The sequence below is a fragment of the Vibrio sp. 10N.261.46.E11 genome, from assembly GCF_041472735.1.
Classification (GTDB): domain Bacteria; phylum Pseudomonadota; class Gammaproteobacteria; order Enterobacterales; family Vibrionaceae; genus Vibrio.
In genome coordinates this window covers 115,344-157,983 of sequence record NZ_JBFRQW010000020.1, presented here as the reverse complement: position 1 = coordinate 157,983, position 42,640 = coordinate 115,344, and the positions used below count along the sequence as shown (strand labels likewise).

The window sequence follows — 42,640 nt, the reverse complement described above, 5'->3', positions numbered from 1 at the left end:
TCAGCACTTCCGATTTCTCTGCGGGTCGCTCTTGCAAGCTATGCCTAATTTCCGCTATCGCTTTTACCCGTACCGCATTAGCTAAAAAGCCATAGTAGCGTATTCGCATCAGCCCTTTAGGCAACACATGTAAAAGTAAGCGTCGAAGTAACTCGCCCGTATTACAACACATTCTTTGCGTCCCATTGGTTCGGTAGTCTTTGTAACTCATCGTGATACGGCCATCCACGTTATAACTTAATTGGTTGGGATTTAACCCAATACGATTGCAATACCGAGATAAATAACCCACTACCGCTGTGGGATCCTGAAGTACAGGTTTACTGTACACAACCCATCTCTTACTAGCGGCTTCCTCTAATAAATTACTGTGCGTCGCTATCAACTCGCTTACTCGACATAACACATCCAACAGCACTACAAAAACACATTAAGGTAGCTAGCAAAAAAGCCGACATTGAGAAAGACATCTCCTGCCATACTTTAAGGCATTCATTTGCTACGCACCTTCTTCAAAGCGGTGCTGATATTAGAACAGTTCAAGAACAACTTGGACACGCCGATCTAAAAACAACGCAAATATATACCCACATCATAGATAGAGGTGCCAACGGCGTAATTAGTCCACTGTCAAAAATATTCGTTAAGTAATTGTCAGGGAATCTCCGGTCCCGAGGTTTCGTAAACTTAGCGGAGAATACCTCACTTACATACCTTTACTTACAGAATCATAAAACTTGTTAAATTACATGCTTACTTTTACTTATCGCTCTAGCCGTAACTTCAGTATTGTTACGCGCCATCAATGATATACATAAGGAAATGAAAATGAAGCGAATTGAGCAACTACCAATGCCACCCACTTCTGGTGTTTTAGGACATGTGAGCTATTTAAAAAAGTCCAATGTTCATCAGCAAATGTTGTGTTGGATTAAAGAGTATGGTGCTCATTTTCGTTTAAAACTAGGCATGAAAGATGTACTTGTATTGTCTGATGCAGCTCAAATCAAGTCAGTGTTGAAATCGAGACCAGATGAGTTTCGCCGCTTAAAAAGCATCGAAAGTGTATTCGATGAAGCTGGTCTTAATGGCATATTCTCTGCTGAAGAAGAACGTTGGAAGCATCAACGAAAATTAACAGAACCTATGTTTCAGCCGAGTCACCTTAAACATTTTCACCCTCAGTTAAGCGTGATTACAGAGCGCCTAGGAAAGCACTTTGAAATGCTAGCGGAATCAGGAGAAGTGGTTGAATTAGTTGCTGAATTTAAAAAATACACGGTTGATGTGACTTCTCTGCTAGCGTTCGGGGAAGACTTTAACTCGATCGAACAAACGACTACGCCGTTAGGTAAAAGCTTACAAGACGTTTTTCCGGTCATAAACCAACGTTGTAAGTCTCCAATTCCATTATGGCGTTTTTTCAAAACAAGAAAAGACAAGCAGTTTGATGCCAGCTTGGAAGAGATTGGGCGTTTTGTTTCTGGATGTATTGAAAAACAACGAGCTCGGCTGATTAGCGAACCAAACCTTAAAGACTCACCAGAGAACATGCTGCAAATCATGTTATTGGAACAGGAGCAAGATTCCTCGTTAACTGACCAAGATATTATGGCTAATGCTATTACCCTTCTATTAGCGGGTGAGGATACCACAGCGAATACACTGGCATGGATGGCGTTCTTAGTCAGCGGCAATCGCAGTAGTGAGTTGGCCTTACAAGATGAACTTGACGCCCTTGGTAATAGAAAGGTCTTAGAATGGCCGCTTCCTCGAACACCTTATATGACAGCTGTGATGTATGAAGCGATGCGATTAAAGCCGGTAGCACCACAACTTTATTTGGAACCCACACGAGACACTAAGATTGGTGACATCGAAGTAAAAAAAGGCACGCCTGTTTTTGTAATGCTACACGCGAATGGTTTTGACCCTGACTTATTTGAAGATCCAAGAACGTTTAACCCGAATCGTTGGGTAGAAAAAGATGGCGCTTCGTTCTCTAACCTTCAGCCGTTTGGTGGAGGAGCAAGGCTATGTCCTGGGCGCTCATTGGCCATGATGGAAATAAAACTCGCCTTTCATACATTGTTTAAAGAATTCAGCATTGAGCCACAACAAGCCCCTGAAACTGTGGTTGAACAGTTTGCGTTCACGATGTCTCCCGTTGGGTTTAATGTAAAAATAACCAAGCGAAGCTAGCTTACAAATAAAGGTATCTAGAACCAATAAGAGAGAGCCGATATTTCGGCCCTCTCGTCTATTAGGGCAAATATAAGTGAGACCCAAATGAGGAATTCAAAATAATCAGAAAGCGAGGCGAGCGTAGATTCAGCATGCCAAGTGTCGTCTACTCGTATATTTTTCCATTATGCTTCAGCCAGTCATGAGCATGGTGACTCCGAGAGTCTTTGTGAGTCCAGTGCATCACGCCACCTGTCTTTTCCATACAGGGATATCCATTGAAGCTACAAATCTACGTAAGTATCAATTTAACGATGCTTATACTGAGTTGGGCAATAACCTCTAGATACATCTGAACTACGAAGTTTTACGTGCTTGGTAGAGCGACCAGAAACGCGAGTACGCCACAACTTGAAACTGCCAAGCTTCAAACGACTGCGCATCAAGCGAATCACCTCTGATTCATTTAAACCAAATTGCAATTCTATTGCTTCAAACGGCGTTCTGTCTTCCCACGCCATTTCAATAATTCTTGATTCAGTCTCTTTAGATAACATCATTACCTGCTCATCTTCAATTAAACGAACAGAAATACGTTCCTTCTTGCTCATTAGATCAAAGACTTATCGCTTAAATTGCAAAAACCCAACATCCAAAAAGCAACGGCAGAATTACTAATCCATCAAGTCATCAAGTCATCAAGTCATCAAGTCAGTTTATGGCTAAAGATTAAAACAGGATGCCGAAGATGCGACATCGCAATAACCTGAACCAATACAAAGTAATTTCGAAAAAACGTAAAACCACAAACCACAAACCACACTAGTTCGATTTGTAACCACTAATTACATTGAATTTTTTAAATAAATTTCTATCCAAATATTATACTGAACGGTGGTCACATTACGCCATAATAATCATAGGTAACATGACCACACCTTCTCTTATCCATTGCTTTGGGGAATGCCAAAATCATTCAATTGAACATATCAACACAGCTTCTCAATTAAGCAATTGATCTCATAACATAGAGCCTGTACGCTTACATTATGCACACGGTTACTTAATGGAGATGACAATGAACGAACTACTGACAAGCGCCATGGAACAGAAACAACGAACAACAGTGACAAGTTTATTCGCAAGGAATGGATTCAAGATCGCAGCCACTGATTTTGATGATGTGACTTTTGAACGCGAAAGTGTGTTGGTCAATGTACGATTCGATGCATCTTCCAACGTCGAATCGATTTCGGTTCTTAACGACTAACGAGAGACTCGATGACAAGCAGGTCGCTAAAATGATTGAATGTCCAATATTCAAGTCATTTTTGCGTATCTTGCTTGCTGTCCTTTGCGACTTAATCCCCCCCCTCTTCTTTTCCAAAAGCCACCGAGCGACAATTAGGCGAATAACTCGCAATTCCATGAGCTTGGCTTATATTTATCAATACCCTTTGAAAAAATTCGAAATGATGCCTATGTTCCTAACTCGGTTAATTTATGTCAGCACACTTTCCGAATGTTGTGATTCCAAAGCACAGCCTTAAAACCTATCGTCAGGTTAGAGGTGTTTATCTCGCCTCTAACACAAATTCATCGTACGTGTCGGAATGTTTTTTAGAAGAAAGCAGCCCGTCGTTATATTATTGCAGCGGGATAGCATCACTATGATCACTTTTCTACAATATTACGTATCGATAACTCTAAAAGAATAACCTCCCAAAAAACAATGGATAATAACGTATGTCTTTACGATTAATCACAGCAACGATAGTGCTTATTGGTGCAAGTTTTACCGCTTAGGCCAGTTCAGAATGTGAGGTATCGATTGATGCCAGTGATCAAATGAAGTTTTCGATCGATATATTGAGTGTCCCTGCCAGTTGCAAGGAAGTAAAAGTGACGCTAAACCACACAGGTTCCCTTCCTGCACAATCCATGGGACACAATATTGTGATAACAGATACTGCGTTATTCCAAGCCGTTGGGATCGATGGCATGTCAGCAGGCATTGACAACAACTATGTTAAGCCTAATGACAAACGTGTTTATGCATTTACACGAATTATCGGCGGAGGTGAATCCACCTCTGTTACCTTCAGCACCGAAAAGATGAAAGCGGGCGGCGATTACTCCTATATTTGTTCTTTCCCTGGTCACTGGGCAATCATGAGGGGTAAATTTGAATTCAAATAAATTTCACGCTTTTTGAATATTTGATATTTGAAGAACAAACATAAAAAAGCCCCAACCTAAGTTGGGGCTTCGTTTTATCTATCTATCTATCTATTTAACTAACTATCTAACTATCTAACTATCTAACTATCTAACTATAATTACAGCTTAAAACGGCTGATTTCATTTTCTAGTTCATTTGACAGTTCAGAAAGCTGAGCAGCTTGTTCTGCAGCTTGGTGCGCTTCATCTGCTAGCTCGTTAGATACGTCACGGATTCCTTCAGTGTTACGAGTAATCTCAGACGTTACTGACGCTTGCTCTTCTGCAGCAGAAGCGATTTGAGTCGCCATATCACTGATGCGTTCAACTGCTGAGTGAATTTGCGTTAAGCTTGCAGCCGCTGAGTTTGAGTCATCAACACTGGTTTCAGCAAGCGCTCGGCTATCGTTCATGATGCTCACCGCTTTGCCGGTCGTACCTTGTAGCAACTCGATAGTTTGTTGAATTTCTTGCGTTGAGCCGTGTGTACGTTGGCTCAGAACACGAACTTCATCAGCAACAACCGCGAAGCCACGACCTTGTTCACCAGCACGTGCCGCTTCAATCGCGGCGTTAAGTGCAAGTAAGTTAGTTTGTTCCGCAATGCCTTGAATATTAGACAAGATAGCGTTGATGCTATTGCCATGCTCTTCAAGCTCTAGAATCACGTTTGTTGCGATTTGAACTTCTTGTGCAAGATTTTGAATTGAGCTTTGAGTTTGTGTCACTTGACCCGTGCCGTGCTCACATGCGCCAACTGCTTCAGATGAATTCTGTGCAGTTTGATCAGCGTTACCCGCAATCTCTTGTGTAGCTGCTGCCATTTCATTTACGGCGGTTGCTACCATATTGATTTCGTCTTGTTGCATCTGAATGCGAGCGCTACGCTCTTCAGCTTGAGAAGCCGTTTGACGAGCTTGGTTACCCAACGCAGCAGACACTTCACTTAGCTTGAGTACCATGGTGTGCATGTTGCTCACAAAATGGTTGAAATTAGCCGCAAGTTTACCAATTTCGTCATCACTTTTAAGCTCAAGACGTTGAGTTAAGTCACCTTCGCCTGAAGCAATTTCTTCAAGTGCCGCTGATACGCGGTTTAAGTCACGGAATAGGAAACTAACCAACATAGAAACCAACACGATAACGATCAGAGTAATCACAACCGCTGTAGTAATGAGTTGCGTAAGAAGTATTGAGTGATTCGCTTCTTCTGTTGCTTTGTCCATCTGAACCGCAAAAATCCAGTTAGTGTTCGGTACATTAGTAAAGTAAAGAAGCTTCTCTGCACCGCGCTCTTTAATCATCTCAATACGACCCGTACTAACTGCATTCTCTATAATAGGCATAGAGATATCGCTTGAAAGTTGGCTCACAGGCTTCAGGCTCAGTGCTGAGTCTGGGTGTGCTAGAAATGTGCCGTCTGACGCATCTATTAGCATTGCGTAAGCATTGTCACCAACATCTAAGCTGATAACATCGTTGACGAGTTGATCGATAAGTACATCTGCACCAACAACACCAACAAGCTTACCGTTATGACGAACAGGTTCAGCAATCGTAACTAGAAGCGCTTGGGTAATAGCATCTTGATAAGCGGTTGTAATAATTTGCTTACCGGCTGCGTTTGCTTCCTGATACCAAGGGCGTTGACGAGGATCGTAATCTGCACGATTACGTTCAGGATGTGAACGGTACATTCCGCCTTCTGGAGTACCTAAAAAGATATCGTCAAAGCCACCCGCTACACGAGCTTGTTTAAGGAAGGGAACAACATCACTTTCTCTAGAGAAATCATTGAACGCAGATGCGATATCGGTTCGAATCTCAATCCAGTTTTTAATCCCTTCAGATGCTGCTTCAGATACGCTTTCTGCTCGTTGGTATACGCCATTACGAGTCTCTTCAAATAATTGGTTTGCTGATAACCAAGTCAAGGCCGTTGCCATGAGGATAACAGCAGATAGGCTAGCACCTATCAATTTCTGCTTAAGTGTTAATTTCATTAGTAAGTTTCACGAGTGTTGGAAAATCTAGCGAATACTACTCAATTTAAGTAAACGATTCGAGCTATTTCACAGTTTGACATCACATTATATTTGCAATAAAACCAAAAATTTATCTTTCGCCAATTGCTTGACTCTTCGCCAAATTCAAGGCGTAATTTCAACGTCAACTTCTACGACATATACAGTTTTACAGGCTGTAAAATAGATACAAAAAGGCAGGAGAGTTTCCTCTTCTGCCTTTTGTTTTACTTTGTAGCCGAATCAAAAAATCGAATAGTAGGTAGTCTATCTTTTCTCTGTTCGCATACCCATTAGCAAGCTTACACACATCAACAATAGAATGATGGTGAATGGCAATGCTGTTGAGATTGCACCCGCTTGCAGAGCTTGAACGGCTTCAGTACCGCCAACCCATAATAGAGCTACTGCAATCGCACCTTCAAGGAACGCCCAGAATACGCGTTGAGGCACTGGCGTATCAACTTTACCACCCGCGGTAATACTGTCGATGACTAAAGAGCCCGAGTCAGACGATGTAATAAAGAATACGAGAACCAATACAACCGCGATAATTGATAGCAGCGTACCAAGTGGCAATACATCAAACATTTGGAACATTGCTAGTGATACATCGGTTAGACCTTCTTTACCAAGAGTACCTACGTTATTCACTATTTGATCAATCGCCATGCCACCAAATACTGACATCCAAATGATAGTCACTGTCGTTGGAACAATCAGAACCGCTGTAATGAACTCACGAACCGTACGGCCTTTAGAAACACGCGCGATAAACATACCTACGAATGGTGACCATGAAATCCACCAAGCCCAGTAGAATACAGTCCAACCGTGTAACCAAGCTTCATCTTCACGACCGTGAGGGTTACTCAATGGAATGATGTTATCGATGTATGCCATCAATGTTGTAGGGATTGAACCTAGAGTCACTGCGTAGCCGATTAGCGCGACTAAGATCAGCAGTAAGAAAGCAACCAACATATTGATGTTACTGATAACTTTAACGCCACCATCAATGCCACGAAGTACGGATACGACCGCTAGCAAAGTTACTACTGTAATAACAATGACTTGTAACCCTAAGCCTGCCTCAATTCCGAATACATGTTGAATACCACTTGCTGCTTGTTGTGCACCAAGGCCAAGCGATGTCGCCAAACCAAACAGGGTTGCAAGTACAGCAAGAATATCAACGATGTGACCAGCCCAGCCCCACGCTCTATCACCCAAGATTGGGTAGAAGATAGAACGAATTGAAAGCGGTAGTCCCTTGTTGTAAGAGAAGAAAGCCAGTGAAAGCGCTACAACACCATAAATTGCCCAAGGGTGTAAACCCCAGTGATACATGGTTGCACCTAGCGCTAACTTAGCAGCTTCTGGTGTATTCGGTTCTACACCCAGTGGCGTTTCATACCAACCTGTGTAGTAAGCCGCTGGCTCTGCCACACTCCAGAACATTAGACCGATACCCATACCGGCTGCAAACAGCATCGATAGCCAAGACATGAATGAGTAATCTGCCGTTGCATCAACACCACCAAGGCGTATTTTACCAAACGGAGAAACAATCAAGCCCAAGCAAAAAATTACGAAAATATTACCAGACCAAATGAACAGCCAATCAAAAGAGTTGATAATTTGCCATTTAACACCATCCAGTGCCGCCTTGGCTGAAGCTGTATCTGTAAGCAGCACACCGATCAAAAACAAAGTGATCAGTCCTGCACTAATTCCAAATACTGGGTTATGTACGTCAAAACCCCATTTTTGGACGTTATCTTGACCAACAGTGTAATCTGTACTGTCGATACTGTATTTATCTATACCTTTAGTCATTATTCCTCTCTACGGAATACTTATAAGGTCTGTTGACCTCATATCCCTTACTTTCCTGTGACTGAATCACAAACTCGAACACACGATCCAAGCAGTACAAGCTGTTGTCACAATAATTCAAATACTTGGATGTCTGAAGTTTAGCAGGTTAACTTATTGTTTTCAGTAAACCAGAATCGGTTCGATTAACTTTCAAACAAAATAGACGTTATTATTCGAATTTATGACGAAAAAAAGGCCGACCAAGTCGACCTTTCCTTAATAAATACTTTTAACTCAAAGCATTTTGATGCTTGACCAATTGATTTTCAGTACGTAGACCTAACAATAAACTTAGGCACATAAGCAATAATATGAAAGCAAATGGTAGTGCCATTGAGACCGTTCCAGCTTGTAATGCTTGGATAGATTCAGTACCGCCTACCCACAGTAAAACCGCCGCAATCGCGCCGCCTATTAACGCCCAAAATACACGTTGTGGCACTGGCGCATCAACTTTACCGCCAGAAGTAATGCTATCGATAACCAACGAACCAGAATCTGAAGAGGTAATAAAGAACACCATAATCAAACCAATCGATACCACAGAAAGCACAGAACTCATTGGCAGCGCATCATAAGTATGGAAAAGAGAAAGTGTAATATCTTGTAGACCATTTATACCAATCTCACCCACTTTATTCGCCACCTGATCAATTGCAATGCCACCGAAAATAGCCATCCAAATGATAATCACTGATGTCGGGATAAATAATACTGCAACGATGAATTCACGAATTGTACGACCTTTGGAGATCCGAGCGATGAACATGCCTACGAATGGTGACCATGAAATCCACCACGCCCAGTAAAATACCGTCCAACCTTGCATCCATGTTTCATCATCACGCCCATGCGGATTGCTAAGAGGAATAAAGTTTTCGATATAGCCCATTAGAGCCGTTGGAATGGCTTTAATGCCCGCCATACCACCAGCGATAGTTACGAAGATAAGCAGACCCAAAGCAACCAACATATTGACGTTACTCAGAACCTTTACACCACCATTAATACCACGCACCACTGACATTGTTGCTAAGAAAGTGACCACTGCAATAACAATCAGCTGCATACCAATACCGCCATCGGTACCAAATACATGGTTAATACCGCTTGCTGCCTGTTGTGCGCCTAAGCCAAGTGATGTTGCAAGGCCAAACAATGTTGCTAGTACTGCGACAATATCAACGATATGACCAAACCAACCCCAAGTTCTGTCACCGAGCAGCGGGTAAAAGATTGAGCGAATAGAAAGCGGTAAACCTTTATTGAAAGTAAAGAAGGCAAGCGACAAAGCGACCACAGCGTAAATTGCCCAACCGTGTAAGCCCCAGTTATAAATAGTCGCACCCAACGCCAACTTGGCAGCTTCCGGAGAATACGCATCGACATTTAATGGTGTTTCATACCAACCGGTGAAGTAGGCAACGGGTTCTGCAACCCCCCAAAACATGAGGCCAATACCCATTCCTGCGGCGAATAACATCGACATCCAAGATAGGTTGGAGTGCTCTGCTTTGGCATCATTGCCACCAATACGTATCTTGCCATACGGGGAGACAATGAGGGCAAAACAGAAAATAACAAAGATGTTGGCTGCCCACATGAAGAAACCATCGAAGTTACCGATGACTTTCCATTTTATTCCATCAAGCGCCGCTTTTGCGGTTTCCGGATCTGCGACTAGAAGTGCAATCAGGAAGATAATGATCGCCCCTGCACTGATTCCAAATACTGGGTTATGAACATCAAAACCCCATTTCTGAACGTTATCTTGTCCTACTGTATAATCGGTATTTTCAATACTATACCTATCTTTTACAGGCTCCATGCTTCCTCTCTAATTTGCAGCGCACAGTTTGCAACATTGCATTCTGCGCTTAAATTTCGAAAAGAAGAATATCAACCTGTCGCAAAAATACTAAAAAAACCTCCATAAAGGAGGCCTAAACTACACATTTAGTAATTAAATTACACATTTAATGTAATTTAGCGTAAGATCAGTCCACAAGCCCGGAGCTGACCGCGTACTTAGCAAGCTCAGCTGTAGAGTGAATGTCGAGCTTATGCTTGATATTTTGCCTATGAGTTTCTACCGTTCGATAGCTGATATTCAGTGCCTTCGCGACCTCTTTGCTACTCTCTCCTTTCGCGACTAATTTCAACACCGCTTCTTCACGTCTGCTCAATGGATTCTTCACAGATTGCGTCGGAGTAATTGGCTGAGTAAACAAATTCTGCGTCACTTTTTCACAGAAATAGGTCGAGCCTTGATTGACCGTTTTGATTGCTTGCACCATTTTTTCAGCCGAAATCTCTTTCAACATATAGCCGACTGCACCCGACTGCATCACCTTCATGATGTATTCACGGTTGTTATGCATGGTCAGCATCAGTACTTTTGCTTCTGGGTCTTCTTCTTTAATCAGGTGGGTCGCGTCAATGCCATTCATGATAGGCATACTGATATCCATCAACACCACATCAGGGCGCAGCGTTTTCACTATCTCGACGGCTTCTAGCCCATTACTGGCCGTGCCGATCACGCTAATATCTGGCTCAAGTTCCAATCTCGCCATAAAGCCATCCATTACCACTTGGTGATCATCAGCGATCACAACTCGAATAACTTCACTCATTCACTAATCCTTCTAGTGTCAGTAACACTGTAATTTCTGTTCCGAAGCCAATTTCACTCATTAGTTCAAAGTCACCACCAATGAACTCCACTCGCTCTCTCATATTGCGCAGACCGATCCCTCGTTTTTCCATCGCTTTATAGGTATTGAAACCGACACCGTTATCTTGAATCAGTAACTGCAGTACATTACCAATTTGCTGCGCAATGACAGTTACTTTGGTCGCTTGTGCGTGTTTCTCTATGTTATTCAGTGATTCTTGTACCACTCGATAAAGGGTCGTCGCCGCTTCTGATTTCAACTTGCCCGGTTGCGTAGCAAACATGGTCTCGACTTCTATGCCCGAGTGCGCCTGAAAATCTAACAACAATGAAGACAACGCCGCTTCTAAACCAATATCATCCAATGAACTTGGGCGAAGTTGGTGTGAGATATGCCTCACCTCTTCGATGGCTCGCATCAGTGAATGCTGTGATTTATTCAGATGCGCTTTTAAGTCTTCACTCTGTAACTTATTACCAAGTAGCTCCAAGTGGCAACGACTCGACACTAATAATTGATTAATACCATCATGTAACTCACGCGCTAGGTGTTTCTTCTCGTCTTCTTGAAACATCACCGTCTTATGTGCAAGTTCTTTGAGATTGTTATCGGCAATGCGATGTTCATGCATGTTAATGGCTAAGGTCAGCACGATAATAACCGCGACAGTCACGCTCAGAATTACCACAATAGAAAAGAACGTGGTTTCGATATTCTTGTTAATTTCAGCCTGCATCGAGGCCACTTCTTGATGCACATCTTCGATATACAAACCGGTGCCAATCATCCAGTCCCAACGCTCTAACCAAGCGGCGTAACTCAACTTAGACACGACCTCACCCGTCGACGGCTTTTGCCATAAATACTGGTGAAATCCTCCGCCCGATTGTGCTTCTCTTAACAGGGCTTCTATCAGAAAGTCGCCATCTTCGTCTTGCAGTTCAAGTAGGTTTTGACCAATCAATTCAGGCTGGATTGGGTGAACTAAATTGGTGCCGTGGCGATCGTAGGCAAAGAAGTAACCATCAGACCCATACCTAAGTTTAGACAGTATGCTTCGAACTTCTGTTTTAGCTTGGGCTTCTTGGATATCAGGGTCGTTGTAGATGTGCTCAATGGCATCGAATGCGAGGTCTACTGTGTCCTTGAGTGCGTTTTCACGCGACTTGATTAAGCTGTCTCGGAAGATCTCGACCTCTTTCGCACCCAAAGTTTTGGTTTGGTGTAACGAGATCCAACTAATGCTCGCCGTTACCAGCAGCAACGGGAGTAGCGTCAGCAAAATCAGCTTAGCTTTTAGAGGCATTCCTTTTCCTCACTAAAAACGGCCTATTGAACATCAATAAGCCGTTTTATTTTAGCAATTTATAGATAGCCGTTGAAACATATCATTCACATTCTTGGCGTCACTCACATTCCATAGAAGGCAGGGAAAGCGAGAAGTGATCCAAGTACGAGGATCTGAATCAGAATGAATGGCATCACACCGCGGTAGATATCTTTCGTGGTGACGCCTTTTGGTGCCACGCCTTTTAGATAAAACAGGCTAAAACCAAATGGCGGCGTCAGGAATGAGGTTTGCAGGTTCATCGCAATCAGGATAGCGAACCATGTCATGTTGATACCCATTAGCTCAGCAACCGGCGCAATGATCGGTACGATGATGAAACAGATCTCTACGAAATCGATGAAGAAACCCAGAATCAAAATCACTAACATGGTGATAATCAGGAAGCCCCACTTCTCACCCGGAAGCTGTAGCATCCACTCTTCAACCAGATAATCACCACCGGTATAAGTGAACGCCATCGAGAACGCAGTCGCACCCAGCAAGATAGCAAATACCATCGCCGTTACTTTCACCGTCTCTTTCGATGCGTCATACACCATCGACCAACTAAATTGACCGTACAGCAGTGCCAATACCATCGCACCCGCGCCACCTAATGCAGCAGACTCTGTTGGCGTTGCCACACCCGCAAAGATAGAGCCCAGTACGACTATGATTAACGCGAGAGGGGGAAGAATCGCTTTAAGTGCATCTAATACTTCTTGCTTGCGGCTGATTGAATCGTCTCGCTCAATAGGTTGAGCTGCTTCAGGGTGTAGCTTGGCGTATATCAAGATGTAAAGAATGTACGCGCCGACTAACATCACGCCCGGCCAAATCGCCGCTTGAAATAAGTCCCCAACTGGCACACCTAGTACATCACCTAACAAGATCAATACGATGGATGGCGGAATGATTTGCCCTAACGTACCAGACGCACAAATGGTGCCGCACGCTAGGCCTTTGTCGTAATTGTACTTGAGCATCACTGGCAACGAGATAAGTCCCATTGCAACAACAGAAGCACCAACCACACCAGTAGAAGCCGCAAGCAGTGAACCTACTAATACGGTTGAAATCGCGATACCGCCACGAACGCCACCAAACAGTCGCCCCATAGACTCAAGCAACTGCTCAGCAAGCTTGGTCTTTTGTAGAACAAGCCCCATGAAAACAAACAATGGAACGGCCATCAGCACCGTATTTTCCATAATTGATTGAATTCGATATGGCATAAAGGCAAACATTTCGATGCCCTCAGCCCAAACGCCAAAGATTAACGCGATACCACCAAAGGTGAACGCAACCGGGAAGCCAAGTAAAAGTGCAAACAAGGCTACGAAAAACATTACTATTCCAATCATGTTCAGCCTCTACTTGTTCTTTGTATGAATATTGTTTGCATGGATAAGGTGCGGATTAAAAATCTTGTTCAGTGAATGCAGGATCAAACCTACGCCACTGAGTGCCATTAAGAAGAATGACAACGGGATCATGGCTTTGATGATCCAGCGATACGGCAGGCCACCCGGATCGCCTGAGGTTTCACCAAGTTCATAGCTCTCTTTGGCCACATCAATACCAAACCAAGCTACCAACAAACAAAACGGCAGTAGGAAGATAAGCGTACCTAACAGATCAATAATGGCTTGCGCTTTAAAGCTCAACTGCTCATAGAAGACGTCGACTCGAACATGACCACCCGCTTTGATGGCATATGGCACACCTAATAGGAAAACGGCAGAGAACAGATGCCATTCCATCTCTTGGAAGGCGATAGAGACATCGTTGAAGGCATATCTCATGACAACGTCATACACGACGTTGGCGATCAGTAAAATAAACAACATACTGGAAAGCCATCCCAGTGCATCACCGATACGATTAAACAGGCGTTCAATATAAATTAGACTTCGCATTCCCGACTCCATGGAATTTGAAAAGACATCGCGCTGTACAGCTAACCCAACTAAAAACGATTCAGTTTATAGCTAGCAATAGGCACGACGTAGAAAGGGTTCTTGGGCGTATTACAGGATTTATCCCGCTTAATTATTATGGTTAAAATGAACCCGCCGCTTAGTCACTCTTAGTTACCTAACAAGAATAGCTTTGGGTTCATTTAGCTTCAGTTCAAAAACTGTCGATTATTTCGCTTGGCTATTTAAATAAGCTCTATGTGAAATATCTGTCCATGAACGAACTTGCTCTAGGTAGCTTGCTTGTGAAGCTTGAATCTCTTTTGCCAAGGCATCTTTTTCAGCGTGCTTAGCAAGTAGGCGATCGTTCGCTTCTTTCAGTGCAGACATAACCTCTGGCGGGAAATCTTTCACTTGTACATCTGGGTATTCTGTTTTCATTGAAACCCAGTTCTTGCCACTTTCGTGCGTAGCTTGTGTGTACATGTCATAAGCCGCTGTACGCATTGCAACACGTAAGATTTCTTGTAGGTCTTCAGGCAGCTTGTTCCACGTGCGTTTGTTCACTAGGAATTGAAGCTCTGAACCCGGCTCGTGCCAACCTGTGTAGTAGTAAGGCGCGATTTTGTGGAAGCCCATTCGTAAATCCAGTGATGGACCTACCCACTCGAGTGCATCAATCGTGCGACGCTCCAGAGACGTATAAAGTTCACCTGGGGCAATGTTGGTCGGTTTAGCGCCTAGCTCAGCCAGAATCTCACCAGCAAAGCCTGGGATTCGCATTTTCAGACCTTGCAGATCTTCAACGCTGTTGATCTCTTTTTGAAACCAACCGCCCATCTGGATATCCGTATTACCACCTGGGAACGACATCAAGTTGTGTGGAGAGTAAACCTGCTCCATCAACTCCATACCGCCACCATGATAGAACCACGCGTATTGTTCTGCTGGCGTCATACCGAAAGGCATAGAAGTGAAGTAAAGCGTGTTTGGAACTTTACCTTTCCAGTAGTAAGAGCCTGAGTGACCCATGTCGTATTGACCAGACTTAACCATGTCAAAAACGCCAAGCGGTGCTTTGTGTTTGTTAGCTGAATCGATTCTGATTTGAAGTCGACCATTCGACATCTTCTCAGCCATCGCCGCCATGTTCTTCGTAGCATCACCGAAAACTGGGAAGTTTGGTCCCCACGTTTCTGCAAGCTTTAAACGGTAAACCTTATCAGCGGCTGTAGCACCAGTAGCGACCAAAGCTAAACAAGCCGCAGCGGTTACTGCAACGTTTTTAAAAACTCGTGTGAGGGAGTTAGAAATGAGACTCATGTTCACGTCCTTTGTTGGGTTAACACTCTTTCTATGAGCATTTTTTATGATTCAACATAAGAGTGCACCGTGATAAGGCAACAAGATATCAGGGAGAGCACGCACGCATGGCGTGAGCAAAGTTACGTATTAGACCAAAGGATTAAGTAGAACTACGTAGGAGATAATTGAATAATGTCGATTTTAAAGGAGTTTGGATATTCACCAAGAGAATGCGTATTGATAAATACTTAAGTAGTTATAATGAACCGCGATTAACAATTGATTCCCATTTCGTGATGAAGCTCTATCCATTGCTGCATTTTAGGGAAAGTCACCCGCGCTTTTTAGTAAGGCGCTCTACTTTAGGGCTTGCTGATGAGAAGCAAAGCTAGAAGTTAAAGTGAACAAGTTAAACGGTAGATTGGAATGGGAATAACCGGTAGATGAGAATAAGCGATAAATGAAGTTTATGACAAATACAAAAAAGCCTCGATAATCGAGGCTTAAAAACTTAACGAAGCGAATGTAATCCCACAGGATTAGATAGCTTTGTAGATAACCTTGTTACCTGCTAGCTGCTCTTTCGCTACTAGGTTTTCTTCAAGAAGTTTTTTCAATGCGCCTGTTGCCCATGAAGCTGCTTTCGCGTCTTCTTGACCAGCTGCTAGGCCGATACCTTTAGGGTTAATGCCTTCAGCATTGCTAACAACGATGTCTAGAACTTGTTGTTGCTTAGGAGTCAGTGCTACTGCAACTTCTTTAGTTGCTGCTACTGTTTTCTCTACCGCTGGTTTTGCTGCTACAGTTTTTTCTGCTACAACTTTCTCTGCGACAGGCTTCGCTTTTTTCGGCGTTGCCACTGCTTTAACTACAGCCGCTTTAGTGCGTTTCTGCAGTTTAGCCTGCACCTTACGCTTATGAGCAAGTCTCATTGAATATTTCTCCAGTTCACTGCTCTTTTCGCAGTGGTGAAAATTTGAAGCGCGATTTATACCAAAAAACGGGAGCTATTTGTAGAGTGAAGCGTCGAAAGTCGACGAAAAATACCGATATTGTCTACTACCGTCTATTATTTAAACATAGACTTATCAATTTAGGGTCATATACACTGGTTATCCATCCAGACAAAAATATGAAAACTTGGTGTTGCCTATGGACACTCGTCACCTTACAAATTTCTCTTTGCCTGCATTTACGCAATCATATCGAATTATCGCCATCATTTTAGGATTCGCTTGCCTAATCATGGCGTTATACATTGATAACCCAAAATTACTGATCGTGGGTGCATTTTGCATTAGCACGCTTTTGGGCACAGGCTATTATTTGATGCTTCGTAGCAGAGTGATGTTCACCCTCACCCCCACTCACTTTCAACAGCATTTTTATAAAGGTGGATGGGTTTTAAAGTGGAGCAATATTGAAAAGATTGGCATGTGTACCTACGAACAAGAAGGGTGGCATCAACCTCTCCCTTGGGTCGGCATTAAAATGAAAGATTACTCGCCCTACCTAGACTCTATTTGCCCAAAGATAACCTGCGAATTATTGCTGAGCCAACGTGCGCTTTTGTACTTGGGAGCTAAACAAGCGGGTAAAGAATCAAACTTTGAAGATATGGTTTTAGACTCATCGCACTACCACACTCGTTGTACCGAAAACGGGTGTGTGGAATTAAGCCAATATAAAGAATCAAAGAATACCGACGAAGTGAGTTTCAGCGCTCAACAAACGCAAATGGATGCGGATTCATCCGATAAAGCAAATAATCACAACGCGGTGATTAAAGACTATTCTGGATTACAGGCGATGCTTGCCAACAGAATGAAATATCAAAGAGGCTTCCACGGGTATGACATTTTCATATCAACCCATGATCTGAATATCAGTGGGGAGGAGTTTGTTGGACTGGCTCGACGCTACTTGGCGGCAGCCGAACGTCTTTCTGATTAAAATTAAACTGGTTTAAAAGTAAAACCGCACACAATAAAAAAGCTTAGCTTCCATAACAAAAGCTAAGCTTCATTTTCAATCGTTCTTATATTAAATCAAAGATTTAATTAATAAAGAGGCATCTCGTCGGCAACGAATGGATTTGATGCGCGCTCACGGCCAAATGTTGACTCAGGACCATGACCCGGTACGAATGTTACATCACTGCCTAGCGGCCAAAGCTTAGTCTTGATTGAAGCGATAAGTGTATTGAAATCACCTTGTGGGAAATCCGTACGACCAATAGCACCGTTAAATAAAACGTCACCAACAAACGCCATGCGCGCTTGCTCGCTGAATAGCACGACGTGACCCGGCGTATGGCCCGGTGTATGGATAACATCAATCACTTGGTTACCAAAAGTCACTTTGTCGCCCTCTTTTAACCAAGTGTTTGGTTCAAAGGCTTTGCACAGTGGGAAACCAAACATCTGGCTTTGATTCTCTAGGCCTTGAAGCCAAAAGTTATCGGCTTTATGTGGGCCAACAATGTTCACGTTCAAGATTTCAGCAAGCGGTACTGTTCCGCCCACATGGTCTAGGTGACCGTGAGTCAATACCAAATTCACCACTTTAACACCTAACTCTTCGATGATAGCAGCCAGTTGCTGAACATCACCGCCCGGATCGACAACGATGCCTTCCATTGTCTCATCACACCACACAATTGAGCAGTTTTGAGAGAACGAGGTAACAGGGACAACTTGATACTTAAGAGACATATACAAACCTTAGAGGGCAAACTGAAATTTGGGCAAACTATGACATTGGATGTCTACTTTGACAAGTACCTAGCATTCGCTCGTAAATTCAGCTTAACGCTACCAACTGCGTGCTGGACCTGTATCAATATGGATAAAGTTGCTACGTGCATAATAACCGACACCACCCGCATTCAGGCTTTTGGCTACGTCTCTTAACTCTTTCAGATCGACACCATCGATACGAAAATCGATCGCTTTGCCTAACATGTGGTAGCTCTTCTTAGCTACGCCACTCGACTTAGAACGCAATGCTTCATTGGTCGCTGGAGAACGGTAACCAGAGATGATTTGAACTTCTTTTTGAATACCTAAGATATTCTGAATCTGAGTAATCTGATCGAACAGGTTCTTATCCATAGGGTGAATCTCATTACGACGGAAGTCACGGCACAATTTGCTTAGACGAGCCATTTCATCACCAACATAGTTAGTACCATCGAAATAACAGGTCTCTAATCGTTCACCTGTGTGAAGATTGTTCATGCTAATCGTTCTTGGTTGATCAGGGTATGAAGCAAAAGCTATAGAAGGAGTAATTGAGGCGACAACAGCAGTACCACCAGCGTAAGTCAGAAACTGACGGCGTGAAAATAAACTTTGAGACATACAGTAAAAAAACCAATTAGATCGAACGAAAAATGCACGATACATAATGGAAATTGCTGCGTCAACGTACAAAAACCGCCCAAAAGGTTAGTATTTGTAACCTTTGCACGGTTAGTTATTGATCCACATTATAATTTCATCAATAGAAGCTTGGTTGTCATTTTTTGGTCAAGATCACCCTTATTGGCTTCACTGATAATTAACCACCCTCTTTATCATACTGATAGATGTCACCACGATACTGAATGCCCCCTTCTTCAAACAGCACGGTTTGATAGATGATGTGCACTGGAATTCGCTTCTTAAGGCGAACCTTAGTATTCGGAGCAAGATCGTCATTTTGATTCGGTACTTTTCTTACCTTGGTAGCAAACAATAATTCAGCCAATTCCTCTGCATGCTCGACACGTATGCAACCTGAGCTATAAGCGCGGAAGTCATCATTAAACAGGCCTTTACTTGGCGTATCGTGCAGGTAGATGGCTCGCTTATTCGGGGTATTGAACTTGTACAAACCTAATGCATTACGCGAGCCTGCCTGCTGACGCATTCGATATGGGAAAGAATTGAAATTAATGGTCTGCCAATCGATCTCCGTGGTGTCAACCGTCTCCATAGTGCGCCAACCGTCAATCACTTGGAAGTTGTGTTTTTCTAGGTAGCTTTCGTCCGCTTTTACCTTAGGCAGGATGTCTTTGACCATGATTTTCCATGGCACATTCCAAGTCGGGTTTAGGATGACCGAATCCAGATTTATCTCTAAAAGCGGTGTTTTTCGCGACTTTCTTCCTACAACAACTTTGGACTCAAACACTTCTTCACCATCTTCCCAATACTTCATATCAAAACTAGGGACATTGACGACGATGAGGGAGTCTCTGTCTCGTGGCCACAAACGCACACGTTCCGCATTCAGAGCTAATGAAGTCAATCTGTCATCAAAGCTCATGTTGATCCATTTGATCGTGTCTGGCCCAACGATCCCATCGTCTGTAAGGCCGTGCATACGCTGAAATGATTTAATCGCTGTTTGCAGATCTCGATCGAACTCGGGAAAGTCGACTGCGATCATCGAGGTATCAACGCCAACCAAAGCAATACGCTCAACAAGGGTGGCTTTGTCTGAAAGTTGGTCAGCCAAGCGTTTCAATCCTTTCTGTTTGTATCGCTCGATATTGAGTTCAGAGGCGGTTTCTAACACCGAATAGGTTGCTTTGAATTGGTCAAAATCCCCAACAGGAGGCGCGTAAGACAATACCATTTCTAATAAGTAATCGTTGGTGACACTGCTTTTCAGTCTCATAAGAATATGCGGAGAAGGCGCAGGCAATTTGGAATGCAGCTTGCCCGAGAAATACCACTCTTTACCGGCAAGTGGCGCATTTTCGACGTAGCTTAGGTAATAGATAAAGGTATCGGTAAGTATGATGTCTAATTCTTGCCATTGGGCATTGGATTGATAGTGGCGGATTTGCTTGAGTTGTCGCTCGAAGAGTGGTGCCATTTGAGCTTGTTCGAGAAGCGACAATTGAAATTCAAACGCTTTAACAAGTTCAGGGGAATCCCACAGAATAGGCAGAGAAGAGTCTTGATAAATACTCTGGGTGAGCTCTGGATAAATCAGCATAAAAGAGAGTTCTGAATCAGCCGGAATAAATCGGCTCTCGTCAGAACTCGTATAGCTCCATGCATGCACAGACACTAACACCAATAATCCACAGAAGTATTTCGCTAACATGCTTAACCCCATCACTAATCATCTCATAAGTATGGCAAAGAAATAGGAGTAAGCATGTTATTTTTTAAGGAGTTTTATGAACTAGATTGCACTCCAGTGATTATCCCACTGGACCGATGATTGCTGGCTAGATTTCTCATAAGGCTTACGTTGGCTCACCACACTGCCCGCTCCGGAGCTGAGTCGAAACTCACCATCAAGCAGCACGGCGCCGGAAGCATCAGACAACGCAGACAGTTCCACTAACTCTTTGGTCTCTTTAGACCAAATACCGTAGCAGTTGCCTCTTGGCGAAGTCGCAATAATCCAATTATCTGATGCTGCGATACTCGCAATATAGTGATTGAACCTTGCCCATTGCTCTGGCTCCGCGTTCAGTGATTCAAATTGCCTACCTTTAGTATGCATCGCTAAAAGCGAAGGATACTCGTCTGGCTCGCCACGATATTGCTGACCACAAAGTACCGTTTCAGCACCATCATGGGCTAAGTGTCGAATGCTCAGCTTCTTGTCTAGCAATTCAACCTGATCAAGCAGCGCACCTTCAGGTGAAACATAGCTCAAGCTCGGTTGCATTGAATCCAAGTTTTTCGGGGTTCTTCCATCAGTATGAACGCCACCAACGCCGATCGCGAGATTACCATCGGGCATGATGATCACTTCATGGGGACCAATTCCAAAGCCGGTGAACTCTTCTACCTTGCGGTAGCCTTGTTCGACATCGTACACACCGATCACACCTTGGCTGCTGTCCGTTTTACCTTCAGTGGCATACAGTAACTTGCCATCTAATGAGTAAACACCATGACCATAGAAGTGACGGTTATTCCCTTTCACCACCATTTTAATCTGCTCGCCCTTTTTATAGTCGAATACCATAAAATAGTCACCAGGACGACGAGCAAAAACCACCGCATGTGATTGAGTTGGGCAAATAGCGACGCCATGACCACGATCGGGAATCGGCAGCTGGCTCAATGGCATCCCATATTCATCAGCCACAACCGCTGAATATTGGCCACGACCATTTAGCGCACAGCCAATCAGCTGGGGATCATTCGATGCACTCACACCATCCTTTCGACTCGCACAACCAAATGGAAGCACAGGAACAGCTGCACAACCCAGTGCAGCCTTGAGTAGCGTTCTTCTCGTATTATCAGTCACCATCGGTAGCATTAAATCCTATTACCACGCCAAGCTCTATCGCCACTTCTTCATGAATCAGGTACTTCAAACGCTCGAGTTTGTTGTATTGAGTCAGCACCTCGCGGTAGCCCTCTTTACTCTGCAGTAACTCGAACAAGCTTGAATCAGTCGGCCAACTCTCTAGCGTCAATGTGAACTGGTCTGCAACACGATCAGCAAGGTCATTTAAGCCCTTCTCTCTCAATAATCCGTCTAAGCCATTACCATCAGCAAGATACAAATTCTGAAGTGCTGCTACGTTTGCTTTTAGTTGAGTCATCGAAGTTTGTGCACGCCATGATTCTGAGAAATAAGGACGCGGATGACCAATTTTCGCCATCGGACGACTCAGCTTTTTCATGCTGTAATCAAGCTGGTTAGTCAATAAAGCGATGTATTCAGATTCCCAACGAGTCTCGTCTAACGCTAACCAAGGGTTAACCTGCCAAGCTTCAGCAATAGAGGCTGATTTCACCGCCAAGTTTTCAGTAATCGCTTGTGATGTTTGGCAGCCTAGTGCTTTGTCTTGAAGCAGTGGCGATTGCTCGTCATAAAGCGACCACTCCAAAGCGCCAAGTCCTTGCACTGTCACACTCTGCTGTGCGATTTCGTCTTGAGACCAAGCTTTATCTTGCTGAGTCAGCTGACGCATTTTTAGGCCTGTGGTGTTCTTTTTGTCTGGCCAAAACTGAACATTCCAGCTCTCTTCCAGTGCCGCTGTTGGGCCTCTTTCTTGTCCTTGCAGTGACATCCAACTGTTCATGGTGAGCTGCCACTGATTTTTCAAAGCATCTAACTCAACATCATTAGTTTGGCAGTAACCCTGCATCAAGACTTCTAGCTCGTTGGCTTGCTTGGCGAATAGGACGGCTGAATCAAACTCTTGTTGATACACACTGCGACTGATGTGATCGGTCGTATCTGCTTGATAAGACACACCATTAACCTCAGATGAAGCAACTTGCTCACCCGATGATTGGCAGCCTGCCATGATTAATACCGACAAAGGCATTAACAAAAATTTATGTGTCATGCTGTTACCTTACTTGCTAATTTTTCTTTTAATTATATGAGTTCATTAAATACCAAACGACCGCTGACCTCGTATTCCTACAAGTTCAGCGGTGCTAAGTGGTTTGATAGCGGCTTTCTTAAGTCACTAGCCATTAACTAAACTGAATTCAACTCAGCCTATAACGAGTTTAAGAACGCCAATAGCGCTTCACGTTCGCTGCTACTAAGAGCTAAAACGTTTTGTTTCGCCATTTCTGCTTCACCGCCATGCCAAAGTACCGCTTCCATAACGTTTCTTGCGCGACCGTCATGAAGCAGGAACGTATGACCATTAACTTCTTTGGTATAGCCTAATCCCCATAATGGCGTCGTACGCCACTCTTGGCCATTGGCAAGATATTCAGGGCGATTGTCGGCTAAGCCTTCCCCCATATCGTGCAACAACATATCGGTATACGGGCTGATTAATTGCTTAGACAACGCAGGTAACCCTTCACGCTCTGCTGTGCGAATTTCAGCTTGGTGGCAACTCTGACAACCAACGTCTTTGAATAATTTTTTACCTTGCACGACGGCTGGGTTGTCGACGTTGCGACGAATAGGGACCGCTAAATGCTGCGAATAGAACTCAACAAAATCTAGAATATTGTCGCTGACTTCTGGCTCGCCACCATTCGGAAAATCATCACAGGTTGATTGCGCTGATGTGCAGTTTTCATTTGGGAATAAGCGACTCGTTAAGCCCAAATCACCGTTAAACGCCGCCGCATTTTGCTGCATTAGATTTGGCTGTCCGGCTTTCCAACCGAAGCGACCTAAAGCCATTTCATTGGTTTGAACATCAAGAACATAGTTGGCTTTACCCGATACGCCCTGTTTATCCGCTGCTTGTTGCTTAGCGAAACCAAGAATCGTCTCTTGAGGAATACTCTCGAGCAGACCCAAACCGATCATTGGCGGAGCAACACGAGCTGAAAACTCAGTTTTAGGATGCATCTCGCCAAAGGCAAGATCAGTAATCTTTAAAATTGGTTTACGCAAAGTAACGACGGTACCGTCTTTGAATTCAACAGCAACATCGGTGTAGCTGATGTTCACTTTACCCTCTGGTTTCACACCTTGAAGCGCGAAATCTTGTAACTGGCCACCGTAAGTCGGTTCTGGAATGCCACCATCGCGAATGAAGGCTTGTCTCTGCTCTGGCGTTTCAGCAGGGATACTTAAGCGGACCAACAATGAAACCGCGTTCTGGTCATCTTTTTCAGGCGGATGACCACGACCATCTTTGATATGGCAGTTTTGACAACCGTTGGTATTGAATAGTGGGCCTAACCCATCACGCGCATCGGTTGATGACGGCGCAGGAACCCAAGGGTTTCTAAAGAAGCTGTTACCTACGCTGAAATCCAAGCGTTTGCTCATTGGAAGGTTGGCTGCAGGAAGAGAAAAAGCGTTCGCGCCCTCTTTCTTTACAGTGGTTTTACCACCAGAGTAGGTTTCATGGGCGTGCAATGGCGATAAGAAAAACAGTGCGGTTAATAGTGAGGCTGAGAGATACGACTTCATACATTGCCTTGCTGTGTTTTTGATTTTAGTTTTTATTAGGGAGTAACTTTCATGAGTAGCATACAATTAAGGGCTCAATGAGAGCCCTTACATTGGATTGGAACTCGGATTCTTAGAACTCGTGATCCGCTGTGTCTGGGTTCAGGCTATCAATGCCAATAACACCAGCAGCACGCTCGATTGCAGCGGTTTGAGACACTAGCGCAACAATAGTTTTGTTTACTAATGCGTTACCCGCAGCATTGTCAGCAGCGATTAGCTGATCGAAGTGCTGGTTATTTTTCTCTGCAGACGTTACTAGCTCGCCTACTTGTGCACGTGCTAGATCAAACTGCTTTTGGATCTCTTTCGCAGCTTGCTCATCTTTTTGCTCTACTAGGTCAAACAGGCTTGGACCTGAAAGTAGAGTACCGTCTTCACGCTTGTATAGACCCGTGTAAACGTTGTAGATACCTTGCTCGTTGTAGTAGTGAGAGTTATGCGTGTTATCAGAGAAACAATCGTGCTCGTCTTCCGTTGAGTTAGCTTCTAGTGCTACCTTCATACGCTCGCCCGCTAGCTCACCTAGAGACAGTGAACCCATGCCGAATAGCATTTTACGTAGGCCATTCTCGCTAGATTCAGAAAGAAGCTCTTGACGGTAGTTGCCTTTCTCGCCTTCAGCCCACTGCTTTTCCATCCACTCTAGGTCTTGGATAAGTAGTTCAGCTGATGCTTTTAGGTATGCGCCACGACGGTCACAGTTACCATTAGTACACTCCGCACCAACAACGAAATCAGTGTAAGCACGCTCACCTGCACCGCTGTTAGTACCGTTTAAATCTTGGCCCCAAAGTAGGAATTCAATCGCGTGGTAGCCAGATGCTACGTTCGCTTCAGAACCGCCGATCTCGTTAAGATCTGCGATGAGCTCTGGAGTAATGTTAGTTGCGTCTACTGTTGTCTGACCAATTTGGAAAGTCTTATTTGCAACGACGTTTGCGCTAGCGCCTTCGTTACCAAGCTCATATTGGTAATCAGAAGAAACGTAGTCGATAAGGCCTTCATCTAGCGGCCATGCGTTTAGTTGGCCTTCCCAATCATCAACAACAACGTTACCAAAGCGGAACACTTCAGACTGTTGGTAAGGAACACGAGACTCAAGCCAAGCTTGTTTTACTTGTTCGAAGTTGCCAGCAGAAGGAGAAGCTAAGAAGGTATCAATAGAAGAGTTCAATGCTTTTGCTGTGATTACTGAATCTGCAAATACTGCATGAGCAATATCGGCGTAATGTTCTATAACTTGATCTTGAGTTACTGCTGCGAAAGAAGAAGCAGAGGCAAAAATGAGTGACGAAGTTACGGCTTTGGTCACTAAAGATTTAATGGTCATGAAGCATCCTTGTTGAGCTTTAAATTATTATTCGTAGTAATAGTGCAAACCATTATCATTTACACTACGGGTTGAAATAATACAAACTTACAATTTTATTGCAAGATAAATACAAAAAAACCTCACATTTGTGAGGTCTTTAAACATTTTTGTGTTAGGCGCAACAGTGGAGGCTAATCAGATGTCCAGATTATGCTTACCGTGTGAGACTTTCGCCTTCAAGTAGCTTTCGTTACCCGATTTAATGTGGGCCGAAGTGTTGACCACTTCTGCAATCTCAATACCAAACTCTTTAAGTTCGTTGATTTTCTTAGGGTTGTTGGTCACCAAGCGGATTTTTGTGGTACCCAAAGCACGCAGCATTTCTGCCGCTTCGGTGAAATCACGTAAGTCGTCGCCAAAACCCAAGTGGTTATTCGCTTCGTAAGTGTTCATCCCTTCGCTTTGAAGGCGGTACGCATCAATCTTGTTGTATAAGCCGATACCACGACCTTCTTGGCGTAGATAAAGAATCACACCGCCAGTTTCACCCATGATTTGAATGGTTTCGTCTAGCTGCTCGCCACAATCACAGCGAGATGAATGAAAAACATCACCAGTAAGACATTCAGAGTGCATACGAACAAGAGGTATGTCTTGTGTCTTATCGGCTGATTTAAATATCACAGCAACATGCTCTTTATCTGTTTTCAATCCATGAAAAGACAGAAGTTCAGCATCAATACTGCTCGTTACCCCTACTTTGAAATCTATTCTGGCACGTACTTCCGCCATATTTATACTCACTTGAAAATTCGATGTATTTAACAACACTACATTATTTGTCTAAACAAGTTTTTGTAGCCAACTATCTAATGATAGACACTATGGGGCTGTTAACAATTTTTTTCAAGGTCGACTACGCATAAAGTGTTACATTATAACAATTAATCATCAAACAAGAAAAAACCCCACATTGGTGATACCAACATGGGGTTAAAAATCAATCAGTAAAGGTTTTAGTGATGCTTTGTTGCTGAACAGTTAGCCTACTTGTGCTTGCTTCCAGATAATAAGCTGAACCCAAGCATTTTCTAATTCTGCTAACTCTTCGTGTGTCAGTATGGATATGCTCGATTTCGCACTGTATTTTTCAGCCCATTTATCGGATTGAACATGAGTATGGAACTCTTTTTTCAAACTTGAGGTTACGTTATCCACAGACACATCCTTAATACTATTTAACCTTTACGATCTGTAAATAATACAAAATGTAGCTCAATTGGTAAACAGCAATATGTGTTTTTTTTATATTTTATTCTTAACACTCACAACCGATATATATATAAATATGATAAATATAACAACCGGAAGTAACCAGAGTAATAGATTTGAATGGTTCATTTTTGGTTTATATAGAACAAAATCACCGAATCGATGTGTCATATATTGGGTTATTTCATTATTGCTCTTGCCTGACTTAACCATATTAAAGACAACGAGACGTAAATCTTTTGCTATTGGGGAGTTCGATTCAATCAGGTTTTGATTCTGGCATTGCGGGCAACGTAGCGTTTTGGCCAATGTAATGGCGCGCTGTTGCTGTTCTGAATTTTCAAATTCAAACAGTTCAACTTGAATACTCGTATCCTTATTACTGGCAGTAAACAGACCTTCCGCCAAGGTTGGAAAACTAATAATCATTAACGTAGACAGCATAGCGAGTGTTTGTATTAAAAGCTTCATCATCCATTAGTACCATCAAAATACATCGCAAGTTCTTCTTGCCACAAGGATTCATTAATCACGCCCAACAACCTCTTAACTATTTGGCCTTCAGCATCGACCAGATACGTTTCAGGGGTGCCGATTACGCCCAACTCTAACGCTAGCTTACCTTGAGGATCACTGATCACAGTAGAGTACGGATTGCCATCGCTCAATAACACATTGATTGCTGCCGCAGAGTTATCTCGATAATTGAGCCCAATAATTGGAATACCTTTATCATTAAGTTTGAGTAAAAAAGCATGTTCGGTTTTGCAGATACCACACCACGACGCCCATACATTCACTAGTTGATAAGGGTGCTGAGTGACATCAGTCAACGTAATTTCCTGTTTGCTACTGATGCCTTCGCTATTGACTAACGCAGCAGACACGAATTCAGGAAATGCCCTCTTCTGCTCCGACACAGTCGTAGATTGTTGCTTATTATTGAGTGCAAAGGCAAAACCCAACACCATCACTAATGCCAAGACAATTAACGTGATGAGCTTGTTACGAACGCTGGTATGCATACTGTGACGCCTTAACGGTTTTCTTTCTACGCTGAGTTAATGAGAGTAAAGCTCCGAGAATGGAGAACAACCCACCAAACCAAATCCAGCGCGCATACGCTTTGTACTGAACACGGAATGCATAGGCTATTGAGTCTACTTTCTCTCCCATGGTGATATAAACATCGCCATGCCAGAACCACTTCATTGCAGGCTCACTCATGTTCATAACACGAACTTGGTAGTGTCTTCTTTCTGGCGCGATGGAAAAGCTTTGCTCGCTAGCATCTAATTCGAGTATCGCTTTTTCTGCAGTAAAGTTGGAGGCGACATAGAGCTCGGTATCACGATGAGAAAGCGTCCAATCCATGAATTCCACCTGTTCACCTGGGCTTAATTTATAGCTACGCTCAAACGAGTGGTAACTGTTCATAGCAGCACCGACAGCCAATACCGCTACTCCAACATGGGCAAAGGTCATCACCCAGACTTTGCGTTGGAACTTGGAACTGCGCGTTACCACCAAGCCATACACATGAGTGAGTAAAACCCAAAATGCGAGTGACCATGTCACTAGTGCCATCACTTGAATCTTCTCTACTTGCAAAGTGTAACAGGCGAACCCCAGACAAATAGATACTAGAGCGATCAACGCAATAACGCCTTTCGATGCTTGAGGCTTAATGCTCAGCAATGGGGCAAGGCCGACGACGGCTAACGCGAGCAAAGCCAAAGGTGCAATCAAGAGATTAAAGTAAGGCGCACCGACCGAGATGTTTCCTAGGCCTAGCAACTCAAAGACCATTGGATAAAACGTGCCGAACACCACGACAGCAGTCGCCAGAACAAAAATAAGCACCGCAACTAAACTCAAAAAGCTCTTACTGGCGAAGCTGGTAATCGGGCTTGATTCAAAAGACTCTCCTCTGACGATAAGTAGAGAAAATGAGCTCACCAAAACCAGCACTAATATCAGCAGCAGCGCGATACCTTTAGTTGGGTCGACAGCAAAAGCATGTACCGATGTTAGTACTCCAGAACGAACAATAAAGGTGCCTAAGATACTCAGGCAAAACGTAATGAAAGCAAGGCTGAGAGACCATTTTAGGAGCTGTTGTTTGCCCTTTGCAACACCTAGGCTGTGCAGTAATGCGGTCGAAGTAAGCCACGGCAACAAACTGGCATTTTCAACAGGATCCCAGAACCACCAGCCGCCCCAACCTAATTCGTAATACGCCCACCACGAACCAAGAATGATCCCTGCAGTTAAAAAGATCCAAGCGACGAGACACCAACTGCGACAATGGGCAACCCAATCAAACTCAATAGGATCAACCAATAAGGCCGCAACAGCAAACGCCAGCACCACGGAAAAGCCGACATAGCCAAGGTAAAGTAATGGAGGGTGAAAGATCAGGCCGACATCTTGCAACATTGGGTTAAGGTCACGCCCTTCTAGCGGCAAGATCGAATTCATTTCAAATGGGTTTGATGCAAGCAAAGTAAACCAAGCGAAGATTGCCAACAATACGTTCATCACCCACAAAACACGGCTTTGATACTCACTTGAGTATTGCTTCTGCAAGGCAATAACACCTGACCAACAACTGATAGTCAGTACCCAAAATAACAAGGAACCTTCATGGCCAGCCCATACGGCTGCTAGCTTAAAAAATGAGGGTAATTGAGTATTTGAATGTTCAGCGACATATAAGATAGAGAAGTCATCACTGACAAAGGCATAACCAAGCAATACGACAGAAGTGAGAGAAAACAATGCACTTGAAAGAGAGAAACTACGGATTAAACCTATATTTTGCGTCCGTTTGTTTAGCATTTGATAAAACGAATGCACACCAATAATGCTACTGAGTACAGCAACCAACACTAAACTAAACAGCCCCAAAGAACCGACCATATCACCTCAATAAGGCTCCGCTAGAGCAGAGCCGATCTGAACACGCATCTCATGTTTACTAAAAGCATGTTCATTAATAAGCAGATGTTTAGTATCCGACATCTGCTCACTAATAAACCTGCGCGAAATTAAGCTATCGTTAACTGCCCTGCGTAAAGGACAAACGTTCGCAGCATTAATACACCCATTAGGCTTAGCGAAGTCACTGAAAAAATATACACCGAGCTATGGCGGATTGAGGTTGGTGTCACTGCATTCAGCAACAACGGTAAAACCATGCCGACACCGATGACGCCGTACCAGAACCAACTCGCCCAGAAACCACTGCCAATTGCGTTCCATACTGCTTGCTCACTTTGACCACCAGCGAAGATAAGCCCAGTAAAGAAAGTAATAAGAACAAACAACTCAAACATCACGACCGGACGTTCGAAGCCGTGGATCCATGAAATACTCGGGCTATGAGGTGATTCTTTAAAGACCAACACACCAAATAAAATACACGCCGCCGCACCCGAAGATAAACTCGAGAACAAGAACAAAATCGGCAGTACTGGGTTATTCAATAGTGGGAAGGTATTTAAAGCTGACAACAAGAATCCGGTATAAGCGGCAAGCATCAGAGCAAGAACAGCTAGGAATATTTCCAGAGCGTTCTCAAACACTTCTAATTTGCCAATCCAGTTACCGACAAAGTCGAGTCGCCCTTTTAACCATGTTTGGTCATTCAAGAACACGACAATTTGATCTCTAAATATAATGCCGATCCAAAGGAACAAGATCACCATATACACTTGGAATAAGATCACACCCATCGACATCACAGACGTTGGATTATAGAAGATCATGATCTTCCAAAAGGATAACGGTTTTGTCAGGTGGAAAACCAAGATCAGCAGACCTGAAATGATCCCAAATGGCGCAAGAAAAGCTGTCGCCTTTAACACACCATTATGAGCAGGATCGCCTTCAATAACCTTGCGCTTAAGGTAAATGGAGATCATTACGGCACCTGCCGACATCCCCGCGAGAAATAGATAGATTGCTATAATCCAGTCCCATACCACAGTACCAGACTGAAAAGCTGTGTCCCATGCACTCATAATCAAATCTCCCCTTTTTGGTGTGGCACTTTGTAGAGTTTTGGCTGAGTGCCTAGATAAGCTTTATCCCTGTAAACCACCTCAGATTTAAGCACCTGGTTTATCTCACTCTTAGGGTCATTTAGATCGCCAAATACTAGCGCCTTGGTCGGGCAAGATTCGACACAAGCAGGCAGCTTCCCTTGTGCAAGATTGGTATCACGACAGAAGTTACATTTATCGGCGGATTTATTCTCGGGATGGAAAAAGCGCACTTGATATGGACACGCTAATAAACAGTAACCACAACCGACACACTTCTCTTTGTGGACATCAACAATGCCCGTTTTTTCATCTTTGTAGGCAGCACCTGTTGGGCAAACCATCACACACGGAGCATTATCACAATGTTGGCAAGAGTTACGGGTAAAACGGTAATCAACATTTGGATATTCGCCTTGGGGTTCACTCTTAATAATTTCTAAGCGCGACACGCCTTCAGGTACTTTATTCACTTCACGACATGCTTCTGTACAAGCAGTACAACCAATACATGCGGTTTCGTCATGAATCATTCCATAACGTTTAGCACCATCTTCTTGAACATTGGCCAACGTTTTACGACTTGTCACCGCCGCAGTTCCCGCTACACCCGTGGTAAAAATAACGGCACCAGCGCCTGCTAAAAAGTTTCTTCTTGAGCAGATCATAGATTACTCCCCTTCTTTCTTCTGGTTGAAGTCTGAATGGCAATCCACACACAGCTTAATGGTTTGCTTTTTATCTAAGCCCAACACCTTTGCTTCAGTCGCATGAACATCATGGCAGTTTGAACACGTTAAGTTTTGCGCGTGAACATCGTGGGTCCAGCTAGCTTCACGCAGATCATCAGGTTTGTGACAATCGATACATTGGCTATTGGCATCTAAAATTAAGCTAGGGTCTAGGAAAACCTTCTCGGTTCCCGGTTGTGATTGAGCCGCGCGATACTTCACCACTTCAGGTGCACCTTCACGGTGATCGGGGCTAATAGAACTATGACAGTCGGTACAATTTACTTCACGACCAAGTAAAGCGTGTGCACTTTCACCATGTGAACCCAATACCGTTTCTTTTGAATCTTTATGGCATTGAACACACTTGTAGTCTTTGTCACGTATTAATTCGACTTCATGCCTTGTTGATTCTCCTACTGGCGTAACAGCAGGCTCAGCAACAGCATGAATGGAATAACCATAGAGGCAGAATGCTAGAAGGGATTTAAGCATTATGACTATGGCCAATTTAATATTGCCCATTTTATCCTTTCCTTATACCGGCATTATTTAACTCTCAACTAAATAATATTCCGGTTAAACAAAAGTACCCTTAAACGATATTAGTACCGCTTAAATGATATCAATTCTTATTTTGGATAAGCCACAACGCTTTCTATATTTAGAATATACCTCTAATTGGGTAATGCGAAATTTGCGAAGGTTAATATGTGAACACAATCACCCTATTTATATCATGGTCAATTTAGGTAATTGATTGTTATATTTGATAATAATTATCACTTAAATTTCTCCTCACAAGCTAACGCATACCCCTTTAGGGTTATATAAACTTCAACGTGATTAAAGTCACTGCCATTAATTGATCTAAAACAAGCAAACTACCGACACGTAACAAAATGTGTTTATTTATGAATTAATATAAACAGGAATTCTCCAGTTCTTAATTTGAATAGCAAACTCACAACGCTTGGTATAAAAATCAGTATATTGGAGATATCACTGTGAAAAAGCACTGGATACGTAATTCCTTCACAGCACTATTAATGGTTAGCGCATCACTAGCAAGCGCGACCAGTTTTGCTGCGTCTGAACAAAAAGAAATTGGCGATCCTCGTAACGACCAGTTCGAGCAAAACCACCCCGATCAATACCACTCATGGAGACAAACGTCAGAAAGCGAAGTCATTGAAGATGCTCTAAAAGAAGATCCGAATATGGTCATCATGTGGGCAGGCTACGGATTCGCAAAAGATTACAATAAAGCGCGTGGACACTTTTATGCGATTGATGATGTACGACAAACGCTTCGTACTGGCGGCCCAACGGACGAAAACTCTGGCCCTATGCCAATGGCGTGCTGGAGCTGTAAAAGCCCAGACGTAGCACGTGTTATCGAAGAGCGTGGTGAAGACGGTTACTTTGAAGGTAAATGGGCACGTCTTGGCAACGAGATTGTGAACCCTATTGGCTGTGCCGACTGTCACGATACCCAAAGCGAAGGCTTTAAAAATGGTGAGCCAACACTGAAGGTGACGCGTCCTTATGTTGAACGTGCGTTCGATGCGATTGGTAAGAAGTTTGAAGACCAAGGTCGCTTAGATCAACAAGCTTCCGTTTGTGCTCAATGTCATGTGGAATACTACTTCACAGGGCCAACAAAAGGCGTGAAATTCCCTTGGGACAAAGGGACTCGTGTTGAGCAAATGGAAGAGTATTACGATGGAATCGGCTTTAAAGATTGGACGCACAAAGTATCTAAAGCGCCAATGCTAAAAGCACAGCACCCTGGCTATGAAACGTGGCGTGAAGGCATTCACGGCAAAAACAAAGTTGCTTGTGTTGACTGTCATATGCCGAAAGTGACCAAAGAAGATGGCACCGTTTATACCGACCATAAAGTGGGTAACCCATTCGACCGCTTCGAAGATACGTGTGCAAACTGTCACACTCAATCTAAAGAAACCATGCGTAACATCGTTTCAAGCCGTAAAGCTCAAGTGCTAAACATGAAGCTGACCGCTGAGAAACAAATCGTTGCCGCTCACTTTGAAGCAGGCGCGGCATGGGAAGCAGGTGCGACAGAGCAAGAGATGGAGCCTATCCTACTGGATATCCGTCACGCTCAATGGCGCTGGGACTACGCTATTGCGTCTCACGGCGTACATATGCATGCACCTGAAATCGCTCTAGAAGTGCTAGGCACTGCCGTTGACCGCGCAGCCGATGCTCGTACTAAGATCATTCGTCTATTAGCGAAGAAAGGCATCACTGACCCTATCGAAATTCCTGATATTTCGACCAAAGAAGCGGCTCAAAAAGCGCTAGGAATGGACATGGATAAGATGAACGCTGAGAAACAACACTTCTTAGACACAGTTGTTCCTAAATGGGAAGAGCAAGCTGAAAAGCGTGAAGCCAGCTACGAATACTAGTTTCTTCAATTAGACCATTACGTAAAAACCAGTCACACTATTATTGTGTGGCTGGTTTTTTAGGTTTGGGGCAATACACATTAATATCTCCTCCCCAATCCACTCGCCAATTCAAGGAATAGATAATGAAAACCTTACTTTCACTTTCAGCATTATGTATCGCACTACTCAGTTCAGGCGTTCAAGCCTCTGAGCGTGCTGAGACAGGGTGGGAATTAATAGAGAAAGGCGCATTAGTGGTTGATGTCAGAACACCTGCAGAGTTCGAACAAGGGCATCTGAACAACGCCATCAACTATCCTCTTTCTGAAGTCGCTACTCACTTCGCCAAGATAGATAAAGACCAACCGATCGTTTTGTATTGCCGCAGTGGTAATCGTTCAGGACAAGCCTATCAATTCTTGCGAGCTCAAGGATTTACTCAAATCCACAACGCAGGTGGGTTAATAGAAATGCAAGAAAGCCAATAGCTTGAGAGATTAATGGCTTTAGAGGCTAAACGCTTCAAAGGTAAGTCGTTTCAAAGACAAATAGCTTCAAAAGCTAATCAGGAAGAACAGCCTATTGACCAAGCTTAGCGGATCATCTGTTTGGCTTGGTTGATCGAGTGAATAATCGAAACGCGATCAATGCCCTTTTGATTGGAGTCGAGAATTTGAGTCCACGCATCGATCGCTTGTTGATAGCGCATACTGATGAAGTGATCGGTCGCGATTAACATCAAGGACGTTCGATCGTTCGGATCAAGATCCATAGATTGCTCTAGCAATTTATTGACGTCATCACTCATCGCTTGTGAACTGAGATAATAAAGTGCGGTTGCTTTGGCAGCATAGAGGCCAGAAGGCGCTTGAGGATCTAAGCGAATCGCATAATCGTAGCAAGTGAATGCCGCATCAAAGTCCCCTTTCTGCATGTATACACCACCGAGCTTAAACCACAAGTCGGATTGATTCGGGTCTTGTTTGAGGCTTTGTTGAAGCTCATCTTCGAAATCTGTTGTGGTGTAATTTTCGTTGTCATTGGAAGGAGGCTGAGGCAGGTCTTGCTTAATTTGAAACCAGATAATGCCACTGAGTAGCACTGCAACGAGTGATATAAGAAGGTTCCCCTTAAGGCTACTACTGTTTTTGTTTGATGCAACGACAATCACCACCAAAAACAGGCTCATCAATAACAAAGCAATCAGTAACCAGATATCCATTTTACTCTCCCTTTTTATCCGCCTATTCACTCTACCTCTTTCGCCACAAAGCAAACTTGATCAAGGTATAGCTATTGGTATTTAACGATTCTCCACAAACAGCAGGCAATAAAAAACCGAGCACTTAGGCTCGGTTTTTTCAATGGTAAGCTTAATTACTTAACGTAATCGAGATTACTCAGTATCTTGCTCGCTATCACTTTCAGAGTCAGAAGCATCTGATGCTTGCTCTTCAATTGATTCAGCAACTTCAGCGTTGATAGTTTCAGCATTTGCTTCTTCAGCATCGCCTTCTACAATCTCAGCTTCTTCTACTTCGTCAATACGTTGTAGACCTACAACATTCTCGTCTTCAGCAGTACGAATCAGTGTTACACCTTGAGTGTTACGACCAACTTGGCTTACTTCCGCTACGCGAGTACGTACTAGTGTACCTGCGTCGGTGATCATCATCATTTCATCGCCTTCTTCAACTTGAACAGCGCCAACAACTGGGCCGTTACGTTCAGAGACTTTGATAGATACTACACCTTGCGTTGCACGGCCTTTCGTTGGGTATTCAGCTAGCTCAGTACGCTTACCGTAACCGTTTTGAGTCACAGTTAGGATATCGCCTTCGTTAGAAGGAACAATCAGTGAAACCACTTGATCGTCTTCTGGAAGCTTCATACCACGAACACCAGAGGCAGTACGGCCCATTGCGCGTACCTTGTCCTCGTTAAAGCGAACAACTTTGCCCGATTTAGAGAACAGCATGATGTCGCTATCACCGTTAGTGATGTCAACGCCAATCAGTGAATCGTCGTCACGTAGGTTAACTGCGATTAGGCCGTTAGCACGTACGTTTGCGAATTGATCCAGAGATGTCTTCTTAACTGTACCGTCACCTGTTGCCATGAAGATGAATTTCTCGTTAGAGAACTCAGAAACAGGCAGGATAGCCGTGATACGTTCACCTTCTTCTAGAGGAAGAATGTTCACGATAGGCTTACCACGAGCAGTACGACTTGCTAATGGTAGTTGGTAAACTTTCAGACGGTATGTCTTACCGCGAGTAGAGAAACATAGGATGTTATCGTGAGTATTAGCAACAAGCAGACGCTCAATGTAATCCTCATCTTTCATCTTAGTTGCACTCTTACCTTTACCACCACGACGTTGAGATTCGTAGTCGCTTAGGATTTGGTACTTAACGTAACCTGCGTTAGAAAGCGTTACTACAACGTCTTCTTGAGCGATCAGCTCTTCCATGTCGATGTCATGAACTGCAGCTGTGATTTCTGTACGACGCTCGTCGCCATAGATTTCACGTACCGCTTCAAGTTCTTCACGGATCACTTCCATCAAACGCTCAGTGCTTGCAAGGATGTGCATTAGCTCAGCGATTTCTTCTAGAAGTGCTTTGTACTCGTCTAGAATCTTCTCGTGCTCAAGGCCAGTTAGGCGGTGAAGACGAAGCTCTAGAATAGCTTGTGCTTGTGTTTCCGTTAGGAAGTATTGGCCATCGCGGATGCCGTATTGGTCTTCCAACCAATCAGGACGAGCCGCATCAGTACCAGCACGCTCAAGCATTGAAGCAACGTTACCAAGATCCCAACCGCGTGCAACTAAGCCAGCTTTTGCTTCAGCTGGTGTTGGAGCGTTACGAATAAGCTCAATGATTTCGTCGATGTTAGCAAGTGCTAGAGACAACGCTTCAAGGATGTGTGCACGATCGCGCGCTTTCTTCAGTTCGAAGATAGTACGACGTGTAACAACTTCGCGACGGTGGTCTACGAAGCACTTAAGCATGTCTTTGATGTTGAACAACTGTGGTTGACCGTTGTTCAACGCAACCATGTTGATACCGAAAGTCGTTTGCAGTTGAGTTTGAGCGTATAGGTTGTTTAGAACCACTTCGCCTACTGCATCACGCTTACATTCAATAACAATACGCATACCATCTTTATCAGATTCGTCACGCAGAGCACTGATGCCTTCTACTTTCTTATCTTTAACCAGTTCAGCAATCTTCTCGATCAAACGAGCTTTGTTTACTTGGTAAGGGATCTCAGTAACGATAATGGTTTCTTTACCATTCTTCTCTACTTCGATATCCGCTTTTGAACGCATGTAAACCTTACCGCGGCCAGTCTTATAAGCATCAACGATGCCTTTACGACCACTGATAAGTGCTGCTGTTGGGAAGTCAGGACCAGGAATGTAGTCCATTAGCTCATCAATAGTGATCTCTTCATTATTGATAAATGCTAAACAGCCATCAACAACTTCGCCAAGGTTATGTGGCGGGATGTTGGTAGCCATACCTACTGCGATACCAGAAGCACCGTTTACCAATAGGTTAGGAATTTTTGTAGGAAGTACTGCTGGAATTTGTTCTGTACCATCGTAGTTCGGTACGTAATCCACAGTTTCCTTATCAAGGTCAGCCAGTAGCTCGTGAGCAATTTTCGCCATACGAACTTCGGTATAACGCATTGCAGCCGCGGAGTCGCCATCGATAGAACCAAAGTTACCTTGGCCATCAACTAGCATGTAACGCAGTGAGAACGGTTGCGCCATACGAACAATTGTATCGTATACAGCACTATCACCATGCGGGTGGTATTTACCGATTACATCACCTACTACACGAGCAGACTTTTTATATGGTTTGTTCCAATCATTACCTAGTACATTCATCGCGAACAAAACGCGGCGGTGTACTGGTTTTAGGCCATCACGCACATCTGGAAGGGCACGACCAACGATGACGGACATCGCGTAGTCTAGGTATGAACCTCTAAGCTCATCTTCAATATTTACGGGCGTGATCTCTTTCGCTAGATCGCTCATAGAGCCATTTTCCCTCTATAGTCAGATCGTATTTTTGAATACGTATAAGACCGAAAAATATAACACAAATTTACCTACGGAGGCATCACTTTCCCTCTCCTTTTACCATCTTGTGACCCTTGTAGCCAATCAATTGATGAGAAATTGCACCTCCGCATCATATCTTGCTGAAACATGGTCACTTTACATCCAATAAACTAGCAAAATTGTAGATCTTCTGGTCAGCGCGAAAAGGCAAGTTATAATGCCTGCAATTTCATGGATGCATTATTTAACTTGGAAATGCCGATTATGACTAAATCACAGAACGTAGACCCAGCAGAAATAAAGAAATTCGAAGACATGGCGTCACGCTGGTGGGATCTAGAAGGCGAATTTAAGCCGCTACATCAAATCAACCCACTGCGCCTAAATTACGTGTTAGAGAAGACGGAAGGCCTGTTTGGCAAGAAAGTCCTCGATGTTGGCTGCGGCGGCGGTATTCTTGCAGAAAGCATGGCGGTTGAAGGTGCGATAGTGACTGGCCTAGACATGGGTAAAGAGCCGCTAGAAGTAGCGCGCCTTCACGCATTGGAAACTGGCACCAAGCTCGATTACATCCAGAGCACTATCGAAGACCACGCAGACCAGAACCCACAGACGTACGATGTGGTAACGTGCATGGAAATGCTTGAACACGTTCCTGATCCGCAATCTGTTATCACTGCCTGTTCGAAATTGGTGAAACCGGGCGGCCACGTGTTCTTTTCTACATTGAACCGTAACTTCAAATCTTACTTGTTTGCGATTGTTGGTGCAGAGAAGCTATTGAAGATTGTTCCTGAAGGCACTCATGAACACGATAAATTCATTCGCCCTGCTGAACTTATCAAGATGGTTGATAACACGCCGCTGCAAGAATTAGGGATTACAGGACTGCACTACAACCCTCTTACGGACACTTACCGTTTAGGCACAAATGTAGACGTAAACTACATCGTCCACACGCAAAACTTCGGCTAAAAAATATCGGTAGCCCTACCGTAAAACCTTTTGTAAAAAAGACGAATGAAAAGAGTTGCAATTAACATAACTTTGCGACTTTTTTCAGTCTAAATTTCGTGCGCTCGCTTCCATTTTGACCACCTAGATTTAATTTTAATCATCCAAAATCCATTGCCCATTTTGCTCAAAGATCAAGGGATTTTTTTTTATGAGCGCGCAAAAATAAAGCAACCTTAAAAGCCTATTTTTATACAATCAAGTCACATCGAACCTCGTCAGTTAGTGGTCACTTACAGTTTTTTTTCAATCCACCACTTATCCACAAGCACTCCCATTTCTTTACCTTGAAAAATATAAGCTGTAGCACTATCTTGTAACCCAACAAACAAATGACCCCTATATGTTGTGTTTGAACTACAATGTATGGGTAGACCAAGATCACAAAGCCGAAACGTAATTTACAAAAATTACACAGAAATACACAAAAACACGGCTTTGTTCAGTTTTGTTAGGGAAATTAAGCAGAATGAACCAACAACTTACTGTTACCAAGCGTAACGGGCGCAAAGAAACGATCGATTTAGAGAAAATCCATCGAGTGATCACATGGGCAGCTGAAGGCTTGCACAATGTTTCTGTATCACAAGTAGAATTGAAAGCTCACATTCAGTTTTATGATGGCATCACCACTACAGACATCCATGAAACTATCATCAAGTCGGCAGCGGATTTAATCTCTGAAGAGACTCCTGATTACCAATATCTAGCAGCACGTCTGTCAGTATTCCACCTACGTAAAAAAGCGTACGGCGAGTACGAGCCGCCTGCACTGTATGACCACGTTGCAAAACTGGTTGATATGGGTAAATACGATAGCCACCTTATGGAAGACTACACGAAAGCTGAGTTTGACGAGCTTGACGAGTACATCGACCACAAACGTGACTTAGACTTCTCTTACGCAGCGGTTAAGCAGCTCGAAGGTAAATACTTCGTGCAAAACCGTGTAACGAAAGAAATCTACGAGAGTGCTCAGTTCCTTTACATTTTAGTTGCTGCGTGTTTATTCGCTAAGTACCCGAAATCGACTCGTCTGGATTACATCAAACGTTTTTACGACGCATCGTCTACGTTTAAGATTTCTCTACCTACACCGATCATGTCTGGTGTACGTACGCCTACTCGTCAATTCAGTTCTTGTGTACTGATCGAGTGTGGTGACAGCCTTGATTCTATCAACGCAACAGCAAGCTCAATTGTTCGTTACGTATCTCAACGTGCTGGTATTGGTATCAACGCAGGTCGTATCCGTGCGCTTGGTTCTGAAATCCGTAATGGTGAAGCGTTCCACACTGGCTGTATCCCTTTCTACAAATACTTCCAAACAGCAGTAAAATGTTGTTCTCAAGGCGGTGTTCGTGGTGGTGCCGCTACTGTGTTCTACCCACTATGGCACGGTGAAGTTCAGTCTCTACTAGTACTGAAAAACAACCGCGGCGTTGAAGAGAACCGTGTTCGTCACATGGACTACGGCGTACAGCTGAACAAGCTTATGTATTCTCGTCTTGTTCAAGGTGGCAACATCAGCCTGTTCTCCCCTTCAGATGTACCTGGACTTTACGATGCGTTCTTCGAAAACCAAGAGCGTTTTGAAGAGCTGTACGTTAAGTACGAAAACGATCCTTCAGTGAAACGTGAAACTGTGAAAGCGGTTGAACTGTTCTCTCTACTAATGCAAGAGCGTGCTTCTACTGGTCGTATCTACATTCAGAACGTTGACCACTGTAATACACACAGCCCGTTTGATTCTGAAGTAGCCCCTGTTCGTCAATCGAACCTATGTCTAGAAATCGCGCTACCAACTAAGCCGCTTTCTAACGTAGAAGATGACGAAGGCGAAATTGCACTATGTACGCTTTCAGCGTTCAACCTTGGCGCAATCAATGAACTTGACGACCTAGCAGAGCTTTCTGAACTGGTTGTTCGTGCACTAGATGCACTGCTTGATTACCAAGACTATCCGCTTCCAGCTGCATACAAGTCGACAATGAATCGTCGTACTTTAGGTGTTGGTGTTATCAACTATGCATACTACCTGGCGAAGAATGGTGTTAAGTACTCTGATGGCAGCGCAAATGGCCTGACTCACCGTACTTTTGAAGCGATTCAATACCACTTGCTAAAAGCATCTGTTGAACTAGCGAAAGAACAAGGCCGTTGCCCATCTTTCCACGAGACCAACTACGCGAAAGGCCTACTGCCAATCGATACTTATAAAAAAGATATCGACTTAGTATGTGAAGAGCCTCTGCACTACGATTGGGACACGCTACGTGAAGAGATCATGGAGCACGGTCTGCGTAACTCTACGCTAACAGCGCTTATGCCTTCTGAGACTTCGTCTCAAATCTCGAACGCAACGAACGGTATCGAGCCACCACGTGGTTACGTATCAGTGAAAGCATCGAAAGACGGCATCCTGAAGCAAGTTGTTCCAGATTTCCTAAATCTTAAAGAGAATTACGAGCTGCTATGGAACATTGGCAATAACGACGGTTACCTACACTTAGTGGGTATCATGCAAAAATTCGTTGACCAAGCTATCTCTGCAAACACTAACTATGATCCAAGTGTTTACGACAGCGGTAAAGTACCAATGAAGAAGCTGCTTCAAGACCTACTAACAGCGTACAAGTACGGTGTTAAGACGCTTTACTACCATAACACTCGTGATGGTGCTAAAGACGACCAAGGCGATGCAGTTCAAGTGCCGGAAGAAGATTGTGAAGGCGGCGGTTGTAAGATCTAAACCGCAATAAACATTAAGACCCCAGAGAAGAGTTATCTTCTCTGGGTTTAAAGCATTAACAGGGTCCGTTTTATTACGGGTCTTTAAAGGATTTGAGGCATTTATGGCTTACAGTACTTTTTCTCAGCAAAAAAATGACCAACTAAAAGAACCAATGTTCTTGGGTCAGTCGGTAAACGTTGCACGTTACGACCAACAAAAATTCGAAATCTTCGAAAAGCTTATCGAGAAGCAGCTTTCTTTCTTCTGGCGACCAGAAGAAGTAGACGTGTCTAGCGACCGTATCGACTACAACAAGCTTCCTGAGCATGAAAAGCACATCTTCATCTCTAACTTGAAGTACCAAACGCTTCTAGATTCTATCCAAGGTCGCAGCCCTAACGTTGCCCTACTTCCATTGGTATCACTACCTGAAGTAGAAACTTGGATTGAGACATGGTCTTTCTCAGAAACGATTCACTCTCGTTCTTACACGCACATCATTCGTAACATCGTGAATGATCCAGGCGTAGTATTCGACGACATCGTTGAAAACGAAGAGATCCTGAAGCGTGCTAA

General features: G+C 43.7%; 37 protein-coding genes and 2 pseudogenes (1 of these 39 running past the window's edge). 10 read left to right on the top strand and 29 right to left on the bottom strand.

All coding sequences use genetic code 11. The features are described 5' to 3' along the window. The coding region (locus AB4407_RS07605) for a transposase (protein WP_372120007.1) at positions 1-331 on the bottom strand (331 nt) is incomplete at its 3' end. A gap of 74 nt (positions 332-405) precedes the next feature. Here AB4407_RS07605 and AB4407_RS07600 point away from each other — a divergent pair. Both AB4407_RS07600 and AB4407_RS07595 read left to right on the top strand, forming a co-directional pair. Beyond that, positions 406-651: pseudogene (locus AB4407_RS07600) on the top strand (tyrosine-type recombinase/integrase); the annotation flags it as partial. A gap of 177 nt (positions 652-828) precedes the next feature. Further along, entirely contained in the window at positions 829-2,202 is a 1,374-nt protein-coding gene (locus AB4407_RS07595; protein ID WP_372120005.1) for a cytochrome P450, read from the top strand. A 148-nt stretch (positions 2,203-2,350) separates the two neighbouring features. Here AB4407_RS07595 and AB4407_RS07590 read toward each other — a convergent pair whose 3' ends face one another. Together AB4407_RS07590 and AB4407_RS07585 are read right to left on the bottom strand one after the other, a co-directional pair. Beyond that, positions 2,351-2,476 carry a DUF3465 domain-containing protein gene (locus AB4407_RS07590; protein WP_372120009.1) on the bottom strand — a complete coding sequence of 42 codons (126 nt, stop codon included), beginning with the start codon at positions 2,474-2,476 and terminating at the stop codon, positions 2,351-2,353. A 16-nt stretch (positions 2,477-2,492) separates the two neighbouring features. Further along, positions 2,493-2,744, bottom strand: a complete 252-nt coding sequence (locus AB4407_RS07585) for a TIGR03643 family protein (protein WP_139686244.1) — start codon at positions 2,742-2,744, stop codon at positions 2,493-2,495. A gap of 518 nt (positions 2,745-3,262) precedes the next feature. Between AB4407_RS07585 and AB4407_RS07580 the strand changes: the two genes are divergently transcribed. Both AB4407_RS07580 and azu read left to right on the top strand, forming a co-directional pair. Beyond that, positions 3,263-3,454: a hypothetical protein gene (locus AB4407_RS07580; protein ID WP_009847119.1), complete on the top strand. Its 192-nt coding sequence runs from the start codon at positions 3,263-3,265 to the stop codon at positions 3,452-3,454. Positions 3,455-3,930: 476 nt separating this feature from the next. After that, positions 3,931-4,383: pseudogene (gene azu, locus AB4407_RS07575) on the top strand (azurin). A 140-nt stretch (positions 4,384-4,523) separates the two neighbouring features. Here azu and AB4407_RS07570 read toward each other — a convergent pair. The 9 genes from AB4407_RS07570 to AB4407_RS07530 all read right to left on the bottom strand — a co-directional run bounded on the left by AB4407_RS07570 (position 4,524) and on the right by AB4407_RS07530 (position 16,473). Then, positions 4,524-6,407 (bottom strand): methyl-accepting chemotaxis protein, encoded by a 1,884-nt coding sequence (locus AB4407_RS07570; RefSeq protein ID WP_372120003.1) that lies wholly within the window; start codon positions 6,405-6,407, stop codon positions 4,524-4,526. Between the two features lie 288 nt (positions 6,408-6,695). Then, positions 6,696-8,267: a BCCT family transporter gene (locus tag AB4407_RS07565; RefSeq protein WP_372120001.1), complete on the bottom strand. Its 1,572-nt coding sequence runs from the start codon at positions 8,265-8,267 to the stop codon at positions 6,696-6,698. Positions 8,268-8,538: 271 nt separating this feature from the next. Further along, positions 8,539-10,137 carry a BCCT family transporter gene (locus AB4407_RS07560; protein WP_372119999.1) on the bottom strand — a complete coding sequence of 533 codons (1,599 nt, stop codon included), beginning with the start codon at positions 10,135-10,137 and terminating at the stop codon, positions 8,539-8,541. A 169-nt stretch (positions 10,138-10,306) separates the two neighbouring features. Next, the gene (locus tag AB4407_RS07555) at positions 10,307-10,945 is read right to left on the bottom strand and encodes a response regulator transcription factor (protein WP_176680967.1); all 639 of its coding nucleotides are present in this window, start codon (positions 10,943-10,945) and stop codon (positions 10,307-10,309) included. Continuing rightward, entirely contained in the window at positions 10,938-12,293 is a 1,356-nt protein-coding gene (locus tag AB4407_RS07550) for a cache domain-containing protein (RefSeq protein ID WP_372119996.1), read from the bottom strand. Before AB4407_RS07550 ends, AB4407_RS07555 begins: the two co-directional genes overlap by 8 nt. Before the next feature lie 104 nt (positions 12,294-12,397). Beyond that, a complete protein-coding gene (locus AB4407_RS07545; RefSeq protein ID WP_048664743.1) occupies positions 12,398-13,681 on the bottom strand; it encodes a TRAP transporter large permease subunit in 1,284 nt (427 codons plus the stop codon). 9 nt (positions 13,682-13,690) lie between these two features. Continuing rightward, positions 13,691-14,236: a TRAP transporter small permease subunit gene (locus AB4407_RS07540; protein ID WP_017060958.1), complete on the bottom strand. Its 546-nt coding sequence runs from the start codon at positions 14,234-14,236 to the stop codon at positions 13,691-13,693. Between the two features lie 228 nt (positions 14,237-14,464). After that, positions 14,465-15,559, bottom strand: a complete 1,095-nt coding sequence (locus tag AB4407_RS07535; protein WP_009847138.1) for a TRAP transporter substrate-binding protein — start codon at positions 15,557-15,559, stop codon at positions 14,465-14,467. Positions 15,560-16,080: 521 nt separating this feature from the next. After that, complete coding sequence (locus AB4407_RS07530; protein ID WP_004740184.1) at positions 16,081-16,473, bottom strand: hypothetical protein; 393 nt, start codon at positions 16,471-16,473, stop codon at positions 16,081-16,083. Between the two features lie 220 nt (positions 16,474-16,693). Here AB4407_RS07530 and AB4407_RS07525 point away from each other — a divergent pair, with 220 nt between their 5' ends. Then, positions 16,694-17,494, top strand: a complete 801-nt coding sequence (locus AB4407_RS07525; protein WP_372119993.1) for a DUF2982 domain-containing protein — start codon at positions 16,694-16,696, stop codon at positions 17,492-17,494. Between the two features lie 107 nt (positions 17,495-17,601). Here AB4407_RS07525 and AB4407_RS07520 read toward each other — a convergent pair whose 3' ends face one another. The 15 genes from AB4407_RS07520 to nrfB all read right to left on the bottom strand — a co-directional run bounded on the left by AB4407_RS07520 (position 17,602) and on the right by nrfB (position 32,337). Beyond that, positions 17,602-18,255, bottom strand: a complete 654-nt coding sequence (locus tag AB4407_RS07520; protein ID WP_372119991.1) for an MBL fold metallo-hydrolase — start codon at positions 18,253-18,255, stop codon at positions 17,602-17,604. Positions 18,256-18,354: 99 nt separating this feature from the next. Next, positions 18,355-18,903 (bottom strand): DUF882 domain-containing protein, encoded by a 549-nt coding sequence (locus AB4407_RS07515; protein WP_372119989.1) that lies wholly within the window; start codon positions 18,901-18,903, stop codon positions 18,355-18,357. 199 nt (positions 18,904-19,102) lie between these two features. After that, on the bottom strand, positions 19,103-20,641 hold the full coding sequence (locus AB4407_RS07510) for a murein L,D-transpeptidase (RefSeq protein ID WP_372119988.1): 1,539 nt from the start codon (positions 20,639-20,641) through the stop codon (positions 19,103-19,105). Between the two features lie 81 nt (positions 20,642-20,722). Beyond that, the gene (locus AB4407_RS07505; RefSeq protein ID WP_372119986.1) at positions 20,723-21,811 is read right to left on the bottom strand and encodes a DUF1513 domain-containing protein; all 1,089 of its coding nucleotides are present in this window, start codon (positions 21,809-21,811) and stop codon (positions 20,723-20,725) included. Beyond that, positions 21,801-22,862, bottom strand: coding sequence for an imelysin family protein (locus AB4407_RS07500; protein WP_372119984.1), 1,062 nt, complete (start codon positions 22,860-22,862; stop codon positions 21,801-21,803). The genes AB4407_RS07505 and AB4407_RS07500 overlap by 11 nt, the downstream gene beginning before the upstream one ends. 158 nt (positions 22,863-23,020) lie before the next feature. Continuing rightward, the gene (locus tag AB4407_RS07495) at positions 23,021-24,409 is read right to left on the bottom strand and encodes a di-heme oxidoredictase family protein (protein ID WP_372119982.1); all 1,389 of its coding nucleotides are present in this window, start codon (positions 24,407-24,409) and stop codon (positions 23,021-23,023) included. Between the two features lie 112 nt (positions 24,410-24,521). Then, positions 24,522-25,781: an imelysin family protein gene (locus AB4407_RS07490; RefSeq protein ID WP_372119980.1), complete on the bottom strand. Its 1,260-nt coding sequence runs from the start codon at positions 25,779-25,781 to the stop codon at positions 24,522-24,524. Between the two features lie 177 nt (positions 25,782-25,958). Beyond that, complete coding sequence (gene ribA, locus AB4407_RS07485; RefSeq protein WP_017110963.1) at positions 25,959-26,594, bottom strand: GTP cyclohydrolase II; 636 nt, start codon at positions 26,592-26,594, stop codon at positions 25,959-25,961. Positions 26,595-26,804: 210 nt separating this feature from the next. After that, positions 26,805-26,981, bottom strand: a complete 177-nt coding sequence (locus AB4407_RS07480) for a hypothetical protein (protein ID WP_170213747.1) — start codon at positions 26,979-26,981, stop codon at positions 26,805-26,807. Between the two features lie 87 nt (positions 26,982-27,068). After that, on the bottom strand, positions 27,069-27,509 hold the full coding sequence (gene nrfF / locus AB4407_RS07475; protein WP_372119978.1) for a heme lyase NrfEFG subunit NrfF: 441 nt from the start codon (positions 27,507-27,509) through the stop codon (positions 27,069-27,071). Next, on the bottom strand, positions 27,506-28,060 hold the full coding sequence (locus tag AB4407_RS07470) for a DsbE family thiol:disulfide interchange protein (protein WP_372119976.1): 555 nt from the start codon (positions 28,058-28,060) through the stop codon (positions 27,506-27,508). The genes nrfF and AB4407_RS07470 overlap by 4 nt, the downstream gene beginning before the upstream one ends. Further along, positions 28,041-29,957, bottom strand: coding sequence for a heme lyase CcmF/NrfE family subunit (locus AB4407_RS07465; protein WP_372119974.1), 1,917 nt, complete (start codon positions 29,955-29,957; stop codon positions 28,041-28,043). The genes AB4407_RS07470 and AB4407_RS07465 overlap by 20 nt, the downstream gene beginning before the upstream one ends. A 128-nt stretch (positions 29,958-30,085) precedes the next feature. Continuing rightward, a complete protein-coding gene (gene nrfD / locus AB4407_RS07460; protein WP_019822327.1) occupies positions 30,086-31,060 on the bottom strand; it encodes a cytochrome c nitrite reductase subunit NrfD in 975 nt (324 codons plus the stop codon). A 2-nt stretch (positions 31,061-31,062) separates the two neighbouring features. Beyond that, positions 31,063-31,749 (bottom strand): cytochrome c nitrite reductase Fe-S protein, encoded by a 687-nt coding sequence (gene nrfC, locus AB4407_RS07455; RefSeq protein WP_372119971.1) that lies wholly within the window; start codon positions 31,747-31,749, stop codon positions 31,063-31,065. A 3-nt stretch (positions 31,750-31,752) separates the two neighbouring features. After that, entirely contained in the window at positions 31,753-32,337 is a 585-nt protein-coding gene (gene nrfB / locus AB4407_RS07450) for a cytochrome c nitrite reductase pentaheme subunit (RefSeq protein WP_009848843.1), read from the bottom strand. Positions 32,338-32,819: 482 nt separating this feature from the next. Between nrfB and nrfA the strand changes: the two genes are divergently transcribed. Next, complete coding sequence (nrfA, locus tag AB4407_RS07445) at positions 32,820-34,250, top strand: ammonia-forming nitrite reductase cytochrome c552 subunit (protein WP_372119969.1); 1,431 nt, start codon at positions 32,820-32,822, stop codon at positions 34,248-34,250. A gap of 125 nt (positions 34,251-34,375) precedes the next feature. Further along, complete coding sequence (locus tag AB4407_RS07440; RefSeq protein ID WP_048659578.1) at positions 34,376-34,720, top strand: rhodanese-like domain-containing protein; 345 nt, start codon at positions 34,376-34,378, stop codon at positions 34,718-34,720. A 104-nt stretch (positions 34,721-34,824) separates the two neighbouring features. Here the strand turns inward: AB4407_RS07440 and AB4407_RS07435 are convergent, their stop codons facing one another. Continuing rightward, positions 34,825-35,454, bottom strand: a complete 630-nt coding sequence (locus AB4407_RS07435; protein ID WP_372119967.1) for a tetratricopeptide repeat protein — start codon at positions 35,452-35,454, stop codon at positions 34,825-34,827. 174 nt (positions 35,455-35,628) lie between these two features. Continuing rightward, entirely contained in the window at positions 35,629-38,289 is a 2,661-nt protein-coding gene (gyrA, locus tag AB4407_RS07430) for a DNA topoisomerase (ATP-hydrolyzing) subunit A (protein WP_372119965.1), read from the bottom strand. A 258-nt stretch (positions 38,290-38,547) separates the two neighbouring features. Between gyrA and ubiG the strand changes: the two genes are divergently transcribed. From ubiG to nrdB, 3 genes are all read left to right on the top strand, one after another. Next, positions 38,548-39,291 carry a bifunctional 2-polyprenyl-6-hydroxyphenol methylase/3-demethylubiquinol 3-O-methyltransferase UbiG gene (ubiG, locus tag AB4407_RS07425; RefSeq protein WP_372119963.1) on the top strand — a complete coding sequence of 248 codons (744 nt, stop codon included), beginning with the start codon at positions 38,548-38,550 and terminating at the stop codon, positions 39,289-39,291. A 508-nt stretch (positions 39,292-39,799) separates the two neighbouring features. Then, on the top strand, positions 39,800-42,082 hold the full coding sequence (gene nrdA / locus AB4407_RS07420; RefSeq protein WP_372119961.1) for a class 1a ribonucleoside-diphosphate reductase subunit alpha: 2,283 nt from the start codon (positions 39,800-39,802) through the stop codon (positions 42,080-42,082). A 103-nt stretch (positions 42,083-42,185) separates the two neighbouring features. After that, a protein-coding gene (nrdB, locus tag AB4407_RS07415) for a class Ia ribonucleoside-diphosphate reductase subunit beta (protein ID WP_086713612.1) crosses the window boundary here: on the top strand, positions 42,186-42,640 show its start. It continues 679 nt past the right edge of the window; 455 of the gene's 1,134 nt are visible here — the first part of the coding sequence; the start codon lies at positions 42,186-42,188; its stop codon lies beyond the right edge, outside the window.

What these genes read in the sequence shown, in the direction of transcription:
- AB4407_RS07595 (WP_372120005.1), top strand. Translation starts at nt 829, where the DNA reads ATGAAGCGAATTGAGCAACTACCAATGCCACCCACTTCTGGTGTTTTA.
- AB4407_RS07585 (WP_139686244.1), bottom strand. Translation starts at nt 2,744, where the DNA reads ATGATGTTATCTAAAGAGACTGAATCAAGAATTATTGAAATGGCGTGG.
- AB4407_RS07580 (WP_009847119.1), top strand. Translation starts at nt 3,263, where the DNA reads ATGAACGAACTACTGACAAGCGCCATGGAACAGAAACAACGAACAACA.
- AB4407_RS07570 (WP_372120003.1), bottom strand. Translation starts at nt 6,407, where the DNA reads ATGAAATTAACACTTAAGCAGAAATTGATAGGTGCTAGCCTATCTGCT.
- AB4407_RS07565 (WP_372120001.1), bottom strand. Translation starts at nt 8,267, where the DNA reads ATGACTAAAGGTATAGATAAATACAGTATCGACAGTACAGATTACACT.
- AB4407_RS07560 (WP_372119999.1), bottom strand. Translation starts at nt 10,137, where the DNA reads ATGGAGCCTGTAAAAGATAGGTATAGTATTGAAAATACCGATTATACA.
- AB4407_RS07555 (WP_176680967.1), bottom strand. Translation starts at nt 10,945, where the DNA reads ATGAGTGAAGTTATTCGAGTTGTGATCGCTGATGATCACCAAGTGGTA.
- AB4407_RS07550 (WP_372119996.1), bottom strand. Translation starts at nt 12,293, where the DNA reads ATGCCTCTAAAAGCTAAGCTGATTTTGCTGACGCTACTCCCGTTGCTG.
- AB4407_RS07545 (WP_048664743.1), bottom strand. Translation starts at nt 13,681, where the DNA reads ATGATTGGAATAGTAATGTTTTTCGTAGCCTTGTTTGCACTTTTACTT.
- AB4407_RS07540 (WP_017060958.1), bottom strand. Translation starts at nt 14,236, where the DNA reads ATGCGAAGTCTAATTTATATTGAACGCCTGTTTAATCGTATCGGTGAT.
- AB4407_RS07535 (WP_009847138.1), bottom strand. Translation starts at nt 15,559, where the DNA reads ATGAGTCTCATTTCTAACTCCCTCACACGAGTTTTTAAAAACGTTGCA.
- AB4407_RS07530 (WP_004740184.1), bottom strand. Translation starts at nt 16,473, where the DNA reads ATGAGACTTGCTCATAAGCGTAAGGTGCAGGCTAAACTGCAGAAACGC.
- AB4407_RS07525 (WP_372119993.1), top strand. Translation starts at nt 16,694, where the DNA reads ATGGACACTCGTCACCTTACAAATTTCTCTTTGCCTGCATTTACGCAA.
- AB4407_RS07520 (WP_372119991.1), bottom strand. Translation starts at nt 18,255, where the DNA reads ATGTCTCTTAAGTATCAAGTTGTCCCTGTTACCTCGTTCTCTCAAAAC.
- AB4407_RS07515 (WP_372119989.1), bottom strand. Translation starts at nt 18,903, where the DNA reads ATGTCTCAAAGTTTATTTTCACGCCGTCAGTTTCTGACTTACGCTGGT.
- AB4407_RS07510 (WP_372119988.1), bottom strand. Translation starts at nt 20,641, where the DNA reads ATGTTAGCGAAATACTTCTGTGGATTATTGGTGTTAGTGTCTGTGCAT.
- AB4407_RS07505 (WP_372119986.1), bottom strand. Translation starts at nt 21,811, where the DNA reads ATGGTGACTGATAATACGAGAAGAACGCTACTCAAGGCTGCACTGGGT.
- AB4407_RS07500 (WP_372119984.1), bottom strand. Translation starts at nt 22,862, where the DNA reads ATGACACATAAATTTTTGTTAATGCCTTTGTCGGTATTAATCATGGCA.
- AB4407_RS07495 (WP_372119982.1), bottom strand. Translation starts at nt 24,409, where the DNA reads ATGAAGTCGTATCTCTCAGCCTCACTATTAACCGCACTGTTTTTCTTA.
- AB4407_RS07490 (WP_372119980.1), bottom strand. Translation starts at nt 25,781, where the DNA reads ATGACCATTAAATCTTTAGTGACCAAAGCCGTAACTTCGTCACTCATT.
- nrfF (WP_372119978.1), bottom strand. Translation starts at nt 27,509, where the DNA reads ATGATGAAGCTTTTAATACAAACACTCGCTATGCTGTCTACGTTAATG.
- AB4407_RS07470 (WP_372119976.1), bottom strand. Translation starts at nt 28,060, where the DNA reads ATGCATACCAGCGTTCGTAACAAGCTCATCACGTTAATTGTCTTGGCA.
- AB4407_RS07465 (WP_372119974.1), bottom strand. Translation starts at nt 29,957, where the DNA reads ATGGTCGGTTCTTTGGGGCTGTTTAGTTTAGTGTTGGTTGCTGTACTC.
- nrfD (WP_019822327.1), bottom strand. Translation starts at nt 31,060, where the DNA reads ATGAGTGCATGGGACACAGCTTTTCAGTCTGGTACTGTGGTATGGGAC.
- nrfC (WP_372119971.1), bottom strand. Translation starts at nt 31,749, where the DNA reads ATGATCTGCTCAAGAAGAAACTTTTTAGCAGGCGCTGGTGCCGTTATT.
- nrfB (WP_009848843.1), bottom strand. Translation starts at nt 32,337, where the DNA reads ATGGGCAATATTAAATTGGCCATAGTCATAATGCTTAAATCCCTTCTA.
- AB4407_RS07440 (WP_048659578.1), top strand. Translation starts at nt 34,376, where the DNA reads ATGAAAACCTTACTTTCACTTTCAGCATTATGTATCGCACTACTCAGT.
- AB4407_RS07435 (WP_372119967.1), bottom strand. Translation starts at nt 35,454, where the DNA reads ATGGATATCTGGTTACTGATTGCTTTGTTATTGATGAGCCTGTTTTTG.
- gyrA (WP_372119965.1), bottom strand. Translation starts at nt 38,289, where the DNA reads ATGAGCGATCTAGCGAAAGAGATCACGCCCGTAAATATTGAAGATGAG.
- ubiG (WP_372119963.1), top strand. Translation starts at nt 38,548, where the DNA reads ATGGATGCATTATTTAACTTGGAAATGCCGATTATGACTAAATCACAG.
- nrdA (WP_372119961.1), top strand. Translation starts at nt 39,800, where the DNA reads ATGAACCAACAACTTACTGTTACCAAGCGTAACGGGCGCAAAGAAACG.